The organism is Acidimicrobiia bacterium (genome assembly GCA_012959995.1).
In the GTDB taxonomy this organism is placed as follows: Bacteria; Actinomycetota; Acidimicrobiia; order Acidimicrobiales; family MedAcidi-G1; genus MedAcidi-G2B.
Genome location: DUCC01000010.1, coordinates 56,072 through 113,618, shown reverse-complemented (window position 1 = coordinate 113,618; position 57,547 = coordinate 56,072). Strand labels below are relative to the sequence as shown.

51 protein-coding genes (2 of these 51 cut by a window edge) are annotated in these 57,547 nt (G+C 56.2%); 28 read left to right on the top strand and 23 right to left on the bottom strand.

What is annotated here, in order from left to right; translation table 11 throughout:
- On the top strand, positions 1-470 hold the end of the coding sequence (locus EYQ49_02665) for a polyprenyl synthetase family protein (GenBank protein ID HIG24783.1). 541 nt of this gene lie to the left of the window's left edge; only the last 470 of its 1,011 coding nucleotides appear in the window; its start codon lies beyond the left edge, outside the window; the stop codon is at positions 468-470.
- Here the strand turns inward: EYQ49_02665 and EYQ49_02660 are convergent.
- The 3 genes from EYQ49_02660 to EYQ49_02650 are packed head-to-tail and all read right to left on the bottom strand — an operon-like array spanning position 467 to position 4,364.
- On the bottom strand, positions 467-2,983 hold the full coding sequence (locus EYQ49_02660) for a DUF3516 domain-containing protein (protein ID HIG24782.1): 2,517 nt from the start codon (positions 2,981-2,983) through the stop codon (positions 467-469). The genes EYQ49_02665 and EYQ49_02660 overlap by 4 nt on opposite strands.
- A gap of 3 nt (positions 2,984-2,986) precedes the next feature.
- Positions 2,987-3,745 carry an SDR family oxidoreductase gene (locus EYQ49_02655; protein HIG24781.1) on the bottom strand — a complete coding sequence of 253 codons (759 nt, stop codon included), beginning with the start codon at positions 3,743-3,745 and terminating at the stop codon, positions 2,987-2,989.
- Positions 3,746-3,752: 7 nt separating this feature from the next.
- Positions 3,753-4,364: a DNA-3-methyladenine glycosylase I gene (locus EYQ49_02650; GenBank protein ID HIG24780.1), complete on the bottom strand. Its 612-nt coding sequence runs from the start codon at positions 4,362-4,364 to the stop codon at positions 3,753-3,755.
- On the opposite strand from EYQ49_02650, the gene EYQ49_02645 reads away from it, so the two are divergent.
- The 6 genes from EYQ49_02645 to EYQ49_02620 all read left to right on the top strand — a co-directional run bounded on the left by EYQ49_02645 (position 4,278) and on the right by EYQ49_02620 (position 9,220).
- On the top strand, positions 4,278-4,718 hold the full coding sequence (locus EYQ49_02645) for an antibiotic biosynthesis monooxygenase (protein HIG24779.1): 441 nt from the start codon (positions 4,278-4,280) through the stop codon (positions 4,716-4,718). The genes EYQ49_02650 and EYQ49_02645 overlap by 87 nt on opposite strands.
- Positions 4,719-4,794: 76 nt before the next feature.
- Positions 4,795-5,250: a DUF3179 domain-containing protein gene (locus tag EYQ49_02640; GenBank protein ID HIG24778.1), complete on the top strand. Its 456-nt coding sequence runs from the start codon at positions 4,795-4,797 to the stop codon at positions 5,248-5,250.
- A 36-nt stretch (positions 5,251-5,286) separates the two neighbouring features.
- The gene (locus EYQ49_02635; protein ID HIG24777.1) at positions 5,287-5,958 is read left to right on the top strand and encodes a DUF3179 domain-containing protein; all 672 of its coding nucleotides are present in this window, start codon (positions 5,287-5,289) and stop codon (positions 5,956-5,958) included.
- 51 nt (positions 5,959-6,009) lie between these two features.
- Positions 6,010-7,566: a long-chain-fatty-acid--CoA ligase gene (locus EYQ49_02630; protein ID HIG24776.1), complete on the top strand. Its 1,557-nt coding sequence runs from the start codon at positions 6,010-6,012 to the stop codon at positions 7,564-7,566.
- A gap of 47 nt (positions 7,567-7,613) precedes the next feature.
- The gene (locus tag EYQ49_02625) at positions 7,614-8,384 is read left to right on the top strand and encodes an SDR family oxidoreductase (GenBank protein HIG24775.1); all 771 of its coding nucleotides are present in this window, start codon (positions 7,614-7,616) and stop codon (positions 8,382-8,384) included.
- Positions 8,385-8,389: 5 nt separating this feature from the next.
- Positions 8,390-9,220 carry an MBL fold metallo-hydrolase gene (locus tag EYQ49_02620; GenBank protein HIG24774.1) on the top strand — a complete coding sequence of 277 codons (831 nt, stop codon included), beginning with the start codon at positions 8,390-8,392 and terminating at the stop codon, positions 9,218-9,220.
- Here EYQ49_02620 and EYQ49_02615 read toward each other — a convergent pair.
- Together EYQ49_02615 and EYQ49_02610 are read right to left on the bottom strand one after the other, a co-directional pair.
- Positions 9,217-10,350 (bottom strand): nitronate monooxygenase, encoded by a 1,134-nt coding sequence (locus EYQ49_02615; GenBank protein ID HIG24773.1) that lies wholly within the window; start codon positions 10,348-10,350, stop codon positions 9,217-9,219. The genes EYQ49_02620 and EYQ49_02615 overlap by 4 nt on opposite strands.
- A 12-nt stretch (positions 10,351-10,362) precedes the next feature.
- Positions 10,363-11,838 carry a hypothetical protein gene (locus tag EYQ49_02610; GenBank protein ID HIG24772.1) on the bottom strand — a complete coding sequence of 492 codons (1,476 nt, stop codon included), beginning with the start codon at positions 11,836-11,838 and terminating at the stop codon, positions 10,363-10,365.
- 90 nt (positions 11,839-11,928) lie between these two features.
- On the opposite strand from EYQ49_02610, the gene EYQ49_02605 reads away from it, so the two are divergent.
- Positions 11,929-12,594, top strand: coding sequence for a metal-dependent transcriptional regulator (locus tag EYQ49_02605; protein ID HIG24771.1), 666 nt, complete (start codon positions 11,929-11,931; stop codon positions 12,592-12,594).
- Here the strand turns inward: EYQ49_02605 and EYQ49_02600 are convergent.
- Genes EYQ49_02600 through EYQ49_02590 form a run of 3 tightly spaced genes read right to left on the bottom strand, consistent with a single transcriptional unit; the run spans position 12,591 to position 16,433 of the window.
- Positions 12,591-14,222: an iron ABC transporter permease gene (locus EYQ49_02600; protein ID HIG24770.1), complete on the bottom strand. Its 1,632-nt coding sequence runs from the start codon at positions 14,220-14,222 to the stop codon at positions 12,591-12,593. The genes EYQ49_02605 and EYQ49_02600 overlap by 4 nt on opposite strands.
- Positions 14,223-14,244: 22 nt before the next feature.
- The gene (locus EYQ49_02595) at positions 14,245-15,264 is read right to left on the bottom strand and encodes an extracellular solute-binding protein (GenBank protein ID HIG24769.1); all 1,020 of its coding nucleotides are present in this window, start codon (positions 15,262-15,264) and stop codon (positions 14,245-14,247) included.
- Positions 15,265-15,314: 50 nt separating this feature from the next.
- On the bottom strand, positions 15,315-16,433 hold the full coding sequence (locus EYQ49_02590) for an ABC transporter ATP-binding protein (GenBank protein ID HIG24768.1): 1,119 nt from the start codon (positions 16,431-16,433) through the stop codon (positions 15,315-15,317).
- Between the two features lie 117 nt (positions 16,434-16,550).
- Between EYQ49_02590 and EYQ49_02585 the strand changes: the two genes are divergently transcribed.
- Complete coding sequence (locus EYQ49_02585; protein ID HIG24767.1) at positions 16,551-16,778, top strand: hypothetical protein; 228 nt, start codon at positions 16,551-16,553, stop codon at positions 16,776-16,778.
- A complete protein-coding gene (locus tag EYQ49_02580) occupies positions 16,667-16,885 on the top strand; it encodes a hypothetical protein (GenBank protein HIG24766.1) in 219 nt (72 codons plus the stop codon). Before EYQ49_02585 ends, EYQ49_02580 begins: the two co-directional genes overlap by 112 nt.
- Here EYQ49_02580 and maf read toward each other — a convergent pair.
- Genes maf through EYQ49_02555 form a run of 5 tightly spaced genes read right to left on the bottom strand, consistent with a single transcriptional unit; the run spans position 16,849 to position 21,333 of the window.
- On the bottom strand, positions 16,849-17,439 hold the full coding sequence (gene maf / locus EYQ49_02575) for a septum formation protein Maf (GenBank protein HIG24765.1): 591 nt from the start codon (positions 17,437-17,439) through the stop codon (positions 16,849-16,851). The two genes, EYQ49_02580 and maf, sit on opposite strands and share 37 nt — an antisense overlap.
- Positions 17,432-18,622: a tRNA dihydrouridine synthase DusB gene (gene dusB, locus EYQ49_02570; protein ID HIG24764.1), complete on the bottom strand. Its 1,191-nt coding sequence runs from the start codon at positions 18,620-18,622 to the stop codon at positions 17,432-17,434. Before dusB ends, maf begins: the two co-directional genes overlap by 8 nt.
- A 19-nt stretch (positions 18,623-18,641) precedes the next feature.
- Entirely contained in the window at positions 18,642-19,535 is an 894-nt protein-coding gene (locus EYQ49_02565; GenBank protein HIG24763.1) for a formylglycine-generating enzyme family protein, read from the bottom strand.
- Positions 19,493-20,173, bottom strand: coding sequence for an alpha/beta fold hydrolase (locus tag EYQ49_02560; GenBank protein HIG24762.1), 681 nt, complete (start codon positions 20,171-20,173; stop codon positions 19,493-19,495). The genes EYQ49_02565 and EYQ49_02560 overlap by 43 nt, the downstream gene beginning before the upstream one ends.
- The gene (locus EYQ49_02555; GenBank protein HIG24761.1) at positions 20,170-21,333 is read right to left on the bottom strand and encodes an epoxide hydrolase; all 1,164 of its coding nucleotides are present in this window, start codon (positions 21,331-21,333) and stop codon (positions 20,170-20,172) included. Before EYQ49_02555 ends, EYQ49_02560 begins: the two co-directional genes overlap by 4 nt.
- A gap of 57 nt (positions 21,334-21,390) precedes the next feature.
- Between EYQ49_02555 and EYQ49_02550 the strand changes: the two genes are divergently transcribed.
- Positions 21,391-22,200, top strand: coding sequence for an SDR family oxidoreductase (locus EYQ49_02550; GenBank protein HIG24760.1), 810 nt, complete (start codon positions 21,391-21,393; stop codon positions 22,198-22,200).
- A 2-nt stretch (positions 22,201-22,202) separates the two neighbouring features.
- Here the strand turns inward: EYQ49_02550 and EYQ49_02545 are convergent, their stop codons facing one another.
- Complete coding sequence (locus EYQ49_02545; protein ID HIG24759.1) at positions 22,203-23,240, bottom strand: LLM class F420-dependent oxidoreductase; 1,038 nt, start codon at positions 23,238-23,240, stop codon at positions 22,203-22,205.
- Between the two features lie 102 nt (positions 23,241-23,342).
- On the opposite strand from EYQ49_02545, the gene EYQ49_02540 reads away from it, so the two are divergent.
- Genes EYQ49_02540 through meaB form a run of 3 tightly spaced genes read left to right on the top strand, consistent with a single transcriptional unit; the run spans position 23,343 to position 27,789 of the window.
- The gene (locus EYQ49_02540; GenBank protein ID HIG24758.1) at positions 23,343-24,701 is read left to right on the top strand and encodes a methylmalonyl-CoA mutase; all 1,359 of its coding nucleotides are present in this window, start codon (positions 23,343-23,345) and stop codon (positions 24,699-24,701) included.
- The gene (scpA, locus tag EYQ49_02535) at positions 24,698-26,812 is read left to right on the top strand and encodes a methylmalonyl-CoA mutase (protein ID HIG24757.1); all 2,115 of its coding nucleotides are present in this window, start codon (positions 24,698-24,700) and stop codon (positions 26,810-26,812) included. Before EYQ49_02540 ends, scpA begins: the two co-directional genes overlap by 4 nt.
- A complete protein-coding gene (gene meaB / locus EYQ49_02530) occupies positions 26,809-27,789 on the top strand; it encodes a methylmalonyl Co-A mutase-associated GTPase MeaB (GenBank protein HIG24756.1) in 981 nt (326 codons plus the stop codon). The genes scpA and meaB overlap by 4 nt, the downstream gene beginning before the upstream one ends.
- Here meaB and EYQ49_02525 read toward each other — a convergent pair.
- From EYQ49_02525 to EYQ49_02495, 7 genes are all read right to left on the bottom strand, one after another.
- Positions 27,786-28,856, bottom strand: a complete 1,071-nt coding sequence (locus EYQ49_02525; protein HIG24755.1) for a ribonucleoside-diphosphate reductase — start codon at positions 28,854-28,856, stop codon at positions 27,786-27,788. The two genes, meaB and EYQ49_02525, sit on opposite strands and share 4 nt — an antisense overlap.
- Positions 28,856-31,198: a ribonucleoside-diphosphate reductase subunit alpha gene (locus EYQ49_02520; protein ID HIG24754.1), complete on the bottom strand. Its 2,343-nt coding sequence runs from the start codon at positions 31,196-31,198 to the stop codon at positions 28,856-28,858. The genes EYQ49_02525 and EYQ49_02520 overlap by 1 nt, the downstream gene beginning before the upstream one ends.
- A 303-nt stretch (positions 31,199-31,501) precedes the next feature.
- Positions 31,502-34,663 carry an isoleucine--tRNA ligase gene (locus tag EYQ49_02515; protein HIG24753.1) on the bottom strand — a complete coding sequence of 1,054 codons (3,162 nt, stop codon included), beginning with the start codon at positions 34,661-34,663 and terminating at the stop codon, positions 31,502-31,504.
- 42 nt (positions 34,664-34,705) lie between these two features.
- Positions 34,706-35,200 (bottom strand): hypothetical protein, encoded by a 495-nt coding sequence (locus EYQ49_02510; GenBank protein HIG24752.1) that lies wholly within the window; start codon positions 35,198-35,200, stop codon positions 34,706-34,708.
- Positions 35,201-35,268: 68 nt separating this feature from the next.
- Positions 35,269-36,093, bottom strand: a complete 825-nt coding sequence (locus EYQ49_02505) for a CoA ester lyase (protein ID HIG24751.1) — start codon at positions 36,091-36,093, stop codon at positions 35,269-35,271.
- Between the two features lie 11 nt (positions 36,094-36,104).
- On the bottom strand, positions 36,105-39,344 hold the full coding sequence (locus EYQ49_02500) for a hypothetical protein (GenBank protein ID HIG24750.1): 3,240 nt from the start codon (positions 39,342-39,344) through the stop codon (positions 36,105-36,107).
- Positions 39,337-42,489 carry a PD-(D/E)XK nuclease family protein gene (locus tag EYQ49_02495; GenBank protein HIG24749.1) on the bottom strand — a complete coding sequence of 1,051 codons (3,153 nt, stop codon included), beginning with the start codon at positions 42,487-42,489 and terminating at the stop codon, positions 39,337-39,339. The genes EYQ49_02500 and EYQ49_02495 overlap by 8 nt, the downstream gene beginning before the upstream one ends.
- 88 nt (positions 42,490-42,577) lie before the next feature.
- Here EYQ49_02495 and EYQ49_02490 point away from each other — a divergent pair, with 88 nt between their 5' ends.
- Positions 42,578-44,140, top strand: coding sequence for an acyl-CoA synthetase (locus EYQ49_02490; protein ID HIG24748.1), 1,563 nt, complete (start codon positions 42,578-42,580; stop codon positions 44,138-44,140).
- On the opposite strand, the gene EYQ49_02485 is transcribed toward EYQ49_02490, so the two are convergent.
- Positions 44,141-45,445, bottom strand: a complete 1,305-nt coding sequence (locus EYQ49_02485) for an inositol-3-phosphate synthase (GenBank protein HIG24747.1) — start codon at positions 45,443-45,445, stop codon at positions 44,141-44,143. It lies immediately after the preceding gene.
- A gap of 77 nt (positions 45,446-45,522) precedes the next feature.
- Here EYQ49_02485 and EYQ49_02480 point away from each other — a divergent pair, with 77 nt between their 5' ends.
- The 13 genes from EYQ49_02480 to atpC all read left to right on the top strand — a co-directional run bounded on the left by EYQ49_02480 (position 45,523) and on the right by atpC (position 56,615).
- Positions 45,523-46,410, top strand: coding sequence for a LysR family transcriptional regulator (locus tag EYQ49_02480; protein HIG24746.1), 888 nt, complete (start codon positions 45,523-45,525; stop codon positions 46,408-46,410).
- 92 nt (positions 46,411-46,502) lie between these two features.
- On the top strand, positions 46,503-47,747 hold the full coding sequence (locus tag EYQ49_02475; GenBank protein ID HIG24745.1) for a serine hydroxymethyltransferase: 1,245 nt from the start codon (positions 46,503-46,505) through the stop codon (positions 47,745-47,747).
- Positions 47,748-47,840: 93 nt separating this feature from the next.
- Complete coding sequence (locus EYQ49_02470; GenBank protein ID HIG24744.1) at positions 47,841-48,878, top strand: undecaprenyl/decaprenyl-phosphate alpha-N-acetylglucosaminyl 1-phosphate transferase; 1,038 nt, start codon at positions 47,841-47,843, stop codon at positions 48,876-48,878.
- A gap of 89 nt (positions 48,879-48,967) precedes the next feature.
- Entirely contained in the window at positions 48,968-49,270 is a 303-nt protein-coding gene (locus EYQ49_02465; GenBank protein HIG24743.1) for an AtpZ/AtpI family protein, read from the top strand.
- 2 nt (positions 49,271-49,272) lie between these two features.
- Positions 49,273-49,704 (top strand): ATP synthase subunit I, encoded by a 432-nt coding sequence (locus EYQ49_02460; GenBank protein HIG24742.1) that lies wholly within the window; start codon positions 49,273-49,275, stop codon positions 49,702-49,704.
- A gap of 14 nt (positions 49,705-49,718) precedes the next feature.
- Positions 49,719-50,480: a F0F1 ATP synthase subunit A gene (gene atpB / locus EYQ49_02455; protein ID HIG24741.1), complete on the top strand. Its 762-nt coding sequence runs from the start codon at positions 49,719-49,721 to the stop codon at positions 50,478-50,480.
- A gap of 89 nt (positions 50,481-50,569) precedes the next feature.
- Positions 50,570-50,824, top strand: a complete 255-nt coding sequence (gene atpE, locus EYQ49_02450; protein ID HIG24740.1) for an ATP synthase F0 subunit C — start codon at positions 50,570-50,572, stop codon at positions 50,822-50,824.
- A gap of 30 nt (positions 50,825-50,854) precedes the next feature.
- Complete coding sequence (atpF, locus tag EYQ49_02445; GenBank protein HIG24739.1) at positions 50,855-51,565, top strand: F0F1 ATP synthase subunit B; 711 nt, start codon at positions 50,855-50,857, stop codon at positions 51,563-51,565.
- Positions 51,558-52,088, top strand: coding sequence for an ATP synthase F1 subunit delta (atpH, locus tag EYQ49_02440; GenBank protein ID HIG24738.1), 531 nt, complete (start codon positions 51,558-51,560; stop codon positions 52,086-52,088). The genes atpF and atpH overlap by 8 nt, the downstream gene beginning before the upstream one ends.
- A 30-nt stretch (positions 52,089-52,118) precedes the next feature.
- The gene (locus EYQ49_02435; GenBank protein HIG24737.1) at positions 52,119-53,738 is read left to right on the top strand and encodes a F0F1 ATP synthase subunit alpha; all 1,620 of its coding nucleotides are present in this window, start codon (positions 52,119-52,121) and stop codon (positions 53,736-53,738) included.
- A gap of 84 nt (positions 53,739-53,822) precedes the next feature.
- Complete coding sequence (locus EYQ49_02430) at positions 53,823-54,758, top strand: F0F1 ATP synthase subunit gamma (GenBank protein ID HIG24736.1); 936 nt, start codon at positions 53,823-53,825, stop codon at positions 54,756-54,758.
- Between the two features lie 29 nt (positions 54,759-54,787).
- On the top strand, positions 54,788-56,206 hold the full coding sequence (gene atpD / locus EYQ49_02425; GenBank protein HIG24735.1) for a F0F1 ATP synthase subunit beta: 1,419 nt from the start codon (positions 54,788-54,790) through the stop codon (positions 56,204-56,206).
- Positions 56,169-56,615, top strand: coding sequence for an ATP synthase F1 subunit epsilon (atpC, locus tag EYQ49_02420; protein HIG24734.1), 447 nt, complete (start codon positions 56,169-56,171; stop codon positions 56,613-56,615). Before atpD ends, atpC begins: the two co-directional genes overlap by 38 nt.
- Positions 56,616-56,633: 18 nt before the next feature.
- Here atpC and glpX read toward each other — a convergent pair whose 3' ends face one another.
- Positions 56,634-57,547 carry the 3' portion of a class II fructose-bisphosphatase gene (gene glpX, locus EYQ49_02415; GenBank protein ID HIG24733.1) on the bottom strand. It continues 79 nt past the right edge of the window, so the window shows 914 of its 993 coding nt (coding positions 80-993); the start codon falls outside the window, past its right edge; the stop codon is at positions 56,634-56,636.

The following is a 57,547-nucleotide window of genomic DNA, read 5'->3' as shown; positions in this document are numbered from 1 at the left end:
AAACTGGCGCCTTGTTGGGTTATTCAGCCAGCGTGGGAGCCGTATTGGCTGGAGCACCCGACCAACAAGTGGCGGCCCTTGACGCTTATGGGCGTTCGTTGGGTTTGGCTTTTCAAGCGGTAGATGACGTTTTGGGTATTTGGGGCGACCCGGTGGCTACCGGCAAAGCGGCCGGCAACGATCTGCGGGAACGTAAAAAATCTATGCCGGTGGCTTTTGTTATATCGGCGGGTGACGGGGCTGCCCAAGAACTGCGTGCCCTTTACGACCAACCAGGCCATCTTTCAGAGAGCGATATTGAACGCGCTACTCAGATCATCGAAACGGCCGGTGGCCGCCAACGCACCGAACAAGAAGCTCAAACGCATTTAACGGCGGCCCTGGCTGCCCTTGAGGGGGCCGGGTTAGTGGACGAAGCCGTAGAAGAACTCCACGGTCTGGCGAACTTTGTCGCTACCCGTAACCATTAAAGGCGCCGCACCGCCAACAAATAGACCACTGCTTCACCCGCTTCTTTAGAGGCGGCGAGGTCAACTTGGGCATCAATAACCCATTCGTGAAAACCGGCCGGGTCAGCAATGGTTTGACCAACTTGACCGTTGGCTTCAAAAACAAAAAACTCGTTGCCCCGAGCATGAGCATCGGTAGGTATCAGCGAATGTTCTTCCCAATACGGGGCAATAGCCTCTGAAAGTTCTTGCCGATCCCATGTTTGGTCGGCAGATTTAGATACTTCGGCTAACTCGGTGTATTGGCGGCGGGCCAGCAGTTGCACCCAACGGAAAACCTCGTTGCGCACCATGACCCGAAAAGCCCGAGGCGAAGCAGTGATGTCGGGGCGCTGATCCACCGCTGGCGCAAGGGCTACCGCGTCATCCGGTTCAGGGTTACGAAGCTTTTCCCACTCATCGATCAGGCTGGAATCCACCTGACGCACTACCTCACCCAGCCAAGCTTCAAGGTCATGAACGGCTTCGGTTTTGACCGCTTCGGGCACGTTTTGCACCATGGCTTTGTAGGCCTCTGAGAGGTAACGCAGCACCGTTCCCTCGGAGCGTTTCAACCCGTGATGCTCTATGTATTGGCGAAAGTTAAAGCCGGTTTCGTAGAGCTCACGGGCTACCGCTTTGGGTTTCACGTTGGCTTCGCCCACCCACGGGTGGTGGGCTTTGAACACATCGAAAGTTCCCCACAAAAACTCGGCCAAGGGCTGCGGCGGGCGCACCTCGTTGAGTCGCTCAATGCGTTCTTCGTATTCCACCCCTTCCATTTTGAGGCGGTTCATCAACTCGGTTTTTAAACGATTGGTTTGGGCGGCCAAAATAACCCCCGGGTTTTCTAACACCGATTCAATGACCGACAGCACATCTAACGCGTGTTCTTGGTCGGTGGCTTCCGGGTTTTCTAAATCGGGCAATACCTCGAGGGCAAAAAGTGAAAGCGGTTGGTGTAATGCGAAGTTGTCTTGTAAATCCACGCCAATGGCCACCCGGCGGCCTAACTCGTCGAGTTGGTCCAACTCGGTGATAATGCCGGCGGCGGTCAACGAACGATAAATGCTGATAGCCCGCCGAATGTGTTGCCGCTGGTTTTTGCGTGGTTCGTGGTTGTCTACCAACAGGTTGCGCAACGCCGCACAGCCATCGCCCGGGCGGGACAGAAGGTTCAAAACCATCTGATGATTGACCTCAAAACTGGAGGTCAAAGGCTCCGGGGCGCCGCTGACTATTTTGGTAAAGGTCTCTTCGTTCCAATGGGCATAGCCCCGCTCGGGCGGACGCTTTTTTGTGGCCTTTTTCTTGCTGCCGCCCACGGCGGCTTTTGCTTCGGCCCGCCGGTTTTCTACCCAATGCACCGGGGCTTGCACCCACACGTGGCCCTCGTCATCAAAACCGCGCCGCCCGGCTCGGCCAGCAATTTGGGCGAATTCTCGGTTGCGCAAGATCCTGGTGGAGATGCCGTCATATTTGCATAATTGGGTAAACAACACCGTACGGATAGGCACATTGACCCCTACGCCCAAGGTGTCGGTGCCGCAAATGAGTTTTAGCAAACCCGCTTGGGCGAGTTTTTCTATAAGTAACCGGTAGCGGGGGAGCAGGCCGGCGTGGTGGAGCCCGATGCCGTGGCTCAAAAACCTTTTGAGGTCCTTGCCGATCGGGGTGTCAAAACGAAAGCCTGCTACTTCGCTGCGGATAGCCGCTTTTTCTTCTTTGCTGAGCACGCTCAGGCTGCAGAGGTCCTGAGCTTTTTCGGCGGCGGCGGCTTGAGTGAAATGCACAAGGTAAATAGGTGCCCGGTCGCTGGTGACTAACTCATCGATGGATTCATGCAGAGGGGTTTCACGAAACTCGAAGGTTAAAGGCACCGGGCGAACCGTGCCGCCCACCGTGATAGTGGGGCGACCAGTGCGCTGGGTCAGGTCATCTTCGAAGTGTTTGGTGGGGCCCAAAGTGGCCGACATCAACAAAAACTGGCTTTGGGGTAGTTGCAGCAACGGCACTTGCCAGGCCCAGCCTCGTTGCGGGTCGGCGTAAAAATGAAACTCGTCGGCAATGACTAAACCCACGTCGGCTTGGGGGCCTTCACGCAAGGCTTGATGGGCCAAGATTTCTGCGGTGCAGGCAATGATGGGGGCATCAGGGTTGACCGCCGCATCGCCGGTAACCATGCCCACATTGTCGGCCCCAAAATCTCGAGTTAGGGCAAAAAACTTTTCTGACACCAAGGCTTTGATGGGGGCGGTGTACACACTGCGTTGCCCGCGGGCCAACGCTGCGGCGTGGGCTGCGGTGGCCACCAACGACTTCCCTGACCCGGTGGGGGTAGCCAAAACAACATGGTTGCCGGCCAAGATTTCTAAAATGGCTTCCTCTTGAGCCGGGTACAGCTCAAGGCCTTGTTCGCTCACCCACTCAATGAAACCCAGCAACAGGTCATCGGGGTCGGTGCCGGGCGGTAGCCGGTCAATGAGTAGGCCCACTGGTTAAAAGACCGTGTACCCGCCGTCGACCACCACGTTTTGACCAGTGTGGTAGGCGGCTTTCGGGTCGGCCAGGAATACTGCGGCGGGGGCCATGTCGGCCGGTTCGGCCCAACGGCGCATGGGGGTGCGAGCAATGGTGGCGTCACGAAATTTATCCCAGGCGTAACCGGCTTCGGTCATTTCGGTCAGCGTCCACCCGGGGCTTAAAGCGTTCACTCGAATGCCGTAGCGGGCGGTCTCTACGGCTAAGCCGCGCACCAAACCCAGCAAGCCGGTTTTTCCGGTGCCGTAGGGCAGGTTGTTGGCTGCTCCATGAACCGCCGAAGTAGAAGCAATAGCTACCAAAGCGCCCCCTTCGCCTCGAGGGATCAAATGTTGCAAAGCCGTCCGGAAGGTTAAAAATACCCCGTCTACGTTGATGCGTTGCACCCGTTGCCATTCTTCCAAACTGGTTTCATGCAAAGGTTTTCCGTTGCCGGGCACCGCGGCATTGGCAATGACGATGTCTACTTGGCCCATGGCTTCTACGGTGGTGGCGAAAGCTGTTTCTACGGACTCTTCGTCGCCTACATCAACTACCTGTGCGCTGGCTTGGCGGCCGGTGGCTTGCAAGGCCGTTAAAGCGGCGGCATTTTTGTCGGGGTTGCGCCCCCAAATGGCCACCTGGGCGCCCGCTTGAGCAAGGGCCAAGCCCATTGCTAAACCGATGCCGCCGTTGCCGCCGGTAATCAAAGCCGTTTTGCCATTGAGATCGGTCATGGTGCTCCTAAGAAGGTCGGGTTAGGGCCGAGCGTTCTGCTTCGACCTCTGCATGGAAGGTACAGCCTGCGAGGTGGTCGTTGACCAAACCCATGGCTTGCATCAAGGCGTACATGGTGGTGGGCCCCACAAAAGACCAACCGCGGCGTTTGAGATCTTTGCTTAAGGCAGTGGATTCTTCGGTGACAGCAGGGATGTCGCCCATTTCTTTTTTAAGATTTGACTCGGGTTCCCATTGCCAAAAATAGGCGGCCAGCGAACCGAACTCCTGTTGCAGATCTAAAGCCCGGGCTGCGTTGTTGATGGTGGAGGTGATTTTGCCGCGGTGGCGCACAATGCCGGCATCGTTGACCAAGCGTTCAACGTCGGCTGGCCCGAAGGCCGTTACTTTTTTAGGATCAAACCCGGCAAACCCAGTCCGAAAAGCAGGGCGCTTCCTCAAAATGGTTAGCCACGACAGGCCGGCTTGGAACCCTTCCAAACAAACTTTTTCAAACAACTGGGTGTCGTCGATGGTGGGTCGACCCCACTCATGGTCGTGGTAAGCGAGATAGTCGGCGTGTTGACCAGGCCACGGGCAGCGAGGGATTTTATCGGCGGGGTCAACTTGGCTGCTCATGGTTGCCTACCGTACGCTCTGGACAGACACTGCTCAACTATTGGAGACCTCATGATTATTTTAGCCGGCACCATTACCTGCGATCCCGAAAAAATGGAAGAAGCCTTGACGGCAATTCGCCCACTTATGGAAGCCACCCAAGCCGAAGAAGGCTGCATCAACTACGCTCTTAGCGCCGATTCGTTGGTTCCAGGGTTGATTCGTATTTACGAAGAGTGGGAAACTGACGAAGCGTTGCAGGCCCACATGAAAGCCCCGCACATGGCTGAGTTTCAAGGCCAAACTTCCAGCTTCGGCGTATCGGGTATGTCGCTCAATCATCTCTCAGGCGCCACCATTACCAAACTGGCCTAACTTGGGCTCTGGTATAAGACACCGGGTCACAAGTGGCCGACCGGCACAACATCCGGTCAAGTGGCAGACTAGACCCATGAAGCACCGAGCAGTCATGGTGTTGGCCTTGTTGGTGGCCTCTTCCTGCGGGTCCTCAACCCCAGAAACTGCGGTCCCTGCCACGGCGGCGCCGGTCTCCACTGAAGCCCCGGATTCATCCGCCGTTGAAACCACCGCGGTGACGCAGTCCGCCACGGTTGCTCCAACCACTACAGCAGCGCCGACCACCACTCAGGAACCCATCATCCCGACCCCGGGGGCTGCCGATACTTTTTCTGCCGACCACCTTTCATTGGGGTCAGGGTCATGGTTTGAATCCGCCGACCAACCCGACTTTGTTGAAGCGGTCGCAGCCACCTGGCTTACCCCCCAAGACGTGGTACTGGGGGTAGTGCAAGGCGGAGAAGCAGTGGCTTTTCCGGTAGACCAAATGTCGTATCACCACATCGCCAACACCAGCATTGGGGGCCTGCCCTACTTGGTGACTTATTGAGGGGTTTGTTCCAGCGGGGTTGGTTTCGACCCCGTCATCAACGGAGAGGCCCTGGAGTTTGATGTGGCCGGCCTCTACGACGGCCTGTTTGTCATGGCCGACCGCAGCACCGGGTCAGTCTGGACCCACTACGACGGCTCAGTACTTACCGGCCCATTGGCCGACACCGGCACCCGGCTCACCACCTTGCCCCTCCACCACAAACGCTGGAGCGATTGGCTTGCTGAGCACCCCGACACCAAAGTCTTGGCTTGGGAAGATAAATATGCCGACCGTTACTGGGACACCGAACCGGGCGCCCCCGGCTTAGGGCGAGAGTTCTTAGACACCATTCGTTCGCTAGATGACCGACTGCCAGAAAACGAACTGGTTTTCGGTTTGGCCTTAGGTGGAGAGTCTCGGGCCTACCGTTTTAACCAAATAGATGAACCCACCTTGATCCAAACCGAAATAAACGGCGAAGCTTTGGTCATGTTGCTAGACCCTGACGGGCCTTTTGGAGTGGCCTACCAAGCGACCGTCAATGGGGCAATCCAAGAGTTCCAGTTAGGGAAAGGAGTGCTGGTGGACGGTCAAGGGAACCAATGGAACCTCGACGGGTTTGGGGAAGAAGGGTCACTGACTTGGGTCACCGGACTCGTCACCGAATGGTACGGCTGGGCTGCTTACCACCCCGAAACTCAGATCGTAGATTTAGCGGAAAGGTAAGCAACACCGCGCTGGCTTTCGTTGAGGGGGCCAAAGGTGTAGGTTGCCGATATGGACATTAAAAATATTCACAGCGTGGCCGACATCATCCTTCTGGGAGCGGCCGAAAAACCCGACGAAGAAATGATCATCTACGGTGATGAACGCATCACCTGGCAACAGATGAAAGACCGATCCTCGCAGGTAGCTAACGCCTTGCGTGCCGACGGAGTTGGCCCCGGTGACCGCGTGGCCTACGTAGACAAAAATGGGCCAGAATATTTCGAACTAGCGTTTGCTTGCGGTTTCATGAATGCGGTAACGGTGGCCGTTAACTGGCGACTCACCCCCATCGAGATGACTTACATCATCAACGATGCCCAAGCCAATGTGCTGGTCATTCACGAAGAACTTGCCGAACACCTCGCGGCTATGGAAGGCGACCTCCCCGATGTTCATCGCGTGGTGGTCATCGGAAGTCACGACACCCATGTCTCTTATGAAGAGTGGCGTGATCAGCAGTCAACAGATAGCGAAGTGGCGCCCACCACCCCCGAAGACGTCTCCATGCAGCTCTACACTTCGGGCACCACCGGTATGCCCAAAGGGGCGCAACTCACCAACGCCAACTTCCATACTGCTTTCAATTGTGTGGATTGGGGGATGGACGGCGGCACCCGCACCATGGTCATCATGCCGCTTTTCCACATCGGCGGAAGTGGCTGGGCCTTCTTCGGTATGGGCAACGGGGCCACCTCAATCCTGTTGCGAGAATTCGACCCAGTGGGCGCTCTCAAAGTCATTGAGCAAGAAAAAGTAAATTACGCCTTCTTTGTGCCCGCCATGTTGCAGTTCTTTTCTATGGTGCCCAGCGACGGCATTGACTTGTCTTCTATGATGACCATCGCTTATGGCGCTTCGCCCATCACTGAAGATGCGCTGGTTAACGCTATGAAACTCTTTAACTGTGATTTCTCGCAGGTATACGGCCTCACCGAAACTACCGGGGTAGTCACTCAACTTCTTCCCGAAGACCATGACCCCGGTGGCCCCCGACAGAATCTTTTGCGCTCGGCGGGTCGACCAGTTACCGGCACAGAGATTCGCATCGTTGATTCTGAAACCGGCGAAACCCTGCCCGACGGTGAGGTGGGAGAAGTTTGGATTCGCTCAGGCCAAATCATGAAGGGCTACTGGCAGATGGACGAAGAAACAGCCAAAGCCCTCCCCGGAGAAGGCTGGTTCCTCTCGGGTGATGCGGCCTACATGGAAGACGGATTTTTGTTTATCCACGACCGGGTCAAAGACATGATCATCTCGGGTGGCGAAAACGTTTACCCGGCAGAAATCGAAAACGCTTTGATGGCCCACCCCGGTATTGCCGACGTAGCGGTGGTTGGGGTGCCCGACGACAAGTGGGGCGAAGTTGGTAAAGCCATGGTGGTGGCAGCGCCCGACACCGAGGTAACCGAAGAAGAAATCATCGCCTTCGCCAAAGAACGCCTCGCAGGGTTCAAATGCCCACAGAGCGTCAACTTCGTAGAGGTCTTGCCCCGTAACCCCGCCGGGAAAATCCTCAAACGAGAGTTACGGGCCCCCTTCTGGGAAGGCCTCGACCGGCAGGTTTAAGCGCCCGCTACCGAGCAAAGCCGGGGCACTGACTAGGGTCGGTGCCTATGGAAACACAACTCAACGGAAAAGTCGCACTGGTAACTGGCGGTTCACGCGGTATCGGTAAATCAATAGCTTTGGCTTTCGCCGAAGCAGGCGCCAAAGTCATGATCACCAGTCGCAAAGCGGAGGCTTGCCAAGCAGCAGCCGAAGAAATAACTGCCGCTACCGGTGCCGATGTGGCTTTTGTGGCTGGCCACGTGGGCAAAGCCGAAGATATTGAACGGGTGGTCGGTGCCACCATGGACGCCTTCGGGTCGGTAGACATTTTGGTCAACAATGCCGCCACCAACCCCTATGCCGGCCCAGTTATTGACGCCGACATCCCTCGTTGGGAAAAAACTTTCGAAGTCAACTTGACCGCCCCGCTGGCTTGGACTCAAGCCTGCTGGCAGGCCTCCATGAAGGAAAACGGCGGCAACGTGGTGAACATTTCATCGGTGGGTGCTTTTGCCACCAGCCCCATTTTGGGCACCTACGACATCACCAAATCTGCGCTCATTCATCTCACCCAGCAATTAGCCGCCGAAGTAAGCCCCGGGGTGCGTGTTAACGCGGTATGCCCTGGTCTTATTAAAACGGACTTCGCTCGAGCCTTGTGGGATGAAGGTCGAGGCGACCAGGTAGCGCAAAGTTACCCGCTTAAACGCCTCGGTGAAGTTGAAGACATCGCCCAAGCAGTTTTGTTTCTCGCTTCCGATGCCTCGAGTTGGATCACCGGTCAAGCCGTAGTGGTAGACGGCGGCGGCTTGGTGGCCTTCGCCCACTTGGGCTGACCCGCATGATGGAGCTGGTAATGACCGGTACGGGAAGCCCCCTTCCCGATGCCCATCGAGCCGGCCCTTCGCAACTTGTGGTGGTTAACGGTCGGGGTTTCCTTATTGACTGTGGGCGGGGTTGCCTTATGCGTTTAGCGGCCGCCGGCATGGCCTCTGGTGGTTTAGACCGACTGCTTATTACTCACATGCATAGCGATCACGTTTGTGACGTCAATGACTTGATTACCACTCGGTGGGTCACTGGTTTTCCTGCTTTGCCGTTGCCCATCGTTGGCCCGTTGGGGACACAACAATTCATTGACGACACTCTCACCATGCTGGGTCCTGATTTTGGGTGGAGAATCGCCCACCACGAAGACATTAGTGATCCGCCAGAAGTGTTAGTAACCGAGGTGGAATCCGGTGTGGTCTTCGACGATGGAGAGGTACGGATTATTGCTGCCCCCACCGAACACAAGCCGGTGCACCCCACGGTGGGTTACCGGATCGAAGCAGAAGGCAAGGCAGTTGTTTTGGCTGGCGACACCCTGCCCTGCCCGGCGCTCGATGACCTTTGCGCTGGCGCAGATGTGTACGTGCAAACGGTGGTTCGAGACGAAGTGATTTCCGCCATCCCGCTGCAAAGACTAAAAGACGTACTGGACTACCACTCCTCGGTGGCTGATGCCGCAAAAACCGCCCAGCGAACAGGAGTCTCTACGTTGGTGCTCAACCACTGTGTGCCGGCCCCGCCTGCGGGGACAGAAAGTGAATGGGTTGATTTAGCAGCAAAGCACTTTGACGGAGAAATTTTGTTGCCCAGTGACTTGGACCGCATACCGGTCGGGGATTAAACGTCGAGTTGGCGAGCCAAACTTTCGGTGGCCTCAATGAACTCTTCAATGATGTCCATCACTACTTGGCCTGCGGGTTTCGCTTTGTTCATTTCGCCTACAATCTGGCCCACAAAATAGGTGGCCAAATCTTCGGCCCCTGAGCCCTCATGGTGAGCAGACCGGTTAATGCGCTGCTGTGCCTGGTTGGTCAAAATAGGTTGAAGCGGCATGCCCAACGGGTCAGGGGTGTCCGGCCGCGCCCATTCTTTGCTCCAGGCCGTACTCAGCATGCGGGCCGGTTTGCCGGTTATTGAACGAGAACGCTCGGTGTCTGCCGAAGTGGCTTGCAACATTTTTTGCTTCACTACGGGGTGGGTTTCGGCTTCGTCGGTAGTTAGCCACACCGACCCGCACCAAATGCCGGCCGCTCCCAATGCCATAGCCGCCGCCATTTGTCGCCCTCGGCCAATGCCCCCAGCTCCTAAAACGGGTATCGGAGCCACCGCATCAACGATCTCAGGTACCAAGACCATGGTGCCGATCTCGCCCGTGTGGCCGCCGGCCTCTGCTCCTTGAGCAACAATGAAATCCACCCCCGCATTGACGTTACGCTCTGCGTGAACTTTGGTGCCGGCTAGGGCCCCGACCTTTACCCCTTCTTGGTGGCAGCGTTCAATCATGCTGGCTGGAGGTGGGCCTAAAGCGTTTACGATGAGGGCCGGTTGATGGGCCAAAGCAATTTCTAACTGCTGATCGGCTCGGCTGGCCGAAAAAGGCGCGGTTTCTGACCGGGTAGCCCACCCTGGCGTGGCCTGGTCGTCTTGGGGTACGTCGTAACGTTCCAGCAGGTCTTGAAGGAAATCTTGGTGCTCGGCGGGGATCATGGCCGCCACATCAGAGAGGGATAACCCCCCGTCTTGGTCACCGGCGTATTTAGCCGGCACGATTAGGTCTACCCCAAAAGGGCGATCACCAAGCTCGTCTTTGATCCACTGTAGGTCCACCTCGAGGCTTTCGTCGGAATGAGCGACTGCTCCGAGTACGCCAAGCCCCCCTGCTTTGCTGACGGCTACCACCACGTCGCGGCAATGGGTGAAAGCAAAAATGGGGAACTCCACCCCAAACATTTCGGTAATCGGTGTTTGCATGGTTTTCTTTCGTTAGATAGTTACTTGGCCGTCAGGGTTGAGTTCTGCGTCAACCCCGATCATCTCACGCGAGGTGATGGCTTGGAGAAACCCGGGGTCATTTGTGGTGCCCCAAACTCTGGCCCCGGCGGGGGAACGCATCGCTAAAACCCCGTGTTCTGCTTGGCCGCTACGGTCAAACATGGCGGTACAGGCCTCAATGGTTGCTGGGCCAGAAAAGTCTGGGTCACCGGTGCAGTTGGGAAGCGCATCCACTGCTGGCTGCTCGTTCGAAAAGCGAAAGCCCTCGGTGGTTGGTGGCTGCGTGCTGTACACCCCAAAAGCGTGTTTGGTAATGTAGCCCCCGTTGGCATGCAAGAAACCATGTCCCGGTTCTTCTCGAAGGGCCGCAACCAAGGCCGCTATGGCTTGCCCGCTGTAGTTACTTAACGGCCCGCCTGCAAAAGTCAACCCCCCGGTAACCGTCAGCGGGCGATCGTGGCTTATCTCGAGTTCGGCCAAAGAAACTTGCACCACCGAGGGGAAACAAGAATACAACTCAAGGTGGGTGAGGTCGGTTGCCCCGAGCCCGGCCAGTTCAAGGGCCTTGCGGCCGGCGAGGCGAATAGCGGGGGAGCGGTGGAGTTCTTTGCGCTCGCTTAGCGATGAACTGTCGTGGGCTTCGGTGCCGGCGTGCAAAAACACCCACTGTTCTTTTGGTACCCCTAAAGACATGGCTCGTTCAGCAGAGGTAACCAAAACCGCTGATGATTGGTCAACAGTGTTGTTGGCGTTCATGGTCAAGGGGTAGGGAAACCCGATGAAACGGTTTTCGGTTGTTGGGGTGGTGATTTCTTCTGCGCTCAACAAAGTTCGGCGAGCCGCATGCGGGTTGCCCACAGCCACTTTGTTGAAACCTGCCCAAAGGTTTCCGAGGCGCTGCCGGTGTTGTTGGAAGGTTTCGCCCCGGTGGGCACGAAGGGCAGATTCGATGAGTGGGTAGACCACGATTGGTGAGCGGAGCCCGCGGGAAATTTCGTGGTCTGAGCCCATAGCGAGTGGTGTTTCGAAAAGCGGGCAGGCATCAAGCGATTGATCAACGTCGGACCTTAAATCTACGCCAAGCTTTTTTGCTTTTCGATAAGTAAGCGCTGCTTCGCCGCCCACTAGCAAGGAAATCTCTGATTTTCCAGATTGGATGCGCTGGCCGAGTTCGTTGAGCAAAGATTGTGGAGAATGGCCGGAATAGCCGCTCAGAAGAGAAGAAGCTCCGGGGGAGCCAATCTTTTGGGCTAGTTGTTTTCCGGGGTTGGGGTAGCGCCACATGCCGTTGACCACGGCAATGGTGTCGAGCGAGGAAAGAGCCTGGGTGGCCTGAGCATCGACGGCCGCCGAGTGGGCTGCATCTTCCATGAGTTCCAGCGGGGTTCGGGCACACGACGGGTCGCTAATTCGGTCGGTGACCTGAGCGGCTCCGATGATCACCGGAGTACGAGGGTTGAGGTTCACCCCACCAGCATGGCTGATCAAAAGCGACGATGACTACACGGAAAAGACGTCTCGCTGTTAGGTAGCCTTCACAACGTCTACAATGCACCTATGGCGTACCAGACTCCAGAATTTCACCCCGCATTTGAAGAATATTGCGAAACAATTTTTGAACTAGCCGAAGACGACCTTGAGGTTATTCAAGCCCGTATCGCCGAACGCATGGAGGTCTCTCGGCCTGCTGTTTCAGAAATGATCAAACGGCTCGAGGCGGAAGGTTTAGTAGATATGAAGGGGTCGGCTATTTCTTTGACTGGGGAGGGGCAACAACTTGCTCAAGCCGTGGTGCGCCGCCACCGGTTGGCCGAACGGTTTTTGACCGATGTTTTGCAACTTTCCTGGGCCGAAGCACACCACGAGGCCGGCAAATGGGAACACGTCATTTCTCCGGTGGTCGAAGAGGCCCTGAACCTGTTCCTTGATACACCCACCACCTGTCCGCATGGCAACCCCATTCCGGGCAGCGACTACCAGCCGCCCAAGTCGCAGGCGCTATCAGAAATTGTTGTTGGGGCGCCATTTACGGTGAGTCGCATTACCGAAGAATTAGAGTTCACCGATGGAATGTTGGAGTTTTTAGAAGAATCAACCCTCATGCCGGGCCACATCGGCGAAGTAACGGCAGTTTCGCCCGACGGAACCATCACCGTGGCGATCGGTGATCAACACGTTGGGGTTGGCTCGTTCGCTGCTGAACGTATTTTAGTTTTGGCTTAAGCCAAGTGGCTGGCTCGACGCACCACCAAGAGCCAAGTCAGTAGGGCACTAATGCCCACCAGTACCAAAGCCAGCAAAGCGGTTTCGGGTAAGTAAAGCGCTTCGTAAGTACTCCAAATTTCAACAGCTAACGTGCGGAACCCGATGGGCGCCACCAGCAAAGTGGCTGGTAACTCTTTCATAGTGGACAACATGACCAACCCGCCACCCGCTGCTAAACCGGGGGCCATGAGCGGCAGATCCACGGTAAAGAAGCGGCGAAATTTTCGGGCCCCTAAGAGGCGAGCGGCATCGTCCATTTGTTTGGGCACGGTGGACACCGCCACTTGAGAGGTGCGTAAGGCTTGAGCCCCGAAGTGCACCACGTAGGCAAAAACCAGCACCGGCAGGCTGCCGATAAGAAACTCAAAGGGCGAAGCGTGGAGGGTCCAAAAAATAAGCGAAAGCGCTACGACAAGGCCGGGAATAGCGAACCCAGCCACCACCACTGTGTTGACCAAGTCGCCGGTGCGAGAGCGGTGGCGGGCCAGCAGATAAGCGATAGGCAACATGGCGGCTATGGCTGCTGCGGCCGCTACGAGGGAGATCCAAATAGTGTTCCAAGTAGGACCAATAACGTCGCTCCAGTCCATACGCAAAGCGGTGGTGCCGTTTTGATCACGCAACCAACCAAATAGTCCCCAATCGGCCAAAGAAATTGCCGGAGCGAAAAGCGCTAAACCCACCACAAAACTGATGATGGCTAAAGCCAGCGGTTTGCTCCGCCTTAAGGGGACCTGCAGAGCCGGTTGGTTGCTGATGGTGGTAGACCGTGCGCCCCGACGAGCCACCGTGCGTTCGGTGGCGATGACCGCCAAAGCAAGGGCGAGCAACAAAAAAGCCAAAGTGAACGACCGGTCCTGATCAAAAAGACGCGTACGAAAAATGGTTTGGGTCAGCGTTTCGAAACGCATGAGGTGCACGGCGCCAAAATCGCTCACCGTGTAGAGAAAAACCAGCAAAGCCCCGGCAGCCACCGAAGAAGTGATTTGGGGAAAAACAATGCGGCGAAAAACAGTGAGCGGGCGGTCGCCGAGAAGGCGAGCGTTTTCTTCTAGGCCGCGGGGTAAGGCCGCTAACCGGGCGGCTACCGGCAGATAAACATACGGATAGGTGAACAGGGTCAGCACCAGCCAGGCGCCAAACAACCCGTGGAGTCGCAGGTTGAGGTCGAAGCCAATGGCGCCGGCCAGGTCGTGCACAATGCCTCCCGGGGTTAAGCCCGAGAGAAAAGCGGCCGCCCCGACAAAACTGGGGTACACCAAAGGCAGGGGCACGACAATGCGCCAAAAACGCTTAAGAGGGAGGTCGGTGCGGGTGGTGAGCCAAGCCAGGCCGGTGCCCAGCAGGGCGGCGGTGGTAGAAACCAGCACGGCCAGTTGCACAGTGCGCCAGAGGGGGTCAAGGGTGGCCGCCGAGGTAAGCAGGTCAAGGTGGTCAACTTGAGCGGTGGCGGTGCGCCATAACACGTAGCCACCGGGTACGGCAAAAAGGGCCGCAATGGCCAGTGCTACAAAGGTGAGGGCGGGTGTGGGGCGGCCAGTCCCTGCCCGGGGTTGGTCGACTGTTTGCTTGATAGGTTCACTCATTTTGTTTACCCATCGGCGTGACTCATTGGTCCAGTATCCCGCTGGCTTCGATGATTTCCATGGTTCGAGTAAAAGCAGAAGACACGTCGTCGATGGGGATGGCCCCTACGGTGTCTGCTGGGGTGTCGGGCAACACGGCGGCCGGGGAAACACCGATGGCTAATGGGTATTCGTAAACCGATTCGGTGAGGTAGGTCTGTTGCTCATCGCTTAGAAGGAACGCAATGAGTTCTTGGGCCAAGTCTTGGTGATCGCTTTGGTTAAGTACCGCGGCGGAGGCAATGATCATGAGGCCGCCGTCGTCACCTTCTGAAAAACCCCAGTTGGCGCTGCGTTGAGCGTCACCGTTGGCGGCTACTTTTTGGAAGTTGTAGTAGTGGTTAACCAGACCAAATTGAATTTCGTTGCGGCCTACTGCTTCAACAATGGCTCCATTTTTGGGGTAAAAGAGGGCGCCGTTGGCCACCATGTCGTCCAGCCAGTTAATGGCTGCGTCGTCGCCATTGCGAAGGCGGAAAATGGTGAACCAGTCTTGGAACGAAGAGTTGGAGCCGGGAATGGCCACCTGGTCACGAAAGCGTTCGTCGGTGAGATCAAAAACAGATGCAGGAAGTTCGGCTTCGGTTGTTTCGTCAATGTTGTAGACCAGCACCCGGCCTCGGCCGGCAAAACCTACCCAGTTGCCGTCGGGGGAGCGGTGATCGGCGCTGACTCGGTTGAGAATGTCTTCGCTGAGGGGGGCCAGAGCATTTTGGTCTTCGAGGTAACCCACCGGGCCGGGGCTACGAGACAAGAAAACATCGGCGGGCGTTTTGTCGCCTTCGGTTTCGAGCACGAGGGCCAAGTCGTTGGAGGAGCCGTAGCGAACCTCAAGGGCTATGCCGGTGCTGGCTTCGAAGGCCTCAAAGATGGGGCCAATCAGTTTTTCACTTCGTCCGGAGTAGACGGTAAGCGTTTGGATGTCATCGCCGCCACAAGCGGTTAGGCCAAAAAGCAGGCTAAAGGCCAGCAACGGGGTGAAGAAGTACTTGGGTTTGAACATGGGGGAGTTCTTTCGGGAGGAACTTGTCAAGGTGATGGTGTTAAGTAACCTTAACAATCGTTATTTGGTAAACCAACCGGAAAAGCAGTTGCTCCTGGGCCGCAATAAGAAACAGCCACTTCGTCGCCACGAGTGAATGATTCTTCGGCGTGGGTGCGCACCCGTACCGAAGTGCCTGAAGCCAGCAAAATCTGAACCATGGCGTCATGACCGTAGTACTCCACGAACTCCACCGTGGCGCCGGTGCCCGAGGCAACCTTGAGGTCCTCCGGGCGCAACATCAATTCGGCCGGTCCGGCGATGGGGGTGGTGACGGGTATCGGGCCGATCTCGGTGACACAGTCGGCCGGCGCTTCGTCGACGCTCAGCAGGTTGGCTTCGCCGACAAAGGTGGCCAGCCAACGATTTACTGGCTGACGGTAAAGCTCCGCCGGGGTGCCCACTTGAGCGATCTTGCCCTCATGTAATACGGCCACCCGGTCACCGAGAATAAATGCTTCTTCTTGGTCGTGGGTAACAAACACCGTGGTGATGCCCAGAGACACCAAGAGGCGGTGGATTTCGTTACGGACGCTATGGCGCAGTGTGGTGTCGAGGCTAGAAAATGGTTCGTCGAGTAAAAGTACTCGAGGCTCCGGGGCTAAAGCACGAGCTACCGCTACCCGCTGTTGCTGGCCGCCAGACAGGGTGCCCGGCAAACGGTCGGCTAAATCACTGAGCCCTACCAAAGCCAATGCTTCTCGGGTTCGAGACTCTTTTTTGTCTTTGTGGTGCAGACCGTAAGCCACATTTTGACTCACCGTGAGGTGTGGGAACAACGAACTGTCTTGAAAAACCATGCCGATGCGTCGCCGCTCTGGAGCTACGAAAGTTTTTGGCCCATGGAGCATGCGGTCCCCGAGGGTGATGGCTCCGTGGAAGGGGCGCTCTAAGCCGGCCATGCTACGCAACAGAGTGGTTTTACCGCACCCACTGGGCCCTAACAAGGCCACGATCTCTCCGGGGGCGACCTCTAACGAAACGTTTTGCAGCACCGAGCGCCCATCAAAATCTACCGAAAGGTCGTCCACGCGAAGCCCAGCGGGCGCCAAGTCTTGTGGCATAGAAGAGCGAATGTTCACCATGCCTAACAGGATAGGGGTGGCAGCCTTGTCCTGCAATCCCGTCATGGTGACTCTGAGACGACATGACGGGGTTTAGGCTTGGAGCATGGAAGAAGTAGCGATTGGCTGGTGGGGAACTCTTTGCGGGTGGTCGTAGTGGCCGCCACCTGACTCGTCGACAGCATCAACGAACGCTCCGGAGAAATTGAAGCTCTGCTGGCCTTGGGTTTTGACCGTCGCCGGGCAGTCCGCAATATTTCCGCACAAGCACTCCGCCTGGCCCTCCTGCCGCAAATTGAATCCACCCGTTCAGTGGGCATGGTATTTTTGCCCGGGCACTCACCGGCCTCATCTTGGCCGGGGTGGACCCCCTCGACGACGCCCTTGTCCAAGTGGCCATCTTGTTTCTAATACTGGGCTCAGCCGCCATCACCGGCACCGTGGTGGTCCTGGCCGGTGCAGCCAGGTTTATGACCGCAGATCACCGACTGGTGCCCCCCGGCTCAACGGGGAGTTGACCGCCAAGAGCCTGGTACAACCCGCCAAAAGCCCCCAAGGACAAACCAACAACGTTGTCTCGGCAACCCGTTAATTCCGCCACGAAGGCACCTCCCAAGCCTTGAATAGCGTAAGCCCCCGCTTTATCCATGGGTTCGCCGGTAGCGATGTAGTCGGCAATCTCTTGTTCAGAAAGCGAACGAAAGGTCACTTGAGTGCGCACCACCCCAGAAACATCGTGGTCGCCTCGGCGTACCGCCAAACCCCCCACCACTTCGTGAGTGCGACCCGAAAGATTGGTCAACATGACCATGGCCTCATCAGTTGAATCGGGTTTACCTAAAATCTCATCATCGATCACCACCACGGTGTCAGCAGCCACCCCCACCTCACCATGAATTACCACCGAACGTAGCTTGGCCAACGCTAAACGCTCCACCAAAGCAGCGGGGGTCTCCCCAGGTAAGGGTGTTTCATCCACCGGCGGCACCCGCACCTCTGGGTCAAAACCCAAAGAACGTAACAAGGCCAACCGGCGGGGCGAACCCGAAGCCAACACCAAATGCTCAACCACCAGAGACCAAAATTTCTGCCTCCGCCGGGGGAGGGGTGGGGTCATCAGGGTTATCTAGCCAACCCTCGGGCAAAACCACCCGACGGGGCCCGCCCCGGTGGCTGCGAGGAATACGCAACGATTCGGGGTCCAAGGTCAGCGAAGCATCCAAACCGGCCAGCACCTGCGAGAGGTCATCAACCGAGGTGATCAACTGCAGGTCTCGGCGAGCCGCCGGCCCCGTGGCGTAACCCTTCAAATACCAAGCAGTGTGTTTGCGAAAATCTTTAATGCCATGTGGCCCAGCCCAGGCCACCAAAAGTTTTGCGTGACGCACCATGGCGTCCGACACCTCACCCAAAGTAGGCGGCAAGCCCGGTTCGGCACCGCCATCTTCTGGGCGGCCCCCAAAAACCGTGGCCAAGTCACCAAACAACCAAGGTCGACCCAAACAACCTCGCCCCACCACCACGCCATCGCAACCGGTAGAACGCATCATGCGCAAGGCATCCCACGGCTCCCAAATATCTCCGTTTCCTAGTACCGGGATCTCTGTTACTGCTTCTTTCAACGCAGCAATATGGCGCCAATCGGCTTGTCCGGAATACAACTGATGCACCGTCCGGCCATGCAGAGCCACCGCTGCGGCCCCCAAGTCTTGGGCAATACGGCCGGTTTCCAAAAACGTGTGATGTGCATCGTCGGTGCCCACGCGAAACTTTAGGGTCACCGGCACCGAACCAGCGGCCCCCACCGCAGCAGCCACAATGTCGGCCAGCAAACGAGGCTTCAATGGGATAGCCGCCCCGCCACCCTTGCGGGTCACCTTAGGCATCGGGCACCCAAAGTTGAGATCAATGTGGTCCACCCGGTCTTCGCTCACCAGCATCTCAACCGCTCGGTGCACGCTGGTTGACTCGGTGCCATAAAGCTGGATGCTGCGTGGTGACTCATCGGGCCCAAAATGACTCAAGTGGCTGGTTTTTAAATGGCCATCCACCAAGCCGCGAGCGGTAATCATTTCGCTGACGTAAAGACCAGCCCCAAAATTGCGGCACAGACTCCGAAACGGAGCATTAGTAACCCCGGCCATGGGAGCCAGCACCACCGGTGGCCACACCGACAACGGGCCGACCTCTACCGGAGCAAACTCTCCGGCGGCCGCCACGGCCACGGTTTCATTGATTGGTGAACGTAAACCCATACCGACAGGATACGGGGGATTACTGGGCCAAGCGGATTCCTTGATGGCCGGTGGTGCTTTCTGGGGTGGTGGCCGACCGAGCACCCACCCGATAGCGGTGGCAGTAACTATCGTGGCACAAAAATGAACCGCCCTTAACTATGCGGTGCACTCCCATGGCCGGCCCGGTGGGGTTAGGGATGGGCCGCTCTTCGGAAAACTGGGTGCCAAACCAGTCGCTGCACCACTCCCACACATTGCCTGAGCAATTGTAAAAACCCCAATTGTTCGGGGCAAAAGCATCCACCGGAGCAGTCCCGGCGTAACCATCTTCTGCGGTGTCCTCAACAGGAAAAGTACCGGTCCAAATATTACAGCGATGCTGGCCATCAACAAGGAGTTCATCGCCCCACGGCAAACGGGCCTGGTCCAGCCCTCCCCGAGCGGCATACTCCCACTCGGCTTCGGTAGGCAAACGCCCGCCCGCCCACTGAGCAAAAGCCATGGCATCCAACCAAGAAACATGCACCACCGGGTGATGGCTGCGCTGGTTTATGTTGCTGTGCGGGCCTTCGGGGCTTCGCCAAGTGGCCCCCATAACTTGCCGCCACCATTCAGCACCTACCACCCCTCGGGTGTCTTCAAAATCGTCGGGTAAATGGCCCGCAAAAACAAAAGACCAACCTTCTTTTTCGGCGGTGGTTTTCCATCCTGTGGTCTCCACAAAAGCAGCAAACTCCTGGTTGGTGACCGTGGTAGCCGAAAGAGAAAACGAGGCGATCTGCACTTCACGCACCGGGCCTTCCCCGTCATTTACGTAAGCCAAGGGGTCCTCGCTGCCCATGCGAAAAACACCACCCGGCAACTCCACCAGGTTGGCCAATGGGTCAATCACGCTAAACCCGCCACAAAAGAACGAATAGCTTCCGCACATTCACCAGGTGCTTTGAGATGCACCATGTGCCCTTGGTCGGGGACCACCACACTGGCTTGCACGTTTAAGTCTCGTTCAAAGAGCGAAGCGGCCGCCGCAAAACGTTTATCCCGCTCACCCAACAAAACCAAAGTGGGGGCGGTGATCTCGGCCAAGCGGTCAATCACCATGGCATCGGTATGCATGGAAATTTCTTCTACTCCGGGGGTTTGATCAAGCTTTTTGGCACTAGCCAACACTGCTTGGTTCCATTCTTCTCGGGCTTCGGGCTTGCGAAAACCCGGCCCGGCCGCCACCAACACCAACCCGGCTACATCCTCGGGGTGAGCTAAAGCATGAGCCAAAGCGAGGTAACCGCCCAAACTGTGACCCACCAAAACCACTGGGCACCCCAGCGTGTCCAACACTGCCGATAAGTCAGCCAGGGCATGTTGGCGCGAGTACTGCCCAGCAGGGGGGTTATCGCTTTCACCGTGGCCCCGAAGATCCCAAGTAGTGACTTCGTGGTCAACGACCAGGTTTTCGGCCAGCGGCGCCCACACCGTTTGGTCATTCACCCAGCCATGAATAAAAACCAAGGCGGGTCCGTGGCCTTCGGTGTTAACCGAGATGCGCACCCCGTCGCTACTGGTGATCACCGAAGACTCCGAAAGAAAGTACGCACATCGGTGAGCAACACGTCGGGGGTTTCCATGGCGGCAAAATGGCCACCCTGCTCATGCTCTGCCCAAAAAGTCACGTTGTGGGTGGGCTCAACCCAGCGTCGGCGGCCCATAAAAAGTTCATTGGGAAAAGCAGAAACCCCCAACGGCACATCGCCCAAAGACCCCGGGTTTATGCCCCCCGGTTGCATGGTTTCAAAATAAAAACGGGTCGACGAGTTAATGGTTTCGGTAAACCAATACAACGCCACGTTGGTCAGGAGGTGGTCCCGGTCGATCACCGAAAAAAGGTCACCGTCGTGCTGGGCCCAACCGTAAAACTTTTCGCCAACCCACGACAACAAACCCACCGGAGAATCAGCCAACCCAGCAGCCAACGTTTGCGGGCGGGTTTCTTGAATACGGAAATACCCGTTGTCTTGCCCGGCGTACCAACCGGCACGATCTAAATGCTGTTGTTCGGCGGGGGTGATGTCCTCAAAGTCATCTTCGGCCCCGGTGGGGCCAGCGGCCAACATGTTTACGTGACAACCCACCACCGACTGAGGAGCAAAATGGGTCATTTGGCGAGCCACCATGGACCCCCAATCGCCGCCTTGTACTCCGTAACGGCCAATGCCGAGACGTTCCATCAAAGCATTCAATGCTTGGGCGGTGCGGTCCACGCCCCAACCAGGTTCCGTGGTGGGCCCCGACCAGCCGTAGCCCGGCAACGATGGCACGATCACCTCAAAAGCATCTTCGGCCTTACCCCCGTAAGCCGGAGGGTCAACCAGAGGGCCAATGAGGTCAAGAAACTCCACCACCGACCCCGGCCAGCCGTGTAACAACACCAACGGAAGGGCCCCCGGGTGAGGGGAGCGCTGGTGAATAAAGTGAATATTTTGGCCATCTACGGTGGTGGTGAAATGAGAGAATTCGTTGAGTCGGGTTTGCGCCGCTGCCCAATCAAATTCGTTTTGCCAATAGTCGGCCAAGTCTTTAAGCCATCCTAAGTCACAGCCGTAATCCCAACCGCTTTCGGCAATCTGGTCAGGCCAGCGAGTGTTTTCTAAACGCTGCTGCAAATCAGCAAGTTGTTCTTCGCTAACCGCAACAGCAAACGGTGAGATTTCTGTAGACAAAGTTTGGTTCATGCCTTGACCGTAGCCGTGCCTTTGCTTAACCTTCCACCCGGCGACTAGGTTCCCCCCATGGAACTCAACAATGCACACGTGGTAGTAACCGGCGGCTCTCGAGGTATCGGAGCTTCTCTCGCTCGGGCTTACGCCGCCCAAGGGGCCCGAGTGACCGTGGTGGCTCGTTCGGCCGAGGCCCTTCAAGCGGTAGCCAACGAGGTAGGCGGCAACGCCCACGTAGCCGACCTCGCTGATTCCTCGGTAGTAGACACGCTGATCGCTGACCTTGAAGCGGCCTACGGACCCATTGATGTGTTGGTCAACAATGCTGGGGTCGAAACGGTGGACCCAATCGCCACCGTGGACGTAGAAGCAGTGCGCGCCACCGCTCGACTTAACCTCGAGACCCCCATGATCTTGACCCGCCAAGTGCTGCCCGGCATGCTGGCTCGCCAAAACGGAGCGTTGGTTTTTACTTCGTCTATGGCTGGAACCTCTGGTTTTGGCGGCATGGGGCCCTACTGCGCTACCAAAGCAGGCATAAACAACTTTGTGGCTACTCTGCGCATTGAGCTTAAAAACACGCCGATTCGTACCACCTTGACCGCCCCCGGCCCGGTAGATACCGGCATGTGGGACAACGTAGAAAATGCGTCCCCCAGCGTGCAACGCACCGTCAAGCGCTTTAATGCTTTGCAGCTGATCCCAAAAACCACGCCGGAAAAACTGGCCGCTCGAGTAGTGGCGGCCACTAAATCCGGCCGCCGCCACGTGCGTCACCCACGGCGTTTAACGCTGAACTTTTGGCTGGGGGAGTCCCCCCGCCGCCTCACCGAATGGTTGACCATCGGGGTTAAATTCGACCCCCTAGACAAAAACCAGTAACGCTAAGCGTGCTCAGCCAGTTCACGTAGGCGGCCCAAAACTTGTGCCGGGTTGCCACCTACCGGGCTGACGTTTAGCGAAGTAACCCCGGCTGCTTTGTAAGCAGCGAGACGATCCACAACGTAAGCCTCATCACCGCAAAGGGTGGTGTTTTCAATCAACTCGGCCGGCAAAGCAGCCATGGCGTCTTCTCGCCGGCCCTCAAGGTAAGCGTCTTGTACCGCTTTGGCTTCGTCGGCAAAACCGTAGTCTCGGCACACATCGTTGTAAAAGTTTTTGCCCCGAGCGCCCATGCCCCCGATGTAAAGCGCCGCCATGGGGCGGGCGTAGTCGCGGTACTGCGCCGCATCATCGCCAATAGCCACCAGGCCGCCAGCCACAATGTCAAACTCGCCACGGTTGGGGTCGCGGCGGGCCATACCGGCTTTTACGGCGTCGCCCCAAATGAGGTCCATGCGTTCTGGGTAAACCAAAAAGGGCAACCAGCCTTCGGTGGTGGCTACGGTTTCTTCGACACTTTTTTGGCCCAAAGCAGCGACATAAATAGGAATATCAGGGCGGACCAAATGGTTGATGATCTTCAAGGGCTTACCTAAGCCGGTGCCTTCTTCGGGCGGCAACGGCAAGGTAAATACTTTGCCCTCGTATTCGAGCTTTTCGCGCTGCCATGCTTGGCGGCAGATGGAAATTATTTCTTTCATACGGGTCAAAGGCATTTTGTAAGGCATGCCGTGGAAACCTTCAATGACTTGTGGGCCGGAAGCCCCCAGCCCTAAAGAGAAACGTCCGCCAGAAAGAGCATCGAGGCCGGCCGCGGTTTGGGCCAGCAACGCCGGGGTGCGGCTGTAGGTATTTAAAATGCCGCTGGCTAAACCCACGGTGGAGGTGCTGGCCGCTAAGTAGCCCAAAAGGCTGACGGCGTCAAAGCCGTAGGCTTCGGGAACCCAAATACAGTCCACGCCGGCCGCTTCAAGTTCTTTGGCTTGAGCAGCAGCTTCCTGAGGGTCGGTGGCGTAGTTGAGGCTGGTGGTTATGTGCATAGAGGTATCTTGCCACTTGGTTTGTCCTAAAGCGAAACCGGGCTACATCAGTTTCATCACGTAAAATCTTGTATTGGCGAACATTCCATCTAACCTTAAAGCATGTCTGATGCGTTTATGCCGCTTTCTTTAGCGGACGGGTTTGCCTCAGTGGGCCAAGAAGCATGGGCTGTCTTGGCGCAAAAGGTTTTGGGCGATCAACCGTTGAGCTCGCTGACCACCGAATTGGACCGCGGTATTTGCATCCAACCGCTCTACACGGCTGACGACGCACGAGGGCGGCAAGGCCCGGTAGGTAGCGCAGGCTGGGATATTCGCTCTTTAGTAAACGAAACAGAGGCCGCCACGGCCAACCAAGTGGCGTTAGAAGAATTACGCAACGGGGCCACCTCGTTACTGCTGGCCGGCCACCATGATTTAGCCACGGTGCTCAACGAGGTGTATCTGGCTATGGCCCCGGTAGCCCTGATGCCCGGCCTGCATCAAAAAGCTAGCGTGGCCTGGTTGCTTGATGCTTGGCAAGAAATAAACCCGGCCGACCGTCGTGGTGCCTTGGGCCTCGACCCTCTCGGGGTAGCGGCCCGCTGGGGTGGCGCTCCCGACTGGGAGGGTTTGGAGCCAACTGTTCAAGCCACCACCGGTTTCTCGGGCCTGCGTGCGCTCACCGTTGATGCCACGGTTTATGCCGAAGCTGGCGCCGGCCCAGTTTTAGAACTCGCCGCCTCGTTGGCCACCGGGGTTGCTTACTTGCATCACCTTGTTGATTCTGGGGCAACGGTTGATGAAGCTTTCGCCGCTCTGACCTTTACTTACACCGCAGATTGTGACCAGTTTGTGACCATGGCTAAATTGCGTGCCGCTCGTCGCCTATGGGCCCGGGTGGCCCAAACCAGCGAGGCCGGCGACCAAAGCCAACACCAAACAGTAGTGACCTCCGCTGCCATGTTGACCCGACAAGACCCCTGGGTGAACCTTTTGCGCTCCACGGTGGCTGCCTTTTCTGCCAGCATCGGTGGAGCAGACGTAGTAACGGTACGCCCCTTCGATAGCGCCCTCGGTCAACCCGACGAGTTCGGTCGCCGCATGGCGCGAAATCTACAACTTGTGCTGGCTGAAGAAAGCAGCCTCAGTTCGCTAATTGACCCGGCGGGTGGTTCGTGGTTTGTTGAAAACCTCACCGACCAGTTGGCGCAAGCCGCCTGGCAAGAATTCCAAACTGTCGAGGCGGCCGGGGGAGCCGAAGAAGCCTTGGCCAGTGGCCGTTGGGCCGCCGAAGCAGAGACCGCCGCCGCAGCCCGCTCGGCTCGTATCGCCGACGGATCCGAAGAAATCATCGGCGTAACGGCTTACCCCAACCCTGAAGAAGCGCCTCTGTCGCGGCCAGCCACCAAGGATCAACCCGCTGGGCCGCTGCCCCTGCGCCGCTGGGCTGCACCATTCGAATCGGGAGGCACAGCATGATTCCCGACTTCACCACTGTTGATCTCGGCGAAGCAGCCAACGAGGCTCCGGCCAGTTCAGATACTTTCTTAACCCCCGAACAAATCCCCGTGGCTGTTCAGGCCACCGCAGACGACCTTGAGGGGTTGGACTTTTTAGAAACCCAACCCGGGTTCGCCCCCTACCTACGGGGCCCGTACCCCACCATGTACGTCAACCAACCGTGGACGGTGCGCCAATACGCCGGGTTTTCTACCGCTCAAGAATCCAATGCTTTTTACCGCCGCAACTTGGCGGCCGGCCAACGTGGCCTTTCGGTAGCTTTCGACCTGGCCACCCACCGAGGCTACGACAGCGACCACCCCCGGGTCACTGGCGATGTAGGCATGGCCGGAGTCGCCATTGACTCCATCGAAGACATGCGTAACTTGTTTGCCGGCATTCCGTTGGATCAAATGAGCGTGTCTATGACCATGAACGGAGCGGTTTTACCCATAATGGCGCTCTACATCGTGGCCGCCGAAGAACAAGGCGTGTCGCCCAAAGACCTCAAAGGCACCATCCAAAATGACATCCTTAAAGAGTTCATGGTGCGCAACACCTACATTTACCCGCCCCAACCGTCCATGCGTATTATTTCAGATATTTTTGCTTGGTCGAGTAAAGAGATGCCGAAGTTCAACCCCATTTCAATTTCGGGCTACCATATTCAAGAAGCGGGAGGCACCGCCGACCTCGAACTGGCCTACACCTTGGCCGACGGAGTGGAATACGTGCGGGCCGGCATGGCTGCTGGCCTCGACGTAGATACTTTTGCTCCACGGTTGAGTTTCTTTTGGGGTATCGGCATGGACTTCTTTATGGAAGTAGCCAAGTTGCGGGCTGGCCGGCTTCTGTGGGCGAAACTCATGCAACAGTTCAACCCGCAAGACCCTAAATCGTCGTCGTTGCGTACCCACTGTCAAACCTCTGGTTGGAGCCTGACCGCCCAAGACCCTTTTAATAACGTGGCCCGCACCTGTATTGAGGCTATGGCAGCCACCCAAGGCCACACCCAGTCACTACACACCAATGCGCTCGATGAAGCGCTGGCTTTGCCCACCGATTTTTCGGCCCGCATAGCTCGTAATACGCAACTCTTTTTGCAAAGCGAAAGCGGCACTTGTCGAGTGGTAGACCCTTGGGGAGGCAGCTATCACGTAGAACGCTTAACCCATGATCTCGCCGCCCGCGCTTGGCAGCACCTCACCGAAATAGAAGAAACGGGAGGCATGGCGGCAGCCATCGAAGCCGGTATCCCCAAACTCCGCATAGAAGAATCCGCCGCCCGTACCCAAGCACGCATAGACGCCGGACGCCAAGCGGTGATCGGCGTAAACCAGTATCGGCGACCCGTTGAAGACGAAATAGAGGTACTTCGGGTAGACATCACCCAAGTGCGTGCCGACCAAATAGCGCAACTAAAACGTTTACGCGCTCAACGAGACCCTCAGGTTTGGGCGGATTCTTTGGCTGCTTTAACGCAAAGCGCCGAGAGCGGCCAAGGCAACTTGCTGGCTTTGGCCGTTGATGCAGCTCGTGCACAGGCTACGGTCGGCGAGATCAGCGACGCTTTAGAAAAGGTCTATGGGCGTCATGTAGCGGAGGTGCGTACCATTTCTGGAGTATTTAACGCCGAGGTAGGTGATGGAGAAGCCATAACCGCCGTGCGAACGCAGATCGTGGACTTTGAAAACACTCAAGGGCGCCGCCCCCGCATTTTGGTAACCAAAATGGGGCAAGACGGGCACGACCGGGGCCAAAAAATAATCGCTACGGCCTTCGCCGACTTAGGCTTTGACGTAGATATCGGCCCGCTGTTTTCGACCCCGGCCGAAGCAGCTCGCCAAGCGGTCGAAAATGATGTGCACGTGGTGGGGGTGAGTTCGCTGGCTGCCGGTCACCTCACCTTGGTGCCCGAGTTGCGTCAAGAACTCGACGCCCTGGGCCGTGGAGACATCAAATTAGTGGTTGGTGGGGTTATCCCTACCGTCGACCATCAAGCATTGCTGGATGCCGGAGCGGTAGCAATCTTTCCACCAGGCACGGTCATTGCTACGGCCGCCGCTGAGTTGCTAAACAAACTGGTATGACCTTGCCCGTCGAACGCTTGTTAGCTGGGGTACTGGCCGGTGACCGAGCGATGGTTGGTCAAGCCATCACCTTGGTCGAATCAACCCAAGCCAGCGACCAAAAAGTCGCCCAAGAGCTTCTCGCCGAATTGTTGCCTCACGCTGGTCAAGCCCATCGAGTCGGGATAACCGGTGTTCCTGGAGTGGGGAAATCAACTTTTATAGAAGCCTTAGGAACTCAACTCACCAGCCAAGGCCATCGGGTAGCTGTGCTGGCCGTTGACCCCACCTCCACGGTGACCGGGGGTTCCATATTGGGTGACAAAACTCGCATGCAGAAACTGGCCAACGATCCGGCTGCTTTTGTGCGACCTTCACCGAGCGCCGGCACCTTAGGCGGGGTCACGCGACGTACCCGAGAAACCATGGTGGTGCTCGAAGCGGCAGGCTACGACGTGGTGCTGGTCGAAACGGTGGGGGTAGGACAGTCAGAAACCGTGGTAGCCGCCATGGTAGATATTTTTGTGGTTTTGATGCTTTCGGGCGCCGGTGACGAACTACAAGGAATCAAAAAAGGGGTGCTGGAACTTGCTGACCTTATTGCCGTCAACAAAGCCGACGGGGACCACTTGCCTGAAGCCCGTACCGCCGTTCGTGACTACACCGCGGCCTTGCGTCTCACCCAACCGTTGAACCCTTGTTGGCGTCCGCAAGTGTCTATGGTGAGCAGCCTGACCGGTGACGGTATTGAAGAGCTATGGGCCAGTGTGCTGGATCACCGAGAAGCCTTAGAGGCCGCCGGCCAGTGGGAAGAAAAACGCCGAAGCCAACGTTTGGCTTGGATGTGGGCCATGGTCGAAGATCGACTGTTGGCCGCCTTGCGCAGTGACCCGACGGTGCTTGAGGTGCTTAAAGATATAGAAACCCAGGTACAAGAGGGCACCATGCACCCATCTGCGGCGGCCGAGGCTTTAGACCAAGCGTTTGGGCAAGGCTAGAAGTCTTCGTCAAAGGCCACGCTGCCTTCGACCCCAGTTTGGTAAGCCGAAACAGTGCGCTCAAAGAAGTTAGTGAGCTCTTGCACATCTTGGAGTTCCATAAACCCGAAGGGGTTTTTTGACCCGTACCGTTTGGGCATACCGAGTTGCATCAACCGTTGGTCGGCCACGAATTGTAGATACTCACGGGTATCGGTGGTGGAAAGACCAGAGATGCCTTGACCCAGGAGGTCTTCGGCGAATTCGTATTCAATCTCCACTGCTTCTTCCATCATTTCAACAATGCGTTCTGCAAGGTCGTCGTCAAAAAGTTCTGGCTGTTCGGCTCGTACGGTTTCTACCACAGCGAAAGCAAAGTTCATGTGGCAACTTTCGTCGCGAAACACCCAGTTGGTGCCGGCCGCTAAGCCATTGAGCAAACCTTTGGACCGTAGAAAGTAGACGTAAGCGAAAGCAGCAAAAAAGAACAAGCCTTCAATGCAAGCGGCAAAGCAGATCAAGTTAAGTAGGAACTTTTTACGGTCCTCTTCGGTGTGGAGTTCGCCGAGTTCGTTAATGGCCCCAATCCATTTGAAACAAAACTCGCCCTTTCGAGCGATGGAAGGAATGGTTTCAATAGCGGCGAAAGCTTCTTCGCGTTCTGCATGGTCAGGTATGTAGTTGTCTAACAAGGTGAGGTAGAACTGCACGTGTAGTGCTTCTTCATACAACTGTCGCGATAAATACATGCGTGCTTCAGGAGCGTTGATGTGTTTGTAAAGATTCAACACCAAGTTGTTCGAAACAATGGAATCGCCGGTGGCGAAGAAAGCCACCAAACGAGAAACTAAGTGTTTCTCCGCTGGGTCTAATTTGTGGTCCAGGTCCGGGATGTCATCAGAGAAATCAATTTCTTCAACGGTCCAGGTGTTTTTAATAGCGTCGCGGTACATCTCGTAAAATGCGGGGTAACGCATGGGTCGCAAGGTCAGATCAAAGCCGGGATCCAAGATGTTGCCCCGATGCGCTGAAGGTTCAGCGGTCGGAGTTTCGTCGAACTCTTCGAAGGATTGTTCGGTAAGGGCCATCAGTCACACGCTTCGCAAGTTTCAGGATTTTCTAGTGAACAGGCCACTGCTTCGGCATCGGTAAATGCTTTGGATTGCGTCGCAGCTTTTGTTGCGCTGTCACCACCGGAAGTTGTTTTGTTAATGCGAGTAGCCGGGCGAGACCGCAAATAGTAAGTGGTTTTTAGGCCGGCTTTCCAAGCATGCAAGTACATAGAACTGAGTTTGCCGATAGTGGGAGACTCCATGAACAAGTTCAGCGACTGACTTTGGTCAATGAAGGCCCCACGTTCCGCTGCCATGTCAATAAGCGACCGCATAGGGATCTCCCAAGCGGTGCGATAGATCTCTTTAAGTTCGTCAGGAATAGCGTCCACATTTTGGATGGAGCCTTCGGCGGCCTTAATGGCGGCCGAGATTTCTTCGGTCCAAAGGCCACGAGCTTGCAGGTCACGAACCAAGTAGCGGTTGATCTGCAGGAATTCACCGGACAGTGTTTCGCGTTTGAACATGTTGGAAACCTGTGGCTCAATGCATTCGTAGCAGCCAGAGATAGTGGCAATGGTTGCGGTAGGGGCAATGGCGATCATCAACGAGTTGCGCAACCCGTGAGCAGTGATGCGGTCCCGTAGGGTTTGCCAACGTGCAGAGTCAGTGGGTTCTACGCCCCACAAGTCAAACTGAAGGTCGCCCTTGGCCGCTCGAGTAATGCTGTAATTGTCGTGGGGGCCAGAGGCTTCGGCGAGTTCGGTAGAAGCCCACAAAGCGTTGAAGTAGATCTCTTCAGAAATGCGGGTTGATAACGAGCGGGCTTCTGGGGAGTCAAAAGCTAAACCCAGTTTGAAGAACACATCTTGAAGACCCATCAAACCCATGCCTACCGGTCGCCAGGCCGAGTTCGAAAAAGAGGACTCTTCGGTGGGGTAGAAGTTGATATCTACCACTCGGTCTAAGAAAGGCACAGCGGTACGCACCACATCGGCTAGTTGTTCAAAGTCGAAGGCGCCATCAACGACCAACGAACCTAAGTTGACCGAACCGAGGTTGCAGACCGCAGTTTCGTCTTGGTCGGTGACTTCAAGAATTTCGGTGCACAGGTTAGAGAGATGCACGACCCGCCCCGGTTCGCCTGTTTGGTTGCAGCGTTCGTTGGAGGGGTCTTTGAAGGTCATCCAACCGTTGCCGGTTTGCGCCAAAGAGCGCATCATGCGGCTGTACAAATCCCGAGCGGGAATTTGCCGTTCGTAGAGGCCGGTTTCTTCGGCTTTGAGGTAGGCCGTTTCGAACTCTTTGCCGTAAAGGTCGGTGAGGTGGGGTACTTGCTTGGGGTCAAAGAGCGACCAAACCCAATCTTTTTCAACCCGTTCCATGAAGAGATCAGGTACCCAGTTAGCGATATTCAAGTTGTGGGTACGCCGCTGGTGGTCGCCGGTGTTTTCTTTCAGATCAAGGAAGTCTTCGATGTCTGCGTGCCAAGACTCCAAGTAAACGCAGGCGGCGCCCTTGCGGCGTCCACCCTGGTTCACGGCTGCTACGGAAGCATCGAGCGTCTTTAGCCAAGGCACGATGCCGTTAGACAAGCCGTTGGTGCCTTTGATGAGCGAACCCTTGGCCCGTACTCGGTGCCAAGCCACCCCGATGCCTCCCGCAAATTTGGAGAGTTTGGCGATATCGGTGTAGCGCTTGTAGATGCCTTCGAGGCTGTCTTCAGGAGAGTCCAAAAGGTAGCAGGAAGACATTTGGGGGTGAGCGGTCCCTGAGTTGAAGAGGGTAGGGCTAGAGGGCAAGTACCGCAGCGAAGAAATTAAACGGTAGAAGGTGATGACATCATCGGGGCAGGTGGCGAGGCCGCAAGCCACCCGGAGAAAGAAGTATTGCGGGGTTTCGGTGACCTCGCGAGTTTCTGGGTGACGCAGCAAGTAGCGGTCGTATACGGTGCGCAGGCCAAAAAACTCAAACAGGTGATCTTGTTCATGGTCGATGGTGTCGTTGAGCTTCCGGGCATTAACGGACACGAATTCGGCGACGTCGGCGCCGATGATTCCTTGCTCAAGGCCTGCCTGAACTGACTGGGAGAAGGAGTGAATGTCTTGGTTTCGCACTTCTTTATCAATCACTGTGGCCAGCAATCGAGCAGCTAAGCGAGAGTAGTTGGGTTCTTCGCCGATGAAAGCAGAAGCGGTGCGGATGGAGAGTTCGTCGAGTTCTTCGGTGGTAGCGCCATCGCAAAGACCAGAAATAGTGCGGGTGGCGATGCGCAGGGGGTCAACGCCAGAGAGTCCTTCGGCAGAGCGTTCTACGGCGCGCACAATTTTGTTGAGATCAACAGGTTCAAGATCGCCATTACGTTTGCGCACCATCATTTGGGTGGTGCCGGTGGCTGTGTCTTGGGTCTCTTCGGTGAGCGCCATGGTGTATGTCTTTCCTCTTGGGTGCGGCTTTTCCCGACCGGGGGTGTGTCGCTTGTTGGTGTTTTTAGTTTTGCTGCCGGGCAAACCCGCATCATCTTGAGAGAGGAGCGCGCGATCCGACTATTTAATTACACACTTGTAACTACACCAATGTCAAGTGATTCAAGCATTTTGGGCAAGATTTCTTTTTTCCCACACGCAGGGTGGTCAAAAAAGAAAAAGAGAAGCGTTTAGTCGCGCTCAGAGTGCGTATTTTTAGTGATCAGAAACGACTTGCAAACCGAGCGTGAGGGCGTGCCCTTCGATAACCATCTCGGTGATGTGCTGCCCGCCCGAACCTTCATGAATTTCGGTCGCTAAAACTTGGCTGGCCACATGGTCTTGATGAGCATGCACCGCTGCCAGCAATGTCGGATCGCCTTGAAGCCATAGGGCAATGCGATCGGTAACCACCAGGTCGGCTTGGCGGCGCGCTTGTTGCACTTGGCGCACGACATCTCGAGCTAAACCTTCGGCTTCTAACGCGGGGGTAACTGCAGTGTCGAGCACTACCACGGCGTCGCCGCTGGCTAGCGCTCCGGCCGTTACTCCTTCGGGGGACTCCAAAGCCAAAGTGAACTCGTTTGCTTGAAGAGTTTCACCGGCCACCACCACTGTGCCGTCGTCTTGTAACACAAAGTCTCCTGAGCGGGCGGCCCCGAAAACCGTTTGCACTCCACGGCCCAAACGGGGGCCCAAGATTTGCCCGTTGGGTTGCAAAACAAAGGAAGCGTGCTGAGTGAGATCTTCGGTGAGCACTACTTTTTTGACGTTCACCTCATCGGTCAACAAGTGGGTGAGGTCGCTTAGGGCTTCTGCGTTAGGGCCGGCCACCGTCAAGGTAGGTAACGGCAGACGCACGCGCAAACCGTTGTCTTCTCGTAGCCGCAAGGCAGTAGAAGCGACGTCACGAAGGCGATCCATTTGTTCTACGAGATCTGGGTCGGCGGGCAGATCTGAGGGGTTGGGCCAGTCGGTCAAATGTACGCTGGGCTGGCCGGTTAAACCGGTATGGATTTCTTCCATAACCATGGGCAAGAAAGGAGCAGCCACCTGAGAAAAGGTAACCAAAACTGTGTACAGCGTGTCGTGAGCGTCACGCTTGTCGGCTTCGTTGTCGCCGGATGTTTTCGCCCAAAAACGGTTACGGCTGCGGCGAATGTACCAGTTGTTTAAAGCGTCAATAAACCCTTGAATTTCGGTGGTAGCGCCGGAGAGGTCGTAGGCCTCCATGTGCTCGGTGACGGCCTCTACTAGGCGGCGAGTTTTGGCCAAGAGGTAGCGGTCCAGAAGGTGGGTGGCGTCGGTGCGAAACTCGGCCCGGTGACCATCAACGTTGGCGTAAAGAGTGAAAAAAGAATAAGCGTTCCAAATGGGCAGCATCACCTGACGCACTACATCGTCAATGCCGGTGTCGCTAATGCGTAAATCGCCGCCGCGTACAATGGCCGATGACATGAGGTACCAACGCAAAGCATCGGCACCTTGGCGGTCAAAGATTTCTGAAGGCTCGGTGTAGTTGCGGAGCTTTTTAGACAACTTGGTGCCATCTTCGGCCAACAAAATACCGTGACAAATTACGTTAGAAAAAGCCGGACGGTCAAACAAAGCGGTGGCCAACACGTGCATGGTGTAAAACCAGCCTCGGGTTTGGTTGATGTATTCCACGATGAAATCAGCAGGAAAATGATCCTCAAACCAGGCTTCGTTTTCGAACGGGTAATGAAATTGGGCGAAAGGCATAGAGCCCGATTCGAACCAACAGTCCAGCACCTCGGGCACGCGACGCATGGTTGATTTACCGCTGGGGTCATCAGGGTTGGGGCGGGTTAGTTCGTCAATGAATGGTCGATGCAAATCATCGGGACGCACCCCAAAGTCGGCTTCGATCTCGTCTACGCTGCCGTAAACATCAAGGCGAGGAAAGTCGGGGTTATCGCTCCGCCACACCGGAATCGGGGAACCCCAAAAACGGTTGCGGCTAATTGACCAGTCGCGGGCCCCCTCTAGCCACATGCCGAAACGACCGTCTTGTACATGGTCGGGAATCCAGTTGATGTCTTGGTTGAGTTCAATCATGCGGTCGCGAATATCTGTGACCTTGACGTACCAAGAAGAAATGGCTTTGTAAATGATTGGCGTGTCGGTGCGCCAGCAGTGGGGGTAGTTGTGCTCGTAAGTGTCGTGACGCACCAAGCGGCCGTCTTCTTTAAGCCGGCGGATGATTTCTGGGTTGGCCTCAAAAACATTGAGCCCGGCCCAGTCAGATACGTCCTCGGTGAAACACCCTTGGTCGTCTACCGGTACCACTTGGCCGATTTGTATCCCGTTGGCTTCACAAACCGTTTGATCGTCTTCGCCGAAACCTGGAGCCATATGCACCACACCGGTTCCGTCGCTGGCGTCTACAAAATCTGCCGCCAGCACACGAAAGGCATCGGTCCGATCAGCGAAAAAATCAAAAAGCGGGGTGTAGGTGCGCCCGACCAGTTCGGTTCCTTTTAGCGTGCCTGCCGGTTCGGTGTTTTCAAGTTGTTCGGTATAACGCTCGGTGGCTTCGTCGCCGAGGACAATAATGGTGCCGTCTTGATGGCGGCGCAAGGCGTAAGTCACTTCAGGGCCCACGGCCAGCGCCAAGTTGGAAGGCAGAGTCCACGGGGTGGTGGTCCAAGCCAAAATACGCATGGGCCCAAGATCGCCTTCTTGCGCAGCGAGGTCAAAAGAAACGGTTACCGCAGGGTCTTGGCGAGGACGGGTGGCGTCATCAAGACGAATCTCAAAGTTAGAGAGCGGAGTTTCGGCCCCCCAAGAGTAGGGCATGACCCGAAACGCTTCGTAAATTAGACCCTTGTCCCAGAGTTCTTTAAAGGCCCACATAACCGACTCCATGTAGTCGCGGTCCATGGTTTTGTAGTCGTGGTCGAAGTCCACCCAGCGAGCTTGGCGGGTAACGGTTTTTTCCCATTCGTTGGTGTAGCGCAATACCGAGGTGCGGCAGTGATCGTTGAATGCTTCAATGCCGTAGTCAATGATGCTGGCTCGACCAGAAACCGGAAGGCCCTTTTCGGCTTCCATTTCGGCCGGGAGGCCATGGCAATCCCAACCAAAGCGGCGGGTAACTTTGTGGCCGCGCATGGTTTGGTAGCGGGGAACCACGTCTTTGACGTAACCAGTTAACAGGTGTCCGTGGTGGGGGAGCCCGTTAGCAAAGGGTGGCCCATCGTTAAAGGTGTATTCGTTTTCGTCGGGGCGTTGCTCAACCGACGTTTCAAAAATATTGTCTTCGGCCCAGCGAGCCAGGATGCGTGTTTCTAATGCCGGAAAGTCGGCTTTTCCTGCCGTTGGGTAGGGCTGGTCGGAAGTGGGTTGATTACTCATGGACGGGTGTCAGGTTATCGGCGCACCGACCCCAGTTCAGCCTTAGGCCTCTTCGGCAGGTTCCTCGGTGACTGCCTCTTCGGTTGGAGCCTCGTCGGCTTCCACTTCTTCGGTAGGTTCCTCAGCAGCGGGTTCCTCGGCTGGAGTCTCGTCGGCTGTCTCTTCGGCGGGTTCCTCAGCGGAAGCAGTTGCGTCGTCTTGTTCCTCGGCGGGCTCTTCGGCTGGAGCCTCGTCGGAGTCTCCGCTGGCAGTCTCTTCGGCGGCCGGTTCTTCAACGACTTCTGCCTCTTCGGGCTCGCCTCCGTCGCGAAGGTTTTGCCAAGTGGCTACGGCTGCCCGGTAGGTAGCGTCAGCTTCCGCTACCACTTCGGCGCCACCGCCAGAGTCTTGAGCCTTTTTTAGTTCTTCTGCTGCTGCATCCTTAGCTTTAGCGGCTTTGTTAACTCGCTGAGTAGCTGCCACGGCATCTTCGGCGGCCTTGCTGCGGCGGTTATAGAGCAGGAGAGCTTTTTGTGTGTCGTCATCAAGTTTGACCATGCCCCCATGATGGCCGAATGAACGCCGACTCCCACCCTTTAATACGGACTTTAAGAAATTCGTAGCGTTTATTTTGTTTGGTCTAGAAGTGCTCGGGCTCGCCGTGCCACCGGTTCATCAACCATCTCACCGTTTACGGCAATGGATGCTTGGCCTTCAGACAAGCCTTTTTGGTAGGCCTCAACGACTTGCTTAGCCCAAGAAAGCTCTTCGGGGCTGGGCATAAAAGCCTCATTGGCCAGCGCTACTTGACGAGGGTGGATGCAAAGTTTTCCGGCAAAACCTAGAGCCCGAGCTTCTTGGGACTCTCGGGTAAAACGTTGGTCATCGCTAAAATCTGTTACCACCATGTCAAGGGCTACTGCTCCCCCCAGGCGGGCTGCTTGGCCTACCTGGCTGCGGGCCATTAGTACTTCAAGGTTGTCGGGGCGCCGCACCCCGCCGAGGTCGGCGATGTAATCTTCTGCCCCGAAGTAGCACCAGTGGACTCGCGGATGGCTGGTTACGTCAACTGCCTGTACTACTCCGGCTACGGTTTCTAACCCGGCCATGATGTTGAGATTGGCGAGGCCAGCGTTGTCAAGAGCGTCGACCACTTTGGCTACTTCGGCGGTGCTTGTTAGTTTTGGCACCACCACGCCGGCCAACTGTTGGGTAAGCCCGTGGGTGATGTCCTCACCGAACCATGGGCTATCTAATCCGTTTATGCGCACCAGCAGTGGCAGGGTGGTGGCCAGTTGGTTGGCGGTGGATACGGCGATTTGCCGGGCTTGTTCTTTTTGTTCCGGCGGGGTGGCATCTTCTAAATCTATGACCGCAGCGCTGGGCTGCGACCGTGGCAATTTTGCCAAAACATCGGCTTGGTTGCCAGGAGCAAAGAGCAGGCTTTTCATAAGCACTCACGTTACCGCGTGGCGATGGCTTGAGCCCGGGCTTCTTTCATAGCGGCTGATAGATCGTCGAGCGAGCGCTCTTGGGCGGGGCCGTTTCCGAGGAAGCAAAAGACCATGCGCTTAATTGGTAAATTGGTGGATTTTTGGGCCATAAGGGCGTAGGCGGCGCCTTGGAGGCGGTAGTGGGCCACCTTGGCGTCGAGATCTTCGCTGGTCTGATAGCCATCAGTTTTGTAGTCCACGATGACTAAACCATCACCGTCCCGGTAGGCCAAATCTATGTAGCCCTCTAAGAGAAGGCCGGGGTCTACAGAAGCGGCAACATAAAGTTCTCTCCAATGTTCGCTTTGCGCTGCCGCAGTTACCGATGGAGATCGTAGAGCAGCGCTAACCATGGAAGCCACGAGTTTCTGGTCGGCGTCTTCGGCGGCCGCTGCTTGTCGGGCTTCGGCTTGCCCGTCGCTGGAGAAGTCAATTATTTCTAGCGCTTTGTGTACGGCCCGGCCGGCAGCCGGGCCGTGCCGCCCGGCTTCGCCGTAGGCCGTGTGGGTATCTTCTTCTGTGCTCTCTGGGGTCAGCGAGGTAGCGGCCACGGTGGGTCGGCGGTTGCTGCGTTCTTGCACTGCGGCGAGGTCGTCTCGCCAAGCAGTGAGGTCGGGAAGATTGCTGGTCTGGGGTGGGGCGGGAACCGCAAAAGGTTGGGCTACTGGTGTTGACAGCGTGACCGCTGTTGGGTCGGCTACTTCGCAAATAATTTCGGCTGAGCAAACGCTAACTTGGTTTTCTGCGGGTTTTTTCGAGAGTTTACGGTGGAGGGAAACCACCAGGTGATCGCGGGCTCGGGTGGCCGCTACATAAAGTAGCCGTAACCGTTCAAGGTGTTCGTGGTGGTCGGATTGGTCTTGAGAATGTCGACGTGCGTCGTTGACGAGATCTTTTTTGAAACCCACGGCAATGCCAGTAGTTCCAGCAGGAAATGAAACGTGCAAACTGCGAGTGTTTCGGGTTGACCCGAGGTCAGCTAATACGCATATGGGGAACTCCAACCCTTTTGAAGCGTGGATGGTCATGATCCGTACGGCGTCGTCGTCGGGCTCTGGGGGGACAACCTCATCTACTTTGACTTCATCATGGGCGTGCAGGCCGCACCAGTGAAGAAACGAGCGAAGGCCGCCGCTGCGTAGTTCGCAGTAAGTGCGTGTGGAGTCGGAAAAGGTTCGAATGCGTCGCCAGGCGTCCCGGGGGCGGGGGTGAGCCATGGCCAGTTCCATAGCCCTGCGCTCTCGAATAACTCGATCAAGAAGTTCAATGGCGTTACTCCATGGGCGGATTTCGTGGATTTTTTTCATCCAAGCCAACCCAGCCCGTACCGGGTGATCGTCGGGGAGGTTCACTTTTCCTGGCTCAAGGTGGTTCCAGTTTCCTCCGTGGCTGACAAAGGCATAAAGGTCGTCATCGCTGCAGCCAAAAAGTGGTGAGCGTAAAGCGGTTATCAAAGCCAACTCGTCGGTGGGGTCGTCAATGGCCCGCAAGGTGGTGAGTAGGTCACGGACTTCATCATTTTTCCAAGGATCTGACCCAGCTTCTATCCGGCAAGGCACGCCGGCGGCCTCAAGGGCTTTGGCGAGGTCGGCCACGGGTTTCCGGGTGCGCACCAAAATTGCTATGTCGCCTGGTCGGCAAGGTCGCCACTGGCCAGTTGCTTGGTCAAGGATGGTCCAACCTTCGGCTAGGGCGGTGGTGATGGTGGCCGCCACTTCGGTGGCGTCTTCGGTGCGCCGTTGGTCAGCGTTAATTTTTTCGTGGCCATCAAAACCAAGAAAGGTGACGGAAGGTCCCACAAAAGACCCTTCGCGCTGAGCTACTAGGGGCACGTAATTGGGTTGGGCATGGGCTTGGGGGATGATGAGTTGGCCGAATATGTTGTTGACCCATTCAATGACCGGTCCGGTGGTGCGAAAGTTGCGTTCGAGGTTGATGCCCTCGGAGTCAAAAGACTCTTGGGCGGAAAGGTAAAGCGAAATATCGGCTCGGCGAAAACCGTAGATGCTTTGTTTTGGGTCACCGACAAAAAACAAAGCCCCGGGGCGGGGTTTGAGTTGGCGCCAGTCGGTGGTGATGGTGTCGGGATCGGCGATGAGGGCGGCTAGTTCAATTTGCAATGGGTCGGTGTCTTGAAACTCGTCGAGCAACAGGCGTTGGTAGCGCTGGCTTAGGGACTTTCGGACGGCTAAGCCATGGTCGGGGTGCAGGAGCACTCGGCGGGCCAGCACCAGGAGGTCGTGGAAGCTCAGTTGGCCTTGACGCTGACGTTGGTTAGCCGCCGCTACGGCGCTTTGGCCGATGGTTTGAATGAGACGAGCAATGATTTCGTTGGTAAGGCGCTGAAGTTCATCGGTGATGGTTTCGTGAGTTGCTACCAGTTGTTCACGTACCTCTCCGACGCTTACCTCTCCGGTCCAGTTGCCTTTATTGCCGGCACCTTTGCCGGTAGCGGTTGGGCTTTTAGAGAGAAGCCTCACTACGGAAAGAGGGTCGGCGGTGTTGCGTGCGAGTTCTTCGGTGAATTCGGCTACGGCGTTAAGTTTCTCGGCCATTTTGTCGTCGCTGGTTGCACAGTGGTCGGCCAATGCGGTCAAGTTTTGTAAGGTCTCAACGATTTGGTCCACTGCAAGGGGAGTGGGTTTGGGAGCGGTGGGGAGTCGCTGTTCAACAAGGTCCCAATTTTCGTCAAATCGTAAAGCCAATTTGCGAAGGTGGTCAAGGGTTATGCCGAGTTCCATGCCGGCCAGCACCGTGAACGTTTGGTCAGGGTCGTTGAGTAGATCATGCAAGGTGAGGGACCACCGTTCGTCAAACTCCAGCAATCCTGAAACATCGTCCATGAGTTCCACGGCAGGCGGAAGCCCCGCTTCTATGGGATGGTCGATCAGGATGCGTTGGGCAAAGGCGTGCAAGGTGCACAAGGCGGCCCCATCAAGTTCTACTAAAGCTGCGGCAGCTAAGTCGGCGGTATCGCTGTCTTGGTTTACCAGTTGTTCGAACCGGCGCCGTACCTGGTCACGGAGTTCGCTGGCCGCCCGGTCGGTAAAGGTGATGGCAGCAATGTGCTCCATAGAGACGCCGCTGCACACCAGCGCCACGATGCGCCCCACCAGGGCGGTGGTTTTGCCGGTGCCGGCTCCTGCTTCTACGAAAAGGGTGGCGTTGAGGTCTTCTTTGATGCGGTCTCGTGCTATTTGATCAACCATGGTTTTTCTCCAAACCGACGGTGGCGGCGATTTCTTCGTTTTCGAGGTCGCCGATGAGTGAGCGGTAAACGTCGAGGGCGGGGTCTTCTTTTTTGTGCATCCAGCGGTCGAAACTGCTTGTGGTGCCGAGCCCGTCGGGGTTGCAATAGTGGCAAGGCAACCCGTAACGATCGTCTTTGTCGGGGCGGGCCGGGAAAAGGCCAGATTGAATGCTGTTGGCAATTACCCCAAGGACATAATCGAAGCGGTCAAGCACTTCGGCGGTGAGGGGGTGGCCTTGTAGTTTCCCCCCGTCGGTGAGGAACCAGTATTGAGCGTGCACGTTGCTCTCAGGTAGTTCGAGTAGGGCCCGTGCAGCTAATCCATAGAGCGGGAGTTGAAGGTACTGGCCATTGACGTCGGGGTTTTGGACAGTGACTTTTTTGTAGTAACTGGCTTGTCCGGTTTTGTAATCGCTGATGATTAAGTGCCCGTCTTGGGTTTTGTCCACTCGGTCGATCATGCCGCGAAACCGAATCTGGCGACCGTCGGGCAGGGTATGCACGTAAGGGGTCAAGCCAGTTATTCCGAAGCCGAGTTCGGCTGCCAAAGGGGTGGCGCCGGTGCTCTTGCGAAATAAATTGTCGTCAATTAGGAATGCTTCAAGAGCGCGAAGCAAGTGTTGGCTTTCCATTTTCCAGAGGAGCGATTGGCCGGCTAAGCCGCGATCTTCAAGGAGAGTGAACTCTTCTTGGCAAAGGGTGTGAAGGCGTTGCCGGTGCTGTTCATTCCATACTTCACCAGGGACTGGGAGGTCGCCGGCTTCAAGGCCGTCTTTGATGAAGCGTTCGAGTATGTGGTGGGCCAAGGTGCCCCGGTCGAGTGGGTTGATTCGCTCTTCGTCGTTGGGCTCAAGGGGGGCTTTTACCTTGAGTATGTGTTCCACAAAGTAGGCGTAGGGGCATTTGACCCAACTTTGAAGCCGGGTGGCCGAGACGATGGTGCTTCCGTCAGCGGGGGTGGGGAGGTTTTTGCTGGTTAAGCGGCCGTCAAACTCGGTGAGAGTGTCAAGGTTGCGCTGGGAGATAAGCCGGGCTCCGCGAGACAATATCTGGTCGGTGTTTAGACGAGAAGATGTTAAGAGTTGGCCACCGGTGTGTTGATGACGAAGTAACTCCGCTAAAGCATATTCCTGATGGTTGAGGGGGAAATCTAGTTTGTGTAAGGAGCCCACGAAGGAAGGGAAGGTCTGGAACCATGAGGAGGTAGTTTTTTCAAGATCTTCAGGTGCCGGACGAGTGCCGGTCTTGGCTTCTACTTGGTCGAGAAGCCAACGTGAGGGTACTAATTCGGTTTTGGCCCCAAGGTCGCCTCGAGGGAAGATCAAGACTTGTTGTGGGGCGGAGGCCAAGACGGCGAGCAAATTGTGATGCAACTGTGCTTGATGTTCGTTTCGGCTGGGGAGCGAGCCGTTGGTCGAGCGCCGGAGAACGTCGGGCAGCAGTGGGTCGTCTCGGCGTCGGGTGGGGGTGATCCCCTCGGCGAGGCCGACCACTATCACGAGGTCAAGGTCTAAACCGGCGACCACGCTAAGCCCGCCCACTAAGACTCCTTCACCGAAACGGCCTGAGCGGTCAAGGCCTCGGTCGAGACCGTCGGATACGGCACGATAAAAAGTTGTGAGCCCGGGTGTGGCTTCTATGAAATGTAGTCGAGAAAGGCTCCGTAGGAGGTCGGTTACTTGGCTGAGGGCTTCGGTTTCTGCTTCGGGCCAGTCAGGGCGTTCGGTGGCTGGTGCGAGGTATTGTTTCAAGAGTTTTTCTGCCCAGGCAGCGAGTTCTGGCCAACTGGAGCGGGGTTCAATATCGTTCACGGCCTCCGCTAGTCGTTGAACGAAGGTTGTCAAGTTTTTGGCTTGAGTGGTGTTTTCTTCGAACCGACTCCAGGTGGAAGGGTCTGACCCGGCGGCTTCTTTGTTTTGTTTGTCTTGTTCTTGGTCGGCTCGGTATTGGTTGAGTCGACGTTCCCATTGTTCTAAACCAGAAGTAATGCCCGCTTGGCGCGACAGGCGCTCCCATTGGGCGGAAGGTATTTTTTGGTTGTCTCCATCAAAAATGGCTCCGGAAGACACAAGAGCCATAACGGCAGAGCGGGAAAAATCTTGGTCCGACAACTCGAGTAATGCCAACAGGGTGCGGCCGGCTATTGATTCGCTGAGTCTCCGGTCGGCGACTCCGTTGAAGGTGAGGCCAGCGGATCGCAAGTGTTGATGCAACAGGCTGGCGTAGTGGTCGGTGCCGGGGTGGGCAATAGCCATGCGAGCAAAGGAGGTGCCTTGGGCAGCAGCGGCCACTATTTGGCGTACGGCCATGCGGGCTTCTTCGTCGGGGTCGGCGAGGGAACAAACAGAAAGTTGTTCGGTAAGGGGTTTTGGTTGTGGTGGGGTAAAGGCTCCGCCGAGATGTTCAACGACCAATTGGGCTGGCTGGTCAGCAGTTGGGTCGCCGGTGTAGCCGGCGATGACCGCTAAAGAGTTTTGGTTGGCTAAAGCGGTTAATAAACCGAGGCCTGAGTTGGTGATTTGGCCAGGGAGGTAAACCACTACAGATCCAAGAGGTTCAAGTGCTGGGTGGCCGCTAGCGGCGATGCTTTGGGCGGCGTGGTTGAGGTCTACTTCGTCGAAGTAGCGGGTGGTCAACCGTTGGTGGGTGAGGCGATGGATGCGCACAATTTCTTGAGCTTGGCGATGGCCAGCGGATAGTGCGTCTAACGTTTCGTCGTCGAGTTCGCGTAGCTCGCGATGGACCCGCACCATGGCGCGTTCGGTGGCGGGGTGGCGAGCTACCGGTTTCAAAAGGTCTGCTGATTTGGCCAGCGTGGCTCGCACGGCGGCTGCTACCACGGGGTCAGAAACAGGAATTCGCGAATCATCGGTTAGTGCCGGAGCGGCCAAGAGGCGGGCCACGCCAAGCAAGGTGTCGAACCTTACGGCGGCCAAACCACCCTGAGTAGCGAGGGCTCGGCGGGCTGATACCCCGACCAAGTTGGAGGGCACGATGACGGTTACGGGAGTCAAAGCATCGCCTGCTTTGGCCCGGTTTACTGCGGCGGCCAGCGCTTCGGTGGCCGCAGCCCCGTACTGGGTGAAGGTAAAAGTAGTTTCCATGTAGTGAGTAAGGGTACGTCACCCCTGTGACAGTGCCGATTCGTGGCTGGATGTGGTGTGCTGCTTTACTCCGAACTAGGTTCAGCACATGACTGATCAAATTGCAGAACTTGAGTACCCAGGGCGGTGGGCCGCCGAAGATCCTGACCGTTTAGCTATCGTGATGCACGGTTCGGGACAAACCATGACCTTCGCCGAGTTGCATGCCGAGGCCGGCCGCATAGCCAACTTATTTCGTAGCTTGGGGTTGAAAACCGGCGAACATATGGCTTTTTGTCTAGAGAACCGGTTGGATTTTTTGCCGCTGGCTTGGGGCGCTATTTATGCCGGGTTGCATTACACGGCGATTTCTTCTCGACTGACGGCCGGTGAGATGACCTACATTATTAATGACTGTGGGGCGCGGGTGTTTGTAACCTCGCCTTACAAAACAGAGGCCGCCGCAGAAATGCTGACCGCTACCCCCAAGGTAGAGGCTCGCTTTAGTGTGGGTGGTTTGCTTGAAAACCACGCATCGTTTGAAGATGCAGTAGCGGCGCAATCCTCTGAGGTGCCCGAAGATGCGGTTGAGGGCCAAGACATGCTTTATTCCTCCGGTACCACCGGTAGACCTAAAGGGGTCAAGATGCCTATCGCCGGCCAACCGTTGGGCCAGTCCACCACGATTTCCCTGATGGCTAAAATCCTTTTTAGCGCAGAACCCAACACGGTGTACTTGTCGCCGGCCCCGCTCTATCACGCGGCCCCTTTGCGTTTTTGTCTGAGTTATCAGCGCATTGGATGCACCGTGGTGGCTATGGAAAAATTTGACCCCGAAGAGGCGCTGGCGGCCATTGAAAAGCATCAAGCGCACGGCAGCCAGTGGGTGCCCACCATGTTTGTGCGCATGCTCAAATTGCCCGAAGAAGTCCGGAAAAAATACGACGTGTCGTCGCTGGCCTCAGCCATTCATGCGGCGGCCCCCTGCCCGATAGAGGTAAAGCGCCGAATGATCGACTGGTGGGGCCCGGTGCTTCATGAGTATTACGCCGGCACCGAAGGCAACGGTTTGACGTACACCAACTCGGCCGACTGGCTTGAACACCCCGGGTCGGTGGGCAAAGCGATTTTAGGCGAACTGGCTATTATGGACGACGACGGCAACGAGGTGCCGGTGGGCCAAGAGGGCAGTGTTTATTTTCGCGGCAACTCGGCTTTTGAGTACCACAACGATCCACAAAAAACCGCTGATGCCAAACTGGGAGCCAATATGAGCACCCTGGGCGATGTCGGTCGTCTTGACCAAGACGGGTTTTTGTATCTCACTGACCGTAAGGCTTACATGATCATTGCTGGTGGGGTAAATATTTACCCGCAGGAAGCAGAGAACGTGTTGACCATGCACCCTGCGGTATTCGACGTGGCAGTTATTGGGGTGCCCAACGATGACTTCGGCGAAGAAGTTAAAGCGATAGTGCAGTTAGTTGACCCATCGGAGGCCACGTCAGAAATGGCCAAAGAACTCATTGCTTATTGCCGGGACCAGTTAGCCGACGTGAAGTGTCCGCGCAGTGTGGATTTCAGAGACGAACTGCCCCGGCATCCCACCGGCAAGTTGTATAAGCGTCTATTGAAAGACGAATATTGGGCAGGTCACGAGACCCGCATCTAGCTAACCCGCTTCGGAGTGGGTTACTGGCTGTTCACCCATCCATTCGCGCAAGGTGTTCTTTAACTTGGTTTGTTGAATAAACAAGTCGTGTTCGGGCCCGGCGTCGGTGGTGGATTGTGGGGCCTTCAAATAGAAGGACAGCCATTCTTGTACGCCTGATTGGCCGGCTCGGTGAGCGAGGTCCATAAATAAGGCGAGGTCCAAGACGATGGGGGCGGCCAAGATGGAGTCACGGCACAAGAAGTCGACCTTGATCTGCATGGGGTAACCCAACCAGCCGAAGATATCAATGTTGTCCCAGCCTTCTTTGTTGTCGCCGCGAGGTGGGTAGTAGTTGATGCGCACCACGTGGTCGATGTTGCCGTAAAGGTCGGGGTAGGACTCGGGTTGCAAGATGGCATCCAGTACGCCGAGTTTGGACATTTCTTTGGTTTTGAAGTTTTCTGGGTCGTCGAGTACTTCGCCGTCTCGATTACCCAAAATGTTGGTGGAGTACCAGCCGCGCAAGCCCAACATGCGAGCTTTGATACCGGGGGCCAATAGGGTTTTCATCCAGGTTTGACCAGTTTTGAAGTCTTTGCCGACGATGGGTACGCCGCGGGTGGCGGAGAGTTCAATCATGCAAGGCAAGTCGGTAGAAAGGTTGGGTGCTCCGTTGGCGAAAGGCACGTCGCTCATGAGGGCGGCGTAGACGTAAATCTGGCTGGGAGAAATGTTTTCGTCGTTGGCGTGCAAGCCGGCTTCGAAGGCAGCCACGGTGTCGTGTACTTCGCTGGGCTCTTGGTAGGCCTCGGTGGATCCGCACCACACCATGACCAAACGGTCGCAGTTATTTTCGATGCGGAAATGTTCGATGTCGGCAATGAGGGCTTCGGCTTGTTCCCATTTGGAGGCGATGTTTTTTACGCGAACTCCGTCAAGTCTTTTAACCCAGCGTTGGTCGAACACGGCGTCCATGGGGACGATGCCTTCGAGTTCGGCAGAGAGGGGAGCGAGGTCTTTTTCGTCGAGCACGCCGCAGGTGCGGGCTGCTTCAAGAGCGTTCGGTGAGATGGGGTCCCAGCCGCCGAAGACCAGGTCGTCGAGTTCGGCCAGGGGCACGAATTCGCGAATCAGTGGGTTGCGGTTTTCTTCTCGGCCGCCGAGGCGGATGTGAGCCATTTGGGTGAGTGACCCGATGGGGGCGCTGAGGCCTTTGCGGGCGGCAATTACGCCGGCGATAAAGGTAGAGGAAACAGCACCGAGGCCCGGGGTAAGGACCCCCAATTTTCCGGTTGCGGGTTTGATGTTCATTTGTTCAGTCATAGCGAGCAAGCATAAGCATTGGTCAACGTTTATGTTGTTATATTAAGCAAGACTTAATATTGCGAAAGAAGAACCACATGTCATCTCGAGAACCAATGCTGTTACCGAACCTCAGTGTGCAACAACTTGAGTACCTGGTGGCCGCCGCCGATCACCCCACCCGAGCCGCCGCCGCCCAAAACCTTGGAGTCACTGCTTCGGCACTTACCCAGGGGCTCACCGAACTTGAACGCCGGGTCGGGCTCCCACTTTTTGAGCGCCAGGGCCGCTCGACCGTGTTGCGCCGCCAAGCCAACCAAGTGTTGGCCCATGCCCGCCGGGTAGTAGCCGAAACCCGCGACCTCGCTCGCTGGGCAGAAGCACAAAAAAGTGGCAGCACCGGCCAAATACGGCTCGGATCTATTGACGCCGTTGCGGTGCACCACAAAGCCGAAGCCATTCGCCGCTTTCACCAAGACAGCCCTGAAGTAGACCTGCACCTCACCGTGGCTCCCTCCGGGCCTCTGCTTGAAGCCCTCCAGTCCGGAGACCTTGACTTGGTGCTTTGTGTTGACCCGACCCCCGCCCCTCCGGGCATCGACGTCACCCTGCTCTGCGAAGAACCGCTCATGGTTTATGCACCCCCAGATATCAAGCAACACCCAATGCTTAAGTGGGGGCCGTGGGTGTCGTTTCCGGCGGGATCGCATACTCGCTCGGTAATCGCCGCCGCTCTCGCCGCCGAAGGAATGGCCTACGAGGTTGTTGCAGAGTCCAACCAGCCTGAAGTGTTACGAGAAATGGTTCGCCTGGGTCTGGGTTGGGCCGTGCTGCCCCCGGTACAGGCCGAGTCCGGCGTTGACCCCCTCACCCCGGTGCGCCGCCTCCCGATAGCGAAACGTAAGTTAGTAATCGCTCGTCGGACTGCCGCACCACCCGATCCAGCGACCGAAGCCTTAATCGCTGCGTTAGAAAACTCGGCTTGACAACCAACTCCCTCGGTTCAAGACCGCTAGCCTGCCGACACCGGCAACTATCAACAGTTGCTTTTATTGTTTCTTAAACAAAGGACGATGACATGCCTTGGCCCACCACCCGAGACGAAGAACTTTTTGGTTACGTCGATCAAGAAAAAATACGTCAAAACACCACCCTGCAACTCATTGCTTCAGAAAACTTTGCGTCACCAGCGGTGCTAGAAGCCTCCGGTTCGGTGCTGACCAACAAATACGCCGAGGGTTACCCCGGCAAGCGTTACTACGGGGGCAACGAGTTTGTCGACGAAGTAGAAGACTTGGCCCGTGACCGGGTCAAAGCCTTGTTTGGGGCAGAACACGCCAACGTGCAACCCCACTCAGGAGCCAACGCCAACATGGCGGTTTACCAGGCCTTGCTGCAGCCCGGCGACACCGTCTTGGGCCTCAGCCTTGACCACGGCGGCCACCTCACCCACGGGTCTTCGGTTAACGCCAGCGGGATTCTCTATAACTTTATTTCCTACGGTTTAACCGCTAGCGACGAACGCTTGGACTACGAAGAAATCCGTGCCTTGGCTCATGCCAACCAGCCCAAGATGATTGTGGCCGGAGCCACCGCCTACTCGCGCATTATTGAACCAGCTCCCTTGCGAGAAATTGCCGATGAGGTCGGGGCGTTGCTGATGTTTGATGCGGCCCACATCGCTGGTCTTATTGCCGGGGGAGTGCACCCCAACCCGGTGCCTTACTGCGACATCGTGACCTTCACCACGCATAAAACTCTGCGGGGCCCACGAGGCGGCTGTATTTTGAGCCGAGAAGAACACGCTAAAGCAATAGATAAAGCTATTTTCCCCGGTACTCAAGGCGGGCCGCTTGAACACCACATCGCTGCTAAAGCGGTGGCTTTCAAAGAAGCCGCCGACCCATCGTTTGCCGTTTACGCGGCACAAATTGTGGCCAACGCAGCAGCGCTAGCCAAAGCCCTGAGTGGCCACGGTTTCCGCATAGTTTCTGGCGGCACCGATAACCACTTAATGGTGGTAGACCTTCGCACCTTTGACCCAGACCTCACCGGGGCCGTTGCACAAACAGTGCTTGACCGCGCAGGAATCACGCTGAACAAAAATACCGTACCTGACGACCCACGGTCACCTTTTGTGACCAGCGGAGTGCGCATCGGCACCCCTTCCACCACGACCCAAGGGATGAAAGAGCCAGAGATGGCGCAGATTGCCGGCTTCATTGCCCGCACCCTGACCGGGCGTGAAGACGACGCAGTCATCGCCCAAGTGCGCAGTGAAGTAATGGACCTCTGTCAACAATTCACCCCCTACGAGGGTTAGAAAGCGTAAGTTCTTTTTATGCCGAGCCCGCTGGCCTTCATAATCGTTGGAGGAGTGACCGCTTCGGTCACCGCAGCAGCCACCCCAATTGCTATGCGTGTAGCGGTACGGGCTGGGGTTTTGGTGGCCCCCGATGATCGCAATGTGCATTCCTACCCCACGCCTCCGTTGGGCGGGGTGGCCATGTACGTGGGGTTGCTTGCGGGTTTACTGACCGCTTGGGCGTTAGGGGACTTCGCCGCAGTATTTGCGTCCCCCACCGAAATGGTCGGCTTTTTGCTGGCCGCTACTTTGATGTGTGGGGTCGGGGTGCTCGACGATGTGCGTCCGGTGTCGGCTCCCGCCAAGGTGGCCGGCATGGTGGCCGGGGCCAGCATTTTATCTCTGGCGGGTATTTCGTTGCTGGTGTTGCGCATACCGTTTTTGGATTTAGTCATTCTCTCGCCAGATCTTTCCGCCTTGCTTACCGTGGTTTGGGTGGTGCTTATCGCCAACGCTGTGAACCTCATTGATGGGCTCGATGGTTTAGCCGCCGGCATTGTTGGTATTGCTGCGTTAACGTTTTTTCTTTACGCCTTACAACTTGAAGAGTCGGGGGTTTTGTTTGACGGCAACCCGGGGTCGCTTATTGCTTTGCTCACCGTGGGGGTGTGTGTAGGGTTTTTGCCTCACAACGTGCATCCGGCCCGTATTTTTATGGGTGATGGGGGGGCGTTGCTTTTAGGGCTGTTGATGGCGGCATCTACCGTGGCGGTGGGGGGTCGCACGGACGCTCCGTTTAGCGGGCAGTCGTTCTTTTTCTTCGCCCCGATTTTTATTCCTATCATCGTGTTGGGGGTGCCGTTGCTGGATATGACCTTCGCTATTATTCGTCGGGTGGCTACTCGAGGGTTAAAGGTGACCCAAGCGGACAAAGATCATTTGCATCATCGTTTGATGCGTCTGGGTCACGGACATCGGCGGACGGTGTTTATTTTGTGGGCATGGACGGCATTGTTGTCGGGGTTTGTACTGTGGCCTACCTACACCGGGGAAGGCGATGCTTTGGTGCCTATGGGTATCGCTGCGGTATGCCTGGCTCTTTTTACGGTTCTTCACCCCAGGTTTCGAACAAACGAAGAAACGGTGTGACCGATTTGGCAGTAAAGGCGCCCGTTTGGGTTGCCGACCCTGTCTTGAGTGAATAGATTTGTTAACGGTCAAGGAGGATTTACCTCGTTGTGCCAACTACCCGGGCAGAGGATTTTTTGTTTATGGAACAAAACGAATCACGCGAACTGAAGCAAGGCTTTGCTGACGCCTTCGCTGCTGCTTTTGAAATGGTGGTGACCCCGGTGATTTTTGGTTTTCTCGGTTGGTTGCTTGACGGCCAAATCGGTACCTCCCCGCTCTTCACCGTGGCCTTCGTTTTACTTACCGTGGCCTATGCCTCGTGGAAAACTTTTCATAACTACACAAATAATCTTGAACACCAAGTTGCCGAGCGACGTAAAGCTTGGCGAGCTAACGGGCCGCTGGTGTGAACATGACTCTGGACGCTGCGGTGAACCCCGAACAAGAAGTTGCCCGAGATTTATCGCGCCGAGCCTTGATGGTTTTGCCAGCGTTTCTGCTGGTGGGAGCACTTTTTGATGGTTTGAGCGGGGCAGCATCTGCGGCGCTGGCCCTTGCCTTGGTGGCTTTGAATTTTCGTTTGGGCGCCGCCATTATCGCTCGAGCCATGGCCATTTCGCTTAACGCTCTTTACGGTGCCGTGCTTTTTGGTTACCTTTTTCGCCTCGGTTTTATGACTGCTGTCGTTTTAGTTGTCAGAAACGGTGAATGGTTCGCTACCGTGCCCTTCGCAATAACCCTTCTCATTACTCATCTGGGTTTGCTTACCTGGGAGACCAAGCACGTTGCGGCGTCGCTGGCTTTCCCCGGGTTGGCACCCACCGACCTTAAGCCTCAGGAGTAGCACCAAAAGTGAACGTGCTCGCACTCGACTTCCCACCAGTCAGTCATCTCTTTGAGTGGCCCGACATTTTCTTTAATGGCACCTTTTACGCCATCAACAAATCGGTACTCATTTACTTTGCTGCGGTAATTCTTACCTTGCTCATCTTTTTGGTGGCGGGCCGCAAGCAAACATCAATGGTTCCCGCTGGCATGCAGCACGTTGCTGAGTCAGGCATTAATTTCATTGAAGAATCTGTGGTGATGGAAACCATCGGCCCAGAAGGCAAAAAGTTTATGCCTTTCTTGACCACCATGTTTTTCTTCATCTTATTTTCTAACATTTTCGAAGTTATTCCTGGTATTCAGTTTCCCGCCAACAGTCGCATGGCGGTACCCATCACTTTGGCGTTAGTGGTTTGGGTTATTTACAACGTGGTGGGTATTAAGTCTCAAGGGTTGGGTGGCTACCTCAAGAACTCACTTTTCCCTCCGGGCGTGCCCAAGGCGCTTTACCTCATCGTTACTCCCATCGAATTGGTCTCCACTTTTGTGGTGCGGCCTTTCTCGTTGGCTATCCGGCTTTGGGCCAACATGGTGGCCGGCCACCTTTTGTTGGTGACCTTCGCCGTTCTTTCTACGGCCCTGTGGGACGCCACCTATATTGGTGCGGCGGCCCCCTTTGCCATGCTGGTCATGATGACCGGCTTTGAAATCTTGGTGTCGGTCTTGCAGGCCTTCATCTTCACCATTCTTACTGCTGTATACATCGGCGGTTCGCTGCACCCTGCTCACTAGGGCGCAACGAAGTAAAAGATCAATATTAATAAACAATCTCCAGACGGAAACTCCGGCTGGATAACAAAGAAAACAGGAGAATCCAAGTGCTGAACGTTCTGGCGCAAACGGGAGCGGGCGAAGTGCTCGAAGGCCTTAAGGCCATCGGAGCTGGCCTAGGTTACGGCTTGGCCGCTATCGGCCCTGGTATCGGTATCGGTACCGTGGTTGGTAACGCAATTTCATCGATGGCTCGACAACCAGAGTCAGCCGGCATGGTCCGGACGACGATGTTCTTGGGCATTGCCTTCACTGAGGCTTTGGCCTTGATCGGTTTCGTTGTCTTCATCCTTTTGATGCCTTAAGCATCGTCGACGACGAGAGAGAGTAAACCAATGAGCAAATTACGGAACCGCCTACTGGTGGCCCCGCTTCTTGCCGTGCTGGGCCTTGTGGCCTTGTCCGGACCGGCCTCTGCGTCGGGCGAATCAGTGGGTGGCTGCATGGCCGAACTGTTCACCGAGGCAATCGAAGAAGCCCATGGCGACGTTGTACACGCCGCTCATGACGAGGCCGTGCAAAGCGCCCTCGAAAAGTGCTTCGAAGCGCCAAGCCCCATTATCCCTGAAGTAAACGAAATCATCTGGGGCGGTTCTGCCTTTTTGATCTTGTTTGTCATCATGGTAAAGAAAGGCTTCCCCGCTGTTAAAGGCGCTATGGATGCCCGGGCCGACAAGATTCGTGATGATCTTGACGCTGCAGAACAAGCCAAGACTGATGCCCAATCGGTAAAAACCGATTACGAAGCACAGTTGGCCGACGCTAAAGCTGAGTCTTCACGCATCATCAACGAAGCACGGGTAACCGCTGATCAGCTTAAAGCTGACTTGGCTGTCCAAGCCGAAGCTTCTATTGCTGAAATGCGTGAACGCGCTGCTGCCGACGTGGAATCTTCACGTCAGCAAGCCATAGCCGACTTGCGGGCCGAAGTGGCCGGCATCGCTTTGGGTGCAGCCGAACGGGTAGTGCAGTCCAGCTTGAACGCTGAAGTGCACGGCAGCCTGATCGACGCTTACATCGACGAGGTGGCCGGAAACAATGGCTAACCCCCAGGTGGCCGGCTACGCCGAAGCCTTGTTCGCGGTAGCGGCGGCAGAGGGAAACCTTGCCGTTGTCGAAGACGAACTGTTCGGTTTTGCTCAGGCAATCCGGTCCAACGACGAACTGCGTTCAACGCTCGCTGACGGAAACGTGCCCGCTGGTCGACGCCTCCAGGTGGTTGAAAACCTCCTGAGTGGTCAAGCCACAGCAACTACGTCAGCGTTGGTATCCCTCGTGGTAGGAGCCGGCCGCGCCGCCGACCTCCCCGCCATCGTGGATGCCTTTATTGAACGCAGTGCCGCATCACGCAATAAAGCTGTCGCCACCGTGCGTTCAGCGGTCGACCTTTCGGACGACCAACGCCAACGCTTGGCAGAGGCTATTAAAACCTCTTCCGGCAAAGACGTCGAAATTAAAGTGGTTATTGACCCAACTGTTTTGGGCGGGGTAATCACCGAAATCGGCGACGACATAATCGATGGCAGCGTGCGACGCCGCCTAAACCAGCTTCGTGAGAGCTTTCGCTAACCGGCGAGCTATCAGAGACGAGAGAGAAAAATGGCTGAACTGACGATCAACACGGCGGACATTGCCTCCGCTATCCAGAAAAACCTTGAAGGTTTCCAACCAAGCCTGGAACAATCCCAGGTGGGGCGGGTAATTTCCGTAGGTGATGGTATCGCTCGTGTATCGGGTCTTCCCGGCGCAGCGGTTAACGAGTTGCTCCAATTTGAGAGCGGCACTTTTGGGCTTGCCCTTAACCTTGACGAAGGGTCCATCGGTGCGGTGGTCCTTGGTGAGGTAAACGACATCGAAGAGGGCCAAGCAGTACGGGCCACCGGCGACATTTTGGCGCTGCCCGTGGGCGACGGCATGTTGGGTCGTGTGGTAAACGCTTTGGGCGAACCCATCGACGGAAAGGGCCCGTTGGTCAATGTTGAACAACGCCGCATGGAACTCCAAGCTCCCGGCATTATGGGTCGTAAGCCGGTGCACGAACCAATGCAGACCGGTATTAAAGCCATTGACTCTTTGATCCCTATTGGGCGTGGTCAGCGTGAGTTGATCATTGGTGACCGTAAAACTGGTAAAACCACTATTGCTATTGACACCATCATTAACCAGGCTGGTCAAGGCGTGAAGTGCGTTTATGTAGCTATTGGCCAAAAGGCTTCTACGGTTGCGCAAACCGTGGCCGTTCTTGAGGCTCATGGTGCTATGGAATACACGGTGGTAGTGATGGCTCCGGCCTCTGAACCCGCACCGTTCAAGTACTTGGCTCCTTACGCCGGTTGCGCCATTGGGCAACACTGGATGGACCAAGGCCAGCACGCTTTAGCGGTTTACGATGACCTTTCTAAACAAGCTGAGGCTTACCGACAAATGTCGTTGTTGCTTCGTCGTCCTCCGGGCCGTGAGGCTTACCCCGGCGATGTTTTCTACTTGCACAGCCGTTTGTTGGAACGCTCCGCCAAGTTGAGCGACGATTTGGGTGCCGGTTCGATGACCGCTTTGCCCATTATCGAGACCAAAGCGGGCGACGTTTCGGCTTTCATCCCTACCAACGTGATTTCCATTACTGATGGCCAGATCTTCTTGCAAGACGATCTGTTCAAATCTGGGGTACGTCCTGCTGTAGATGTGGGTATTTCCGTATCTCGCGTGGGTTCTGCCGCCCAAACCAAAGCCATGAAAGGCGCCGTAGGTACGCTCAAGTCTGACTTGCAGCAGTTCCGTGAGTTGGAGTCTTTCGCAGCGTTCGGTTCTGACCTGGATGCCGTATCGCAATCGCAACTTGACCGTGGTTACCGCTTGGTGGAATTGTTGAAGCAAGATTTGAACTCTCCACTTTTGATGGAAGAACAAACCGTTTCGCTGTGGGCCGGTACCCGGGGTCACCTTGATGGCATCGAAGTAGCGGACGTCACCCGTTTCGAAGCCGAGTTGTTGGAATGGTTCCGTACTCGTGAAGCAGGCAGCCTGGCCAGCATTAAAGAAACCGGTAAAATTGCTGACGAAGAAGCATTTGATGCTGCTATCGCCGCTTTTGCTGAACAGTTCACTGGTTCGCAGAGCAGCGACGATGCTCCTGATGCAGAACACATTGACACCGATTCGCACATTGTTGATGCCGACACTACTTTGCCTGAAGAAGACATTTCGGCAGGCAACGAGTGATCTTGATGTCTCGTTCTTTCTGCGCTTTGAAGACCCTCGGTTTTGCCGTGGGGTCTCTGGGCGCCCTTACGTTAGGGGCGGCTGATGGCCGGCGGTAAAGAACGCGAACTGCGACGTCGTATAGACAGCGTCCAGAACACCAAAAAAATTACCCGCGCTATGGAGCTTATTGCTGCTACTCGGGTAGTTAAGGCGCAACAACGAGCACGTGAGGCACGTCCTTACGCTAAACAAATCACCAAGGTTATTGAAAACTTGGCTGCTGGTGGCGCAGAGGTAGACCACCCGTTACTTCGCCAAGCCGAAAAAGTTGAATGTGTTGGGGTCATCGTGATCTCGTCGGATCGTGGTTTGGCTGGTCCGTATAACTCTTCGGTTATTCGTGCGGCAGAACGCCAAGTGCAAAATGCTCGTTCTGAAGGTGCTGGTTATTCGCTGATTGTTATTGGTAAAAAAGCTCGAGATTACTTCACTTTCCGCAAATACGAAATTGCCTCGTATACCGAAGGTATTAGTGACAACCCAACTTATGAAGACGCTCGCCACTTAGCCGACACGGTGGCCGGCCTGTTCATAAGCGGTGATATTGATCGCGTGGAGTTGGTCTACACCGAGTTCCTCAGCATGGGAAGCCAGAAAGTAGCCACTCGTCGTTTCTTGCCTTTAGAGGGCACCGAAACTATGGCTGCCAAAGGTAGCGGCGAGGCCGGAGCGACCGACTCTTTCGAATTTGAACCTTCACCAGAGGCCGTATTGGCAGCTCTGCTTCCTCGTTATGTGGAGGCTCGCTTGTTTGGGGCGTTGCTGGAGTCAGCAGCGTCTGAACACGCCAACCGGCAGCGAGCCATGAAAGCAGCGACCGATAACGCTGATGAGCTCATCACCAAGTTGTCCCGTGAAATGAACCGGGCTCGTCAAGATGCTATTACTACCGAAATTATGGAAATCATCAGCGGCGCTGAGGCACTTAACGATGATGACCAATCCGAAGAAAACGCCTCTGTGGGCGCCGAACACTAACCAGATCTGAAAAGAAACCAGGAGTAACCATGACTGTTACCGACCTTAAAGACGGACACATTGTCGGCATCGCCGGCCCAGTAATCGATGCGGAGTTCCCTCCCGGGGAATTACCAGAGATCAACACGGCCCTCGAGTTCGACGTTGTTATTGAAGGCGAAACCACCACCGTGGTGGCCGAAGTTGCTCAGCAACTCGGCAACAGCCGGGTGCGGGCTATCGCTATGAAACCTACCGACGGCTTGACTCGCGGCGTAGCGGTACGTAATACCGGTCGCGGCATTACTGTGCCGGTAGGTGACGCCACCTTGGGCCACGTGTTCAACGTGATTGGTAAAGGCCTGGATGACCCCAACGCTGCTCTTGATGCTGAACGTTGGGAAATCCACCGCAGCGCACCATCGTTTGATTCGTTGGAACCTAAAGCACAGATGTTCGAAACCGGTGTGAAGGTGATTGACCTTCTTACCCCTTACCTGCAGGGCGGAAAGATCGGCTTGTTTGGTGGTGCGGGTGTAGGTAAAACGGTACTTATCACCGAAATGATCAACCGGGTTGCCACCAACCATGGTGGTGTATCGGTGTTCGCTGGTGTGGGTGAACGTACCCGTGAAGGCACCGACCTCATGTTGGAGATGGAAGAGTCCGGCGTGCTGGAAAAAGCTGCTTTGGTCTTCGGCCAAATGGATGAGCCTCCTGGCGTGCGTTTGCGGGTGGCTTTGTCTGCTTTGACTATGGCTGAGTACTTCCGTGACGAGCAAGGCCAGGACGTGTTGTTGTTCATTGACAACATTTTCCGCTTCGTGCAAGCCGGTTCTGAAGTATCAACCTTGTTGGGCCGTATGCCTTCTGCTGTGGGTTACCAGCCCACCTTGGCCGACGAAATGGGCCAGTTGCAAGAACGCATTACTACCACTCGAGGTCGTTCTATTACCTCCATGCAAGCGGTTTACGTACCGGCTGATGATTACACCGACCCGGCACCGTTCACCTCGTTTACTCACTTCGACGGCACCACCGAGTTGAGCCGTGATATCGCTGCTTTGGGTATTTACCCTGCGGTGGATCCTTTGGCTTCGACCTCAACCATTCTTACCCCTGAGGTAGTTGGTGAAAAGCATTACAACACGGCTCGCCGGGTGCAAGAAATCTTGCAGCGTTACAAGGAACTCCAAGACATCATCGCCATTTTGGGCTTGGATGAACTTTCTGAAGAGGACCGCATCACGGTATCTCGAGCCCGTAAGGTGCAGCGTTTCCTTTCGCAGCCTATGAACGTGGCCGAAATCTTCACCGGTCTTCCTGGGGTAACCGTTCCGGTTCAAGAAACCGTTGATTCGTTTGCTGCTTTGGTAGACGGCGAACTGGATGACCTTCCTGAACAGGCTTTCTTGAACGTGGGTGGCGCAGATGACGCCCGCCGCAAAGCCGCTGAGCTCGAGGGCTAACGCAGTTATGACCTTTCAGGTTGAACTGGTTTCTCCGGAGGCCATTACCTATAGCGGCGAAGCCGAGATGCTGGTAGCGCGCACCGTAGAAGGCGGCGATATCGCTTTCCAGCCCGGGCACGTGCCATTTATTGGCGTGTTGGCGGTGTGGTCAGTGGAGGTTATTCGTCCCGATGGGGGCCGTGATGCTTTTGCGGTCCATCAAGGGTTTGTTCAAGTAGCGGGCACCAAGATCAGCATTTTGTCTGATGTGTCTGAAGAGGCTACTGAGATTGATGTGGCTCGTGCACAGACCGCTAAAGATAACGCTGAAGCGGCCTTAACGGCCGACAGCGAAGACCAAGACGCGGCGGGTGCTTTGGGTCGTGCGGAGCTGCGGCTTGCTGTAGCGGGCGCTGAACAGGCGTAACGAACCGTTTTTTGGTCCTTATGCGGGGCCGTCGGTGTGGGCATCTAATTTTTCGCTGTTGTGGCTGGCTGAGATAAGCCGGACTGTTCCAGAGAGCGAGCGCATGACTAAAGTTTGGGTATGTACTTTTCCTGATGAGTAGTGCACGCCTTTTAGTAGTTCGCCGTCGGTAATGCCGGTGGCGGCGAAGAAGCAGTTGTCGCCTGATACCAGGTCATCGATGGTGAGTACTTTTTCAAGGTCGTAATTTAGGTCTAGGGCGGCGTTGCGTTCTTTGTCGTTGCGGGGCCAGAGGCGGCCTTCCATTACGCCACCCATGCATTTGAGTGCGGCGGCGGTGATAACGCCTTCTGGGGTGCCGCCGATTCCGAACAGCACGTCGGCGCCACTGTCGGCCCATGCGGTTGAGATTGCCCCGGCTACGTCGCCGTCGGGGATGAGGCGTATGCGGGCGCCGGCGGCTCGGACTTCGCTTATTAGGTCGTGGTGGCGATCGCGGTCCAAAATGACGGCAGTGATGTCGTTTACTGATTCGCCTTTGGCGGTTGCTACTGCGTGCAGGTTTTCGGTAGGGCTTTTGGTGATGTCAATGACGCCCACGCAGTCGGGTCCGGCCGCTATTTTTTCCATGTAAACACAAGGCCCGGGGTCAAACATGGTGCCTCGTGGGCTTATGGCGATGACCGCTACGGCGTTGCCGCGGCCTAGCGAGGTGAGGGTGGTGCCGTCGATAGGATCTACGGCGATGTCGGTGGCGGGGGAAGAGCCGTTTCCTACTTTTTCGCCGTTAAAAAGCATGGGCGCTTCGTCTTTTTCGCCTTCGCCGATGATGACCAAGCCGTCCATGTTGACGTCGCTGAGTACGTCCCGCATGGCGTCTACGGCGGCTTTGTCGGCGCCTTCTTTGTCGCCTCGCCCCATCCAGCGGGAGG

Bases quoted from the DNA above. Each gene is read 5' to 3' on its own strand.
- EYQ49_02495 (HIG24749.1), bottom strand. From the start codon at position 42,489: ATGGAAACTACTTTTACCTTCACCCAGTACGGGGCTGCGGCCACCGAA.
- EYQ49_02435 (HIG24737.1), top strand. From the start codon at position 52,119: ATGGCTGAACTGACGATCAACACGGCGGACATTGCCTCCGCTATCCAG.
- EYQ49_02525 (HIG24755.1), bottom strand. From the start codon at position 28,856: ATGGCCCTTACCGAACAATCCTTCGAAGAGTTCGACGAAACTCCGACC.
- EYQ49_02500 (HIG24750.1), bottom strand. From the start codon at position 39,344: ATGGTTGATCAAATAGCACGAGACCGCATCAAAGAAGACCTCAACGCC.
- EYQ49_02555 (HIG24761.1), bottom strand. From the start codon at position 21,333: ATGAACCAAACTTTGTCTACAGAAATCTCACCGTTTGCTGTTGCGGTT.
- EYQ49_02605 (HIG24771.1), top strand. From the start codon at position 11,929: ATGGCGTACCAGACTCCAGAATTTCACCCCGCATTTGAAGAATATTGC.
- atpF (HIG24739.1), top strand. From the start codon at position 50,855: ATGAGCAAATTACGGAACCGCCTACTGGTGGCCCCGCTTCTTGCCGTG.
- EYQ49_02430 (HIG24736.1), top strand. From the start codon at position 53,823: ATGGCCGGCGGTAAAGAACGCGAACTGCGACGTCGTATAGACAGCGTC.
- EYQ49_02600 (HIG24770.1), bottom strand. From the start codon at position 14,222: ATGAGTGAACCTATCAAGCAAACAGTCGACCAACCCCGGGCAGGGACT.
- atpH (HIG24738.1), top strand. From the start codon at position 51,558: ATGGCTAACCCCCAGGTGGCCGGCTACGCCGAAGCCTTGTTCGCGGTA.
- EYQ49_02630 (HIG24776.1), top strand. From the start codon at position 6,010: ATGGACATTAAAAATATTCACAGCGTGGCCGACATCATCCTTCTGGGA.
- EYQ49_02485 (HIG24747.1), bottom strand. From the start codon at position 45,445: ATGACTGAACAAATGAACATCAAACCCGCAACCGGAAAATTGGGGGTC.
- EYQ49_02515 (HIG24753.1), bottom strand. From the start codon at position 34,663: ATGAGTAATCAACCCACTTCCGACCAGCCCTACCCAACGGCAGGAAAA.
- EYQ49_02510 (HIG24752.1), bottom strand. From the start codon at position 35,200: ATGGTCAAACTTGATGACGACACACAAAAAGCTCTCCTGCTCTATAAC.
- EYQ49_02590 (HIG24768.1), bottom strand. From the start codon at position 16,433: ATGACGGGATTGCAGGACAAGGCTGCCACCCCTATCCTGTTAGGCATG.
- EYQ49_02595 (HIG24769.1), bottom strand. From the start codon at position 15,264: ATGTTCAAACCCAAGTACTTCTTCACCCCGTTGCTGGCCTTTAGCCTG.
- EYQ49_02645 (HIG24779.1), top strand. From the start codon at position 4,278: ATGGTCGTGGTAAGCGAGATAGTCGGCGTGTTGACCAGGCCACGGGCA.
- EYQ49_02550 (HIG24760.1), top strand. From the start codon at position 21,391: ATGGAACTCAACAATGCACACGTGGTAGTAACCGGCGGCTCTCGAGGT.
- atpC (HIG24734.1), top strand. From the start codon at position 56,169: ATGACGCCCGCCGCAAAGCCGCTGAGCTCGAGGGCTAACGCAGTTATG.
- EYQ49_02640 (HIG24778.1), top strand. From the start codon at position 4,795: ATGAAGCACCGAGCAGTCATGGTGTTGGCCTTGTTGGTGGCCTCTTCC.
- EYQ49_02650 (HIG24780.1), bottom strand. From the start codon at position 4,364: ATGAGCAGCCAAGTTGACCCCGCCGATAAAATCCCTCGCTGCCCGTGG.
- EYQ49_02475 (HIG24745.1), top strand. From the start codon at position 46,503: ATGCCTTGGCCCACCACCCGAGACGAAGAACTTTTTGGTTACGTCGAT.
- atpD (HIG24735.1), top strand. From the start codon at position 54,788: ATGACTGTTACCGACCTTAAAGACGGACACATTGTCGGCATCGCCGGC.
- EYQ49_02480 (HIG24746.1), top strand. From the start codon at position 45,523: ATGTCATCTCGAGAACCAATGCTGTTACCGAACCTCAGTGTGCAACAA.
- EYQ49_02655 (HIG24781.1), bottom strand. From the start codon at position 3,745: ATGACCGATCTCAATGGCAAAACGGCTTTGATTACCGGCGGCAACGGC.
- EYQ49_02460 (HIG24742.1), top strand. From the start codon at position 49,273: ATGACTCTGGACGCTGCGGTGAACCCCGAACAAGAAGTTGCCCGAGAT.
- EYQ49_02470 (HIG24744.1), top strand. From the start codon at position 47,841: ATGCGTGTAGCGGTACGGGCTGGGGTTTTGGTGGCCCCCGATGATCGC.
- dusB (HIG24764.1), bottom strand. From the start codon at position 18,622: ATGGGTTTACGTTCACCAATCAATGAAACCGTGGCCGTGGCGGCCGCC.
- EYQ49_02520 (HIG24754.1), bottom strand. From the start codon at position 31,198: ATGATGGTGCGCAAACGTAATGGCGATCTTGAACCTGTTGATCTCAAC.
- meaB (HIG24756.1), top strand. From the start codon at position 26,809: ATGACCTTGCCCGTCGAACGCTTGTTAGCTGGGGTACTGGCCGGTGAC.
- EYQ49_02620 (HIG24774.1), top strand. From the start codon at position 8,390: ATGATGGAGCTGGTAATGACCGGTACGGGAAGCCCCCTTCCCGATGCC.
- EYQ49_02490 (HIG24748.1), top strand. From the start codon at position 42,578: ATGACTGATCAAATTGCAGAACTTGAGTACCCAGGGCGGTGGGCCGCC.
- EYQ49_02540 (HIG24758.1), top strand. From the start codon at position 23,343: ATGTCTGATGCGTTTATGCCGCTTTCTTTAGCGGACGGGTTTGCCTCA.
- EYQ49_02615 (HIG24773.1), bottom strand. From the start codon at position 10,350: ATGCAAACACCGATTACCGAAATGTTTGGGGTGGAGTTCCCCATTTTT.
- EYQ49_02565 (HIG24763.1), bottom strand. From the start codon at position 19,535: ATGTGCGGAAGCTATTCGTTCTTTTGTGGCGGGTTTAGCGTGATTGAC.
- EYQ49_02545 (HIG24759.1), bottom strand. From the start codon at position 23,240: ATGCACATAACCACCAGCCTCAACTACGCCACCGACCCTCAGGAAGCT.
- scpA (HIG24757.1), top strand. From the start codon at position 24,698: ATGATTCCCGACTTCACCACTGTTGATCTCGGCGAAGCAGCCAACGAG.
- EYQ49_02625 (HIG24775.1), top strand. From the start codon at position 7,614: ATGGAAACACAACTCAACGGAAAAGTCGCACTGGTAACTGGCGGTTCA.
- EYQ49_02505 (HIG24751.1), bottom strand. From the start codon at position 36,093: ATGAAAAGCCTGCTCTTTGCTCCTGGCAACCAAGCCGATGTTTTGGCA.